Below are 40,907 nucleotides of genomic sequence, written 5' to 3' on the forward strand. Positions count from 1 at the left end.
CTGCATGGCTTTTTCCACGTTCAGAATTTTTCCCCTCAAGGGAAGAATGGCCTGAAAACCACGGTCGCGACCTTGCTTGGCTGTACCGCCCGCCGAATCTCCTTCGACCAGGAATATTTCGCCTTCGGCAGGGTCTTTGCTCGAACAGTCGGCCAGTTTACCCGGCAAACCGCCACCCGAAAGCGGAGACTTGCGTTGAACCATTTCGCGCGCTTTGCGTGCGGCGTAGCGTGCTGTGGCTGCCAGAATAACTTTTTCGACAATTGTCCGTGCATCTTTCGGGTGCTCTTCCAAATAATTGCCCAAGGCTTCGCCTACGGCTTGGTCAACGGCGCCTATCACTTCGTTGTTGCCGAGTTTTGTTTTGGTTTGTCCCTCAAACTGAGGTTCGGCCACTTTTATTGATATAACAGCTGTCAGCCCTTCGCGGAAGTCGTCGCCGCTGATTTCAACTTTCACTTTTTCGAGCATCTTGGAGTCATCGGCATATTTTTTCAATGTCCTCGACAATCCGCGTCTGAAACCGGTGAGGTGAGTACCCCCTTCAATGGTATTGATATTGTTTACATACGAAAACACATTCTCGTTGTAAGAGGTGTTGTATGTCATTGCAATTTCGACAGGAATGCCCTGTTTTTCGGTAACTATATGAATAACATTATCCATCAGGGGTTCTTTCGATGAATCTATGTAGCGGGCAAATTCTTCCAATCCTTTTTCGGAGTAGAATTTCTCACTCTTAAAACTTCCGTCTTCACGCACACGGCGCTTGTCAATCAGCGTAAGGCTTACTCCTGCGTTGAGGAATGCCAATTCGCGCAGCCGCGAAGCCAGAGTGTCGTATTTATATTCGGTTACGATAAAAATGCTGTCGTCGGGTTTGAAGGTGATAGTTGTTCCGGTTTTGCTTGTTTCGCCGATAACCTCTACGCCATGCAAAGGCTTACCGCACGAAAAATCCTGCATATAAACTTTACTGTCTCTGAAAACTTCGGCTTTCAGGTAGATCGAAAGCGCATTTACGCAGGATACCCCCACGCCATGCAAACCGCCCGATACCTTATACGTTCCCTTATCGAATTTTCCTCCGGCATGAAGAACAGTCAACACTACTTCCAACGCCGATTTTTGTTCTTTTTCGTGAAAATCGACAGGAATACCGCGCCCGTTATCCTCTACTTTTATTGAGTTGTCTTCGTTGATTGTTACGATAATATCGTTGCAATAACCAGCCAAGGCTTCATCAATAGAGTTATCCACTACTTCATATACTAAATGATGCAAGCCTTTCTCGCCTGTGTCGCCAATATACATCGAAGGCCTCTTTCTTACGGCTTCCAAGCCCTCAAGCACCTGAATATTGTCGGCAGAATAGGCTCCGCTTGCTGCACTCTTTCTTTCTTTTTCTGTCATGTTTTTTCTTTTTATAACAACCCTATACACAGGGCTTTAAATCGAATTAAAAGGTTTCGCGAAAAACCTGACAAATATACGGATAAATCGCCGGAAAAACAACCTTTTTTAGTTTAAAGTTCAAGGTTCAAAATTTCGGGTTCGATTTTTAACCACGGAGTATTTTTCAGGGAATTTTTTTATGTAGGGTCGTGGTGTGCCACGTCTTTTCTGAGGACTTCTGGGCTCATCAGCAAACCCCTGTGTTTAACCCCCGAAATCATAGCCCATCGGGCTTACATATCAATAGAAGACAGTCTAATCCCCCATAATATTGTCCGTAGGACATTCACCGTTTCCGTGTATCCCCTACGGGGAAAATGACGAATCGGAATGCTATTTTTCTATTGATATGGATGTCCTGCGGACAATTGTCGTAAAAATAGATATCGCCCCTTGCGTGGCTTGGCAGGGAAAATTGACCGTCAATCCCTAAATCATGTTTCTCCTGTTCCTAACGGAACACTTTCAAATCTAATGTACCCTCATTGTGCGGAGCGTAAGAGGGCGAATAAAATTCTTTCTGTTTAGATTGTCTAATAGTTATGCCTAAACACAGGATTTTACTGGTGAGCCCCGATTACTCGTGGAACTCCGTGGTTAAGAATTTTGACCGAAATTTTGAACCCAATTAACCTATATCAATAGCTTCGGGCGAAATGTAGCCGTGGCTCAGGCAATAGAATGCGAGGCCCGATACGGTTTTTATGCCCAGTTTGGAGGTAATGTTTTTGCGGTGCGAAAGTACGGTGTTCAGGCTGATGTTCAGCTTGTCGGCAATTTCTTTGTTCAGGTGTCCGAGGGCTACCAGCTTCAGCACATCCAGCTCGCGTTGCGATATGGGCTGATGGGCGTCGGCCGGTTCGTGTTTACCTGCCCGAAGCAGGCTTTGCCAGTCGTCCACTCCCGATTCAACCAGCTCTTTTATCATAGGCTTCAGTATCTTGTCGCGGATGCGGTTGTGCTTGGCCAAGTCGGCTTGCAAACTATCCACAGAGAACAGTACGGCATAGCACAGGTTTTCGTTGAAAGTTCCCGAAATGTGTTTAATCAGAATATTTTTCATGTCCAGCAGCAAGATGTAGGAGAGGTCATCTTCTTCCATGTATTTCTCAATACCCGACATTCTGTTTTGAAATTCGCTTTTGAATTCGGCAAACAATTTATTCAACAATTTCAACTGTTTGCTGCCCGAATCGCTCATCGCAATAAAGGCATTGAGGTGCTTTTCGAGGTTGGGCAAATAGGCATTGATGTAATGCATGTCCGTTTTCCGCAAATAATCGGTAACCAGAATAATATCAAACTTTTGCAGTTTCTTTTCGGGGAAGAAATCTTCGTTCAGATAGGTATTCAGTATGGCGAGAAAGAAATCCTCGTTAAGCGAATACCGGGTGCAAATATGGGCAACTGTTTTGTCTTCCAATCCCAGTTTAATACCGAAACGGTTGATTACAGGTACCAAGAAATGGTATTCGGCAATCAGGTCAGACAAAACAGTTGTCGATTTAATAAAAATCATTTTTCAAAAAGCGTCTGGTGCATAAATCTTCGTATGCTGCGTTTAGGCGTTTTTTCAAATTCGGCGGAACGTATTCTGAACTTCGATACCTGGCTATAACTTGGCAGTTTCTTGTTCAGCTTCTTAATTTCACCGGCAAAGATGTCTTCGAGTTGTGCCGGTTCGATATTGTTTACCTTCATCTGCTCGGGATCGGGAACAATCAGCGCTACCAGTTTGCTGTTTTCTTCAATGATAAGCGATTCTAAAACGTATGGATAGTTATTCAGCAATCCTTCAATGTCTTCGGGGTAAATATTTTGCCCCGATGGGCCTAGAATCATCGACTTGTTGCGTCCTTTTATATAAATGTATCCGCCTTTGTCTATTACGCCCAAATCGCCGGTATGCAACCAGCCGTCTTTATCGAGCACGTCGTGGGTAGCTTCCGGGTTTTTGAAATAGCCCGACATCACGTTCATTCCTTTGATGAGGATTTCACCCGAAACTTTTTCCTGATCGGGCGAATCTATTTTTACTTCCATCCTGTCGATTATTTTTCCGCAGGATGCCGGACGGTATGTCGCCCAATAATCGTAACTGATAAGCGGGCCGCATTCCGTCATTCCGTAGCCAACGGTATAGGGGAAGTTTATTTTTGTGAGGAAATCGCCGACTTCCTTATTCAGCGCTGCGCCACCGATAACCAGTTCAATCAGGTTTCCACCGAATACTACCATCAGCTTGTCCAACACTTGTTTGTATATCTTATTTTTTACAACCGGCAACTTTAATAGTGTCTTGACCGGTTGCTTGTTCAATTCCACCAAGACCTTGTTTTTGATAATTTTTTCGATAATAAGCGGTACGGCTATAACCAGTGTTGGTTTTACGCGGGCAAAAGCCTCCATTATAACTTGAGGCGAAGGCACCCGCGTCAGGAAATTAACATGACAACCTTTGGCTATCGAAAGCAATATCTCGAATGCCAATCCGTACATGTGAGCCATTGGCAGCAAGGATACAATGCCGTCTCCGGTTTTCACAAAGGGTATGCTGTCGATAGCAAAGCGCGTGTTCGACCACAAACTGCGGTAGGGCACCATAACTCCTTTTGGCGTGCTGGTTGTTCCCGATGTGTAGTTGAGCACAGCCAGTTCTTCGGGTTGTTCCACATAAAACTTCACATCGTCTTTCGTAAAGCCCAAGGGGTATTTTTCCTGAAAAATGCCTTCCCTGTTCAGGCAGGTAGCAATCAGCTTTTCGGAACGGGATTTCAAAACCGAGAAATCTTCCATTAGCATGATTGTTTCCACGTATGGCATTTCTTCGGGGTTGAGCTTATCCCATACATATTCGCCCACGAACAAAATTTTGGCTTCGGAGTGGGTTACTATATTGTGGATGCTTTCGGTGTTGAAATCGTGCAATATGCTGGTTGCTACTGCTCCGTAAGAAAGTGTTGCAAAAAAGGCCACAGCCCAGTTCGACATGTTCCGCCCGCAGAGAGCAATCTTGTCTCCTTGCTTAACGTCCAGTATTTCGAACAACATGTGCATTTCGGCTATTTTTCGCCCGAAGTCTCCGTAGGTGTAGGTCTTGCCGTTGTAATCGCTCAACGCAGGAAGATCCCAATTGTGTTTTATGCTTTCCTCAATGAGAGGTAGAAATCTATTTTCCATGTTTTTTATAATTTAAGATTACAAATATATAATTCTAAATACGAATCCAAAACTTTTTTGCCCATTAAGTTGTTAAAAAAGAAAATTCGATTAAGAAATATTATCTTTACCATTAACTATACTTTAAATTTAGAATGCTATGAATGTAAAATGCAGACTTACGGTGATGAATTTTCTCCAATATGCTGTTTGGGGGTCGTGGTTAATTTCTTTAGGCGCTTATCTGGGCGGAAATCTCCATTTTGAAGGTTTTCAGATTGGCAGTTTCTTTGCCACTATGGGCATTGCCTCGTTGTTTATGCCGGCTATCACGGGCATTGTTGCCGATCGCTGGATTCCGGCGCAAAAAGTGCTGGGTATTTGCCACATTATAGCAGCCTTGTTTCTGATAGTGGCGGCTCCACAAACCGAATATGCCTTGCTGTATCCCTTCATTCTGTTGAGCGTTATGTTTTATATGCCCACTATTGCCCTGTCTAACTCGGTAGCCTACAATGCGTTGAGTCTGGCCGGACTGGATGCGGTTAAAGCATTTCCGCCCATCCGCGTTTGGGGGACGGTAGGTTTTATTTGTGCTATGGTGGCGGTCGATTTACTTGGATTTGCCTCTACGTCCAATCAGCTGTACTTGTCGGCAGGCTTGGGGCTTATGCTGGGTATTTATTCTTTCACCTTGCCCGATTGTGCAATAAACAAAAATATAGAAAAGAGATCGTGGGTCGATAACATGGGACTGCGTGCATTTTCGCTGTTCAAGCAAAAGAAGATGGCTATTTTCTTCGTGTTCTCCATGTTGTTGGGCATGTCGCTACAAATTACGAATGCGTTTGGAAATGATTACCTGACAAATTATTTTGGACAAATAGCCGACTATCAGGGTACCTTTGGCGTAGAACATGCCAATATATTAATATCGCTTTCGCAACTCTCCGAAACCCTGTGCATTTTGCTTATCCCGTTCTTCCTGAGGAAGTTTGGTATTAAAAAGGTCATGCTCATTTCCATGCTGGCCTGGGTGTTCAGGTTTGGTTTGCTGGGCGCAGGCAATCCCGGCGGTGGCGTGTGGATGCTCATCCTGTCGATGATTGTGTATGGCGTGGCATTCGATTTCTTCAATATCTCGGGTTCGCTGTTTGTGGAACAGGAAACCGATAGCTCTATTCGTTCCAGCGCACAAGGTGTTTTTATGATTATGACCAATGGTTTTGGCGCTTTCATAGGTTCGTATGCAGCCGGCAGCATGGTGGATATTTATGGCTGGCCGAATTCCTGGTTTATTTTTGCCGCCTACGCTTTGGTGGTAACCATTGCATTTGCCCTGATTTTTAAATATAAACACAATGTGCAAGCGGTGCAAACGCACGAAAAATGTTAGAGCCTGCTTGTTAAGGCTTTCAGCCTTAGCTTGGCGGACTTCTTTTATACGTTTGCCCACAAGTTATTCTTTTTTTTCATTATCACAAAATAATGCTAACTTTGCAGGAAAAAATAGCACAGAACACCCAATGCGAAGAAAAAAGATTTTAGTAACAGGAGGAGCCGGATTTATTGGCTCCCACTTGTGTGAAAGGTTGCTGAACGAAGGCAACGAAGTAATCAGCCTCGACAACTATTTCACCGGCTCGAAAACCAACATTATCCATTTGATGGATAATCCTTATTTTGAAGTGATAAGGCACGATGTCTCCAATCCGTTTTTTATAGAAGTGGACGAAATATACAACCTGGCATGTCCTGCATCGCCGGTACACTACCAGCACGATGCCATACAAACCATTAAAACTTCGGTTATGGGGGCAATCAACATGCTGGGATTGGCTAAGAGGTTGAACATAAAAATATTGCAGGCTTCCACCAGCGAAGTGTATGGAGACCCTGTAATACATCCGCAAGTGGAATCGTATTGGGGAAATGTAAATCCTATCGGCATCCGTTCGTGTTACGATGAGGGCAAGCGCTGTGCCGAAACATTGTTTATGGATTACCACCGTCAAAATAATGTGAAAATCAAAATCATCCGCATTTTCAATACCTACGGGCCAAACATGAACCCGAATGATGGACGTGTTGTTTCAAATTTCATTGTTCAGGCGCTGAGGAACGAGGATATTACTATTTTTGGCGATGGTTTGCAAACGCGCAGTTTCCAATATGTTGACGATTTGATAGAAGGGATGGTGAAAATGATGGCTACCGGCGACTCGTTCACCGGCCCTGTGAATATAGGCAACCCGGGCGAATTTACCATGCTGGAACTGGCGCAACAAATTATAGAGCTGACCGGCTCAAAATCCCAAATAGTTTATCGGCCCTTGCCGAGCGACGACCCCAAACAGCGGAAACCAAACATCGAACTGGCAAAAAAGCAGTTGGATTGGGAACCCAAAATAAAACTGCGCGAAGGGCTTATAAAAACAATCGAATATTTTGACGGCGTAATACGCTGATAATATACTTGTGATTAAAAGCTATCCCCAAGAGAAGATTGTATGTTGAGTATTCTTATTTCGTGGTTGATAATCTCTTTTATTTTCTTCGTATTCGGAAAAATACTGGTTGGTTTGTGCCGGATATTTGATAAGAAAAGCGAATATGGCTTATTCGACACGTTCTTCTTGGGCGTTTGCTTTGCCGGGTCAACGCTTCCAGTTATCTCCTTTCTGTTTCCGGTAAATGGCGCTATTCTCTGGCTGTTTTTAGTTATAGCCGCCTGCTATACCGTTTATTTGTACCGCTACAAAAAAGATTATTTTCTGTTTGATATTTATACCCGACTCAAATCCTTGCCTTTGCTTGCAAAGGGATTGCTTGCATTGCTTATCCTCGTTGTGGGGCTTTACAGTCTATTACCACCACTCGTTTGGGATACCCGGTTGTATTATTTGCAGGCCATGATGTGGAACGAAAGCTATCGTATAATACCCGGATTGGCAAATCTGCATGGCCGTTTCGGGTTCAATTCCAATTTACTGTTGATGTCTTCGGCTTTTTCGCTAAAAGATTTGTTCGGCTTTCGTCCGTTCGGCTTATTGGGCTTGAATCTGATAGTGATGCTAAGCTGGGTTGTTCTGAAAATTGTTCAATCGAAAACCGTTTGGCTGAAATTGGCATTGTCTTTTTTCGTTTTCATTTTTCTACATTGTTATAGCGAATTTATATCTTCACCTTCAACAGACGTATTACCCAACATTTTAGTTTCGTATATATTGTTAAAGGCTTTTCTCGATAAAGATGCGTTGACGAAAAACCCTTTAGTATTCTGGGCGCTTCCCATTTTTTCGCTCACACTTAAGCTGTCTGTTATCCCCATTTGTTTGCTTTCGTTGTTCGTATTGATCGCGTTTATCAAAAGGAAAGCGGGCAAACCAACGCTGGCGTTACTGGTCATTGCTTTGCTGATAATAGCGCCATGGTGTGTGCGCAACATCTTGTTGACCGGCTATTTAATTTATCCTTTTCCGGCTGTTGATTTATTCTCTTTCGATTGGAAAATACCTGTCGAACTGGTTAAAATAGAAAAAGAATATGTTTCGTCATGGGCTAAAACGCCCGGACTAACAATTGAACAGTTCAACGAAATGTCTTCTATCGAGTGGATGAAAATCTGGCTGCTAAAGTATATCAACTACGGCAAATTGTATCTGTCTACATTCTGTTTGGCGGGCATATCCCCCGTTATATTGCTATGGCTAAAGAAACGTAACGCCGCTGTAAATACATCGCAAATTGTTGTGTGGATTACCGCAGTTCTTGGTTCAATCTTTTGGTTTATCATGGCGCCTGATGTACGGTTCGGTTTTTCATTTATTCTTATGGCAGGGATTATTCCTGTAATGATGTTTGATATATCCGTCAAAAAAGACTTTCTTTGCAAAGGAATTTATGTAATTTTGTTTGCCGGTCTCGTTTATGTGGCTGTTTTGTCAGAAAAACAGTTTGAAGAGAATATCAGGGACAAATCGCTTGTTTCGTTTCTGTATTCGCCTCAAACATTGCAGGCCGACGGCGCCGAATGCAACTCCTACCGCGTAGGAAACACAGAGCTTTACATATCCGCCTCGGGCTTTTGCGGCGATGCATGTTTCCCCTGTATAATCACAGACCCCAATATACTTGAAATGCGAGGCGACAAAATAGAAGACGGTTTTAGAACAATAAATATAAAATAATATGAAACTTTCAATCGTAATTCCGGCTTATAACGAAGCCAAAACTATACACCTTATCCTCAATAAGGCGCTTGACGTAGAACTTATCAACAACATAGATAAAGAAATTATTATAGTAAACGACTGTTCAAAAGACAACACCGTTGAAATAGTGAATGAATATATCAGCCAGCACGACAAATACGACATAAAGTTATTCGACCAGCCACAGAATATGGGTAAAGGGGCAGCCCTGCACCGCGGAATTGCCGAAGCTACGGGCGATTTTATCATTATTCAGGATGCCGACCTCGAATACGACCCCGAGGAATATAACATCTTGCTTAAACCCATATTGGACGGTTTTGCCGATGTGGTTTACGGCTCGCGTTTTATGGGTGGAAAACCGCACCGTATCTTGTTTTTCTGGCATTCGATAGGAAATAAGTACCTCACTTTCTTCTCCAACATGCTCACCAACCTCAACCTGACCGACATGGAAACTTGCTACAAAATGTTCAGGGCAGATATTATTAAAGGGCTGAAGTTGCAAGAAAGGCGTTTTGGCTTTGAACCGGAAGTTACGGCCAAAATAGCTAAAATACGCGGAATAAGAATATACGAAGTGGGCATATCATACTACGGACGGACGTATGAAGAAGGCAAGAAAATAGGATGGAGAGACGGTGTCAGAGCATTCATCTGCATGGCAAAATATTCGCTGTTCTCGAAATAACAACCGATAGATAGCAATGGGAAAACTGTATGTTGTACCTACACCGGTAGGGAATCTCGAAGATATGACCTTCAGGGCAATACGCATTCTGCGAGAATCGGATTTGATTCTGGCGGAAGATACCCGTACTTCGGGTTTCCTGCTGAAACATTTCGAGATTCAAAACCGAATGCAGTCTTACCACAAGTTCAACGAGCACAAAAGCATTTCGCATATTATCGACCGGTTGACCGGCGGAGAAAACATCGCCCTGATTTCGGATGCCGGAACACCCGGCATATCCGACCCGGGGTTCCTGATTGTGCGCGAATGCATTAAAGCCAACATAGAGGTGGAATGCCTGCCCGGCGCTACGGCATTTGTTCCGGCCCTGGTAGCATCGGGGATACCTTCGGACAGGTTTTGCTTCGAGGGGTTTCTCCCTGTGAAAAAAGGCAGGGCAACACGCTTGCGCGAATTGTCGGAAGAAACACGCAGCATTGTTATTTACGAATCGCCCTACCGGGTGCTCAAAACACTTACGCAACTTGCCGGATATTTTGGCGAAGACCGGTATGCCGCTACCTCCCGCGAAATCTCAAAACTTCATGAGGAAACCGTCAGGGGAACACTCTCGGAACTGGTTAACTATTTTGAAACAAACGAACCTAGAGGCGAATTTGTATTAATTGTATCGGGAAAATAGAAATAATATCCAAAATAGAATTATCTTTGGGGCTTATAAAATCGTTATCTGTTAATATTAGAAGCAACTATTTAGATTAAGAAAATTAAAACTGTTTGATTATGAAGAAATTAATGTTTGTTTGTCTATGCGTTGGCTTATTGGCTTCGTGTGATGTGAAGAACTCGGACGAATACAAAACCATACAGGCGCAAAACGATTCTCTGATGAAAGCAACTGCTCAGAGCAATGCGGAGTTAACTGAATCTATGGATATTATCAATACCATAGAAGAAAATTTCAACCAAATTAAAGAAGCTGAAAAATATCTGGCGGTAGAATCGAAAAGTAAAGGTGATATGAATGCAAGTACAAAAACGCAGATCACCGACAACTTCAACATGATTAATGACATACTGCTAAAAAACAAAAAGGAAATCGAAAACCTGAATAGCAAGCTGAAAAGCAGCAAAGGTCAGTTGACCGGTCTGACTGCTACCATCGAACGCCTGAACAAAGAACTGGAAGAAAGAGCGGCGTCTATCGTTTCGCTTCAGGAAGCCTTAACCGAACGCGACAAAGAAATAGCTGCATTGAATACAAATATCGGACGGTTGAGTTCTCACGTCAACAACCTGTCGGATCAGGTGATGGATCAGGCATCAACAATCAAGGAACAAGACCGCGCGTTGAACACGGCCTATTATGTATTCGGCACCTCAAAAGAATTGAAGGAAGCTAAAATTGTATCCGGCGGATTCCTCTCATCCTCCAAAGTAATGAAAGAATCTATCGACAAATCGAGCTTTGTTGCTGTGGATATACGCGATACAAAAGCAATACCTGTTTATGCCAAAAAAGCCAAAGTGCTTTCCGAACATCCAAAAGCCAGCTACTCGTTGGATAAAGATGCCAACGGCCAAATAGTTATTAATATCTTGGACTATAAGAAGTTCTGGAGCGTAACTCCATACCTGGTAGTTCAGGTGAATTAAATTACTGTCATTGCGGGCCTGACCCGTAATCTCCTAACAAATAGTGTAAAGACGTCCAATTTGGGCGTCTTTGCTGTTTATTGCCCCCTTGTTTGATTTGTAAAGTGTAGGGCCGTGTAGGGGCGTATGGCATACGCCCGCTGCCGCGAACAGATTTAAACGGGAATTCTCGTAAATTTTTCCTGATTACATTGTAGAGACGTGGCATGCCTCGTCTGGTATTTGTCGTTGCTGCTCATTCGCGGAAGCAGACGTGGCACGCCACGTCTCTACAATATCATTTGATTTAAAGTAGCCCATTCGCGGCAACGGGCGTATGCCATACGCCCCTACAAATGCGGCGTCCAAATCGTCGTCAATGGTCGCGGTACGCCACGACCCTACAACCTGAAACTTTGAACTTTAAATCATTTCCCGAAATACCTGTTAATAACAGGTATCTCGCTCAAGGGCAAATCTCGTTTGATAATGATGGTGGCAAAGGCAAAAAGAAAGACTGTCCGGTAGGCTAAACGGAGGATTTCGTTTTCTATATCGGGCGCCATCGCTGCCATGTAGCAACCGAAAGCCAGCGTCGAATAGAGCATGATTGTTTTCAATTCGTACTTCACCGGATAATTTTTTTGCCCAAACAGGTAAGATAGCAGCATCATCACCAAATTGCAGAAAAACGATGCCCATGCGCTGGCCACATACCCATATATCGGGACGAAGATGATATTTATAGCAACAATAACAGCGCATCCACACATCGAAAACAGGGCTCCGTAGTATGTCTTGTCTATCAGCTTATACCAAAGCGACAAGTTGAAATAGATGCCGAAAAATATTTCTCCTGCCATAACGATGGGTACAACATGTATCCCCTCAAAATAATTGGCGCCTATAAAATATTTCAGAATGTCGATGTAAAACATCACCGCAAGGAAAATAAACAGGGCAAATATAACAAAGTATTTCATCGCAATGGCGTACGATAACTTGTTGTCTTTATCCTTGTGCTGTGCAAAAATAAAAGGTTCGTAAGCATACCTGAAGGCTTGGGTAAACATGGTCATCACTACCGCTATTTTGGTGCAGGCTCCGTATATGCCCAGTTGGCTGAATCCTTCGTCTTCGCTTTCAAACAAAAAGGGGTACAGCATCCTGTCCACCGTTTGATTCATCACGCCGGCCAGGCCCAAAAGCAGCAGTGGAGCAGTATATCGCAGCATCCGCCGGAAAAGCGCCTGATCGAAAGTGTATTTAAAGCCCGTCAGTTCGGGGATATTCAGTAACAGTGTTGCGAGAGAAGAAATGAGGTTGGCCACAAAAATATAGCCGATGCCGTAATCGGGATTATAAAACCAGTCGATTAATTGCGGATTCGATTGATGAATTTGGGGGCAAATGATAAGAAAAAACACATTCAGCGATATATTCAGCAATATGCTCACAAATTTGAGGCTTGCAAACCGGACAGGCCGTTTTTTGTAACGAAGATAGGCAAACGGAATGCTGGTGAATGCATCAAGAGCAACCGTCAAGGCCATGATAAATATATAGTCCTGATGATTGGCATAGCCCATCCACGAGGATATAGGCGTCAGAAACGACAAACAGACCAAAATAAACAGCATGGACGTAGAAGCCAGCGAAATGAGGGTGGTAGAATAGACGCTACCGGCATTCTCTTCTTTCTTGTTGATATACCGGAAAAAAGTGGTTTCCATTCCGTAGGTGAGCAGCACCATAACGAAGGCTGTGTAAGCGTATATGCTGGTAACGATGCCGTATTCGCCGGTATCGGTAAATATGCGGGTGTACATCGGCACGAGGCACCAATTCAAAAAACGGGCAACGATACTGCTCAAGCCATAGATTGCCGTATCTTTTGCCAGGCTTTTCATTCCATTTCCGGCCATGGTTTTTTTTGCAAAGGTAATGTTTTAAGTTTAAAGTTCAAGGTTGTAGGGGCGCGATTAATCGCGCCCTTACGAATTCAAGGTTGTAGGGCAGACGCATGAAAAATTTTAGAAACACTATTACGAATGGGATTCCTCCCTTTGGTCGGAATGACTGTCTCCTTTTTGGGAGAGGGGAGTAGGAAGCGGAGGCGAAGCCGCCGCTTCCTACTCCCTTAAACCACCCATAGGCGAGTCATTCCGACCAAAGGGAGGAATCTCCTGCTCATATCAGCAACTTTACCGAAAGGCATAAGCAGTAAAATTTTTCATGGTTTGCCCTGGTTCAGGTTGTAGAGTCGTGGCGTGCCGCGACTATTGGCGGCGAAATTCATATCCCTATTGCCACATTAATGCTTAGTTTTTCACTTATCACTTTCAGTTTTTCACTTATTTCTCTATCTTTGTAAAAAAAATACCGAAAATCCTATGAGCTACTATCATCTTGCCGAGTTAATTCATCAGCGTGCTATTAAATACAAGTCGAGAACCGTTTTGAAACACTGGGATCAGGATGAAAAGAAATGGAAATCCATCTCCTGGATCAAATTTTCGGATGCTATCATGAAAACGGCCTGGGCAATGGCCGAGCTGGGCGTTGATATTCAGGACAGAATTGGGGTTTATTCCCAAAATATGCCTCAGTACCTGATGGCGGACTTTGGCGCTTATGCCAACCGTGCCATATCTGTTCCCATTTATGCCACATCGTCCCCTTCCCAAATCGAATACATCGTTAACGATGCCAATATCAGCGTCCTTTTTGTCGGGGAACAATTCCAGTACAACAATGCATACAAGGTGCAGCAGGAATCGTCGGTGCTGAAAACGCTGATTGTTTTCGACCCGAAAGTGAAGTTTCATCCAAATGATACAACTTCTGTCCGTTTCGCCGATTTTATTACGACCGGCGAAAATTCGTCAGCCGAAGTCAAGGTGTCGGTAAGGATGAAAGGCATTGGCGAACAAGATACGGCCTGTATCATTTACACTTCGGGAACAACCGGCGAACCAAAGGGGGTTGTGCTCCAACACTCCTCGTTTATGGAAGTCTTCCGAATACACGATATACGCTTGACGATGGTTTCGGACAGGGATATGTCGATGAATTTTCTGCCCTTAGCCCATATCTTTGAGCGTGCCTGGACCTACTTTGCCCTGCACACCGGTATGACTATCATTATCAATCAGGATGCAAAGGAGATACAGAAATCAATCAAGCAGATTCACCCCACCATTATGTGTAGCGTTCCCCGTTTTTGGGAGAAGGTGTATATTGGCGTTCGTGAAAAAATAGACTCGTCGAGAGGCTTGATGAAGTGGCTGTTTCGTGATGCCGTCAGAACCGGTAAAAAATACAACCTCGATTACAAAAACAACGGGATAAAACCGCCGTTGGGCAACAGGATAAAATTTTCACTTTACAACCTGACTATTTATAAAGCCCTGAAACTGGTCATCGGTATTGATAAGGGGAACATATTTCCTTGTGCCGGCGCACCCTTATCCGAAGCGATTAACGAGTTTCTGGTTTCGGTGAATATTCCTATTCTGATAGGTTACGGCCTCACCGAAACCAGCGCTACGGTTAGCTTTTTCCCGCAACAAGGCTTTGTGATAGGTTCGGTAGGGACAATCATGCCGAATGTGCAGGTAAGAATTGGCGAGAATGACGAAATTTTGGTCAAAGGCAAAACGGTGATGAAGGAGTACTACAATAAACCCGAAGAAACGGCAAAGGTTTTTACCGAAGATGGATTCTTCCGTACAGGCGATTCGGGGGCATTGTCGGCGAATAATACCTTGTCGCTGAAGGAACGGCTGAAAGATTTGTATAAAACATCTAACGGAAAATATGTGGCTCCCCAGGCCATCGAAACCCGGTTGAGTGTCGATAGATTTATAGATATGGCGGCAGTTATCGGTGATGAGCGGAAGTTTGTTACCGCCCTGATTGTACCCGATTATGCAGTTCTGAAACAGTGGGCAGAAGAGCAGCAGTTAGGATATGCAGACATGAACGAGTTGCTGAATAAGAAAGAGGTAAATTTAATGATTGCCGGTCGTATTGAGCTACTCCAGGCCGATTTGGCTTCGTACGAAAAAGTGAAGAAATTTGTCCTGTTGCCCGAGGCTTTCACGATGGAAAGCGGCGAGTTGACAAACACATTGAAGCTGAAACGCCGCTTTGTGAACGATAAATACAAGGAAGTGATTGATAAAATGTATGAATAATAGCCCCCTCCAACCTCCCCCAAGGGTGAGACTTTTTGACTCCCCTCCTTTGGAGGGGTTGGGGGAGGTGTAAATGTTTAAAATATGCAATTAGTAGCTAAATTGGTTCAGATTCTTCCTTTGCAAACAGGTGCGGGAAGAAACGGAGAATGGAAAAAACAAGATGTGATTGTTGAAACAGATGGGGCATATCCCAAAAAGATTTGTGTCTCGATGTGGGGCGATAAAATAAACGAATCGGTATTGCAGATAGGCAATATGCTTGATTTATCGTTCGATGTAGAGAGTAGGGAATATAACGGTCGCTGGTACACCGATGTAAAAGCATGGAAAGTGGATCTGGCCGCACGGGGCGAAGGCGCAGCTGCACCTGCCTACGAACAGGCGCCACCCCCAACACCTGCTTCTCTCGCTCCTCCGGTTGATTTTTCGGGCGATAACGGAGACGATTTGCCTTTTTAAATTTGTTTTTTGGAGTTGGTATGAAGAAAATATTGCTGGGATATAAGTTTAAAAGAGAAGGTTTCTCGGCATTGGAGGAGAATTTTGAACTGGTTTATCCCGAGAAAGAATATTTCGGAAAAGAGGAACTGCTTGATATGCTTCCCGCCTTTGATGTCCTTGTCCCCAGTTTCAAATTCCATACAGGGAAAGAAATTATTGACCGGGGGCATAACCTGAAACTCATCGCCAATTTTGGAGTAGGCTACAATAATATAGATGTAGAATATGCCTCACTAAAAGGCATTACCGTAACAAATACGCCTTACGCTGTACTGGAGCCAACAGCCGAACTTTGTTTTGGACTGATATTGGCAACCGCACGGAGAATAGCTTTTTACGACAGGCATCTGCGCAGGCCGGAGGGTTTGTCGTGGGGACTTTACGATAATCCGGGCATTTCGGTCTATGGAAAAACATTGGGCATATACGGCATGGGGCGAATTGGCCAGGCCGTAGCTCGACGCGCCATCGCTTCGGGGATGAATATTCTCTACTACAACAGGCATCCCTTGGCAAAGGAAATAGAAGAAAAATACAATGCTCGCTACGTTGACTTTGACGAGCTGCTGGCATCCTCCGATTTTTTATCGTTGAATGCCCCTGCCACTCAAGCAACCTATCGTGTGATAGGCGAAAAGGAACTGGACAAGATGAAACAGTCGTGCATCCTTATAAATACCTCACGAGGAAGTTTGGTTGACGAACAAGCTTTGATTGAAGCCCTGAAACAAGGTAAAATAGCAGGAGCCGGACTTGATGTGTACGAAAATGAGCCTCGTTTCAGTACCGGATTAAAAACGCTTGAAAACGTTGTGCTGACGCCACATGTAGGAACACAAACGGTTGAAGACAGGGGAAATATGCAGAAAGAAGTCGTGTCGAATATACTGGGATACTTTGCCGGAGAAGCAATATCGAAAGTGAATTGAGAATATTTGAGAATAAAAGGATAAAAAAGTCTTGTATTTCAGGATTTTTGTTTTACCTTTGCGCTCGCTTTTCAAGCAAACCGGAGATTCCGTAGCTCAGCCGGTAGAGCACATCACTTTTAATGATGGGGTCCTGGGTTCGAATCCCAGCGGGATCACAAAAAACCGAAGTAAAACATAGTAAAATCCTGATTTTCATTGAAAATCGGGATTTTTGTTTTAAAAGTTCATGCCCACTTTCTAAATCTCACGCTCACCAGTAAAATCCTCACCACACCCATCATATTTAAGAAATCTATCATTCCTCTTCATTTCTATCAATAAAATATCAATAATAATATTTTAATGTAAAATGCATGTAATTAGTATCATAATGGTAGATTTATATTGATAATCTATCCTATTGCTCATTTTTTAACTAATAAACTTTCAAAATGTTTTGCTTGTTTGAAAAATATACTCTTACTTTGCGTACGTATTTCAGTAATCAACGAAGCGCTTCAAATTATTAATTAGTTATTCATTTATTTTTTACTATTATGGATTGTTACAAAAAAAGGTTATCTGTTCTATCTTTATCAGCAGTCTCTCTTATGAGCTGTTTAGGTAGTTATGCGCAAGGAAGCGGCGAAAGCGAAGAGTTTAAGCCTTCATTTCACGCAGGTTTATTAATGCATACGTATGCAAGCGCTCAACAAAAAGGTTTTGGCAGCTCGCTCGAATCAGGTTCTGCGGACTCTTGGGATGTGGGGGCTAGCTTGTACAGGGCCAGGATTATGACCGAAGCCCGGTTGACTAAAAAGGATTATATTTTCGTAGAAACAGAATTGACCTCTTCTTTGGGGGGAAGCGATAAAGCAGCTGCCATAAAGATTCTGGATGCGCAATATGATCATATTTTCAGCGACCAGCTTGTTGTTTCGGCTGGTAAAATACTGGTATCGCACAACCGCAATGGCTTACAGACAGCCAGTACGCTTATGGTCAACGATTTCACCTATTTTCAGTATCCTTACAACATGTCCGAAAGCAGTCCGTTGCAAAACGACTTGGGACGCGATATTGGGGTGAACATCAGCGGGGGATTCCTGAAAAATAAACTTAAGTACCGTTTGGGGGCTTTTGCCGGAAGACGCGAATTTGAGGGACAAGACAAATCGCCGTTACGTACGGTTGGTCGCTTGGAGTATAACTTTCTGGATATTGACAAGTATTCGGGTACCAACTTGGGCGTAGGAGAGACATTTACCCTGGCCGGCGGTTTTGATACGCAAGGTACATACGTAGCTGCAGGGCTGGATGCTTACTTGGATTATCCATTGAGCGAAGCAGGTTCTATCACCCTGAATGCCGCATGGGCACACCTCACAGGTGGCAACGACCTCACTAAAAAATACTCTTTTGCATCCATGATTCCCACCCAGAATACGCAATTGCTCGAATTGGGGTATTATTTCAAATCCTGCAAAATTCAACCTTGGATACGTTACGAAAAGCAGGATGTGAGTTCCGAAAGCAATCAAAGAGCTGGCTTGAGCGCCGAATCTTTTGACAAATTGAATACTTCTACTGTTTTCGGAGGTGGCCTCAGTTACTTCTTCAACGGCTACAATACCAATCTTAAATTGTCGTACGTGTCGATGACAAAAGGCGTATTACAGGCCACAGGCGACATTGAAGACAAATCTTACGGACAGGTGTGGCTGCAACTACAACTTTGCCTGTTTTAAAAACGAATCAAAAAAAATAAATAACAGGAAAATATGAAAAAATTAGTATCAAAGATATGCTACGCGCTATCTATCACAGCTCTATCATTTGCCACAGTAGCCTGTTCGGGCGGTAAAACGCAAGAGGGCGATAAAAAAGCCGACGAAAACACCGTAGAAATAGGTATTCTCCACTCCCTCAGCGGAACAATGGCCATATCCGAAGTGTCGCTCCGCGATGTATTGTTGATGGGTATTGACGAAATCAATGCTTCGGGCGGAGTGCTGGGGAAACAAATCGTACCCAAAATAGTCGATCCGGCTTCCGATTGGGATTTATTCGCCGAAAAATCGAAGGAATTATTGAGCCAGGACAAAGTAAGTGTGGTGTTCGGTTGCTGGACATCCGTTTCTCGCAAATCGGTATTGCCTGTGTTTGAGGAATATAAAGGCTTGCTTTTTTACCCCGTTCAATACGAAGGACAGGAATGTTCACCCAACATCATCTATACGGGAGCAACGCCCAATCAGCAGTTGATACCTGCCGCTCAGTACCTTATGAGCAAAGAAGGCGGAGCATACAAAAAATTCTATTTGCTTGGAACGGACTATGTATTCCCACGCACGGCAAACACCATTCTTAAAAACTTTTTGTTGGCGCAAGGTGTTCCTGCCGAAAATATTATCGAAGAATATACCCCTTTCCACCACCAGGATTATCAGACAATTGTGTCTAAAATCAAACGTTTTGCGGCATCGGGTGGCGCGTGTGTGCTGAGTACCATCAACGGCGACAGCAACGTGCCTTTCTACAAAGAGTTTGCCAATCAGGGGATGAGCTCATCGGTTTGCCCGATTATGGCATTCTCGGTTGCCGAAGACGAATTAAGAGCGATGGATACCGAATTTTTAGTGGGACACCTGGCTGCATGGAACTATTTCGAGTCTATCAAAACTCCCGAAAATTTCAAATTTGTCGAAAACTTTAAAAATTACTGCAAGGCTCAAAATCTGCCCGGAGGCGACGAACGCGTTACCGATGACCCGATATGCTGGTCGTACACCGGTTTGTATTTGTGGAAAGCTGCTGTAGAAAAAGCCGGTTCTTTTGAAGTGGAAAAAGTCATCGCTGCCTTGTCCGACATGGAAATCAGTTCGCCGTCGGGTACGGTGAAAATGCACACCGACAATCACCACTTGGCAAAGAAAGCGATAATCGGCGAAATCAGACCCGACGGTCAATTCGATATTATCTGGGAAACAGAAGGCTTGGTGATACCTGAGCCATTCAGCGAATATGCTAAATAAGTAAGCGCTATATACGAGGCTTTTCATATCTGATTAATGTAACTAAATGATTACTCCATGAGATTTTTAACACTCATTGTAATATTATTGGTAAATGTGGCTGTTAGCAACTTGTCTGCCCAAATTGAAAGGGCAGACAAGGCTATAGCCTTGATTTTAAGCAACGATGAAGATCGAATGGATGAGGCGGTTAGCTTCCTGGCCGATAAACGCGATGCCGCGACCTTCCATTTTATTGATGCCGCTGTAAACGGTAATCTATACAAATACAACGATATAGCAGTCGGCGTTGAGCACGACAGTAAGGCGGATAGTTATTACCGGCTTTATCCGCTATATGAAAAAATAGATGAGACAGAACTCAGGAAAGAGGAGCTCGTCCAAGTGAAAGTATCTCGCACTAACAGGCTGGCGTTCAACACAATTATGCATCTCGTCAATTTGGAAAGCAGCAAAGATGACTTGCGTATATCGGCCTACAAGCAAGTGGCAACTTCTGCCGACCCCGATATGTTGAAACTACTGGAAACTTATTGCGACAAAGAAGAACAAGAAACCGTAAAATTGGCTGCCGAACAGGCAATCAACGTGCTACGGCTTACTGTCGGAGACGACAGTCAACAAAAAATAGCCCTCGATTACTTCGGAGCTAAAAACAACAACGAAACATTGCCCGTACTGAACGAATACATCAAACGGGAAAATATAAAAAATGAAAATCGCGAAATTGCCGAAAAATACATAAGCGACATAGAATCTGACCAGCAAGTGGCCGAAATTGCTCAAAACATATTCAGCGGGCTGAGCCTGGGAAGCATCCTTTTGCTGGTGGCTCTCGGCCTTTCGATTATATACGGCTTGGCGGGCATCATCAACATGAGCCACGGAGAATTCATCATGATTGGCGCCTATACCACCTATTGTGTACAGCAGTTCTTTATAAATAACCTTCCTCAGGCATGGCTCGACATGGCATTTTTCCTGTCGCTACCCATCTCGTTTATCGTGGCCGCCCTTTTTGGCTTAGCTATCGAACGCCTGATTATCAGGCATCTTTATAGCAAGCCGCTCGAAAGTCTGCTGGCAACATGGGGTATCAGCCTGATACTTATTCAAATAGCCCGAAATATTTTTGGAGACCTGACTTCGGTAAAAGCTCCTGCCGTTTTATCGGGTGGTTTTGAAATAATGGATGGACTGATATTGCCATACAACCGGCTGTTTATTATGATATTAAGCGCTCTTATATTTATTTTGGTGTATCTCCTTTTCCAAAAAACACGCTTGGGTATCAAAATCAGGGCGGTTACGCAAAACCGCAACATGAGCGCCTGCGTAGGCATATCGACAAAGAAAATCGACATGACCACATTTATGATAGGTTCGGGACTGGCCGGTATCGCCGGATGCGCCATTACGCTGATAGGCAATGTAGTACCCAATATGGGGCAAACCTATATAGTCGATTCTTTCCTTGTGGTGGTAACCGGTGGCGTTGGGAAACTGATAGGATGCGTAGTATCGGGGCTGAGCATGGGTATTTTCAGCAAATTTTTCGAGATTGAATTTGAAGCAGTTTACGGAAAGGTGCTGATGCTGGTACTGATAATTGTGTTCCTCCAATACAAATCAAAAGGATTATTTCCCGATAAAGGCCGGATTGGTGATGATTAATAAAATTGACTAGTTATGAAAGATAAATTACTCTACATATTGTTTCTACTCGTATTCATGATTCTGATGCCTGTCGCAAATGTCTTAGGGCTGGTGGATATTAATACGGTAACGCTTTGGGGACGCTATTGCTGCTTTGCAATTGCCGCTATCGGCGTCGATCTCATCTGGGGATATACGGGTATTATGACAATGTGCCACGCCTTCTTCTTTTGCTTGGGCGCTTATGGGATGGGCATGTATATGACCGTCGCCAATCTGCCTGACGGACAGGCCGTTCCCGATTTCATGTCGTGGAACCAAGTGCAATCATTGCCTTTTTTCTGGGTTCCTTTTCAAAATCTTCCGGGGGCTATCATTTTCGGATTGCTTGTTACCGGTTTGTTCGCTTTCCTGTTCAGCTATTTTATATTCCGCAGAAGAATCAAAGGCGTATTTTTCGCCATCATTACACAAGCTTTGGCCTTGGCTATGTATTTGCTTTTTTCGCGCAACGAGACCATGCTCGGCGGATCGAACGGACTTACCAACTTCCGGTATTTGCTCGGATTCGACTTGCACTCCACCGATGTAAAATTGGGGCTTTATATGATTACGATACTCATGCTTGCCCTCATCTTCTTCCTGTCGAAGCAACTAACGGCCTCTAAATTTGGGAAAGTGCTTATCGGTATTCGTGATAGCGAATCGCGGCTACGATTTACCGGATACAAAGTTGTCAGTTACCAAACGGCCATATTTGTTATCGGAGCTATTATCGCTGCTATTGCCGGTATGCTCTACCTGCCTCAAACCGGTATTATAACACCCGGACGCATGGATGTGAAAGCATCCATCGAAATGCTGATATGGGTGGCGCTGGGCGGACGTGGCAATCTGAAAGGCGCTGTGGCGGGTGCGTTAATTGTAAACGTGCTGTACAGCACATTCACTTCGCTGATGCCCGAAGCATGGCCTTACATACTGGGCGCGTTGTACATAATCACTGTTCTTTATATGAACAACGGCGTTACAGGCCTGTTGGGGACTATTGGCAATAAATTAAGAATCACAAAATTATCAACCTCTAAATAATACGATTATGCTGTCTATTTCAAATCTAAATGTGTCTTTCGGTGGTGTACAGGCTTTAAATATGGGCAGTTTTGAGCTGCGAAACAAAGAGTTACGGGTTATTATCGGCCCTAATGGAGCCGGCAAATCCACCTTCATGGACGTCTTGTGCGGAAAAACGCCGCCGATGGACGGAAATGTGTTGTTTAAAGGGAAAAACCTGATTGGCAAAACCGAAATAGAAATAGCCCGGATGGGTATCGGTCGCAAGTTTCAGAAACCATCTGTTTTCGAGGGGCTTACCGTATTCGATAACCTGATGCTCGGACTAAAGTCGAAAAAAGGCTTCCTGTCGTCTATGTTCTTTAAATTGTCGCAGGAACAATCGGACAAAATTTTGGATGTGGCTCATCGGGTCAATCTGGATAAAGAGCTGGATTCGCTGGCCGGTTCGTTGTCGCACGGCCAAAAACAATGGCTCGAAATAGCCATCGTCCTGCTGCAAGACCCCGACCTGATGCTGATTGACGAACCCGCAGCAGGCATGTCGGACTCCGAAACAGCCCGAACAGGCGAACTGCTTTGCGAACTTGCAAAAGACAACGGCGTCATCGTCATCGAGCACGATATGCACTTTGTGGAACAAATAGCGCAGGAAAAAGTTACCGTTTTGGTTCATGGCGAAATCCTGACCGAAGGAACATTTGATGAAGTGAAAAACAACCAGGCGGTCATCGACTGCTATCTGGGGGTGCCCTCACAACAAGAAAATAATAGAAACCACTGTTGTTATGGAAGCTGAAACAATTCTGGAAACAAAAAATATTCAGGCCGCCTACGGAGAAAGCCGGATATTGTGGGGGGTAGATATGCAAGCCCAAAAAGGGAGTGTAACAACAATCATGGGTCGCAATGGCGTGGGTAAAACAACCTTGTTGCGCACAATTATGGGCTTGGTAAGAACCAAAGAACCGATTGTGTTCAAAGGCGAAGAAATACAAAACCGCTCTACTTATAAGCGGGCCAAACGGGGTATCGGCTATGTACCCCAAGGAAGGGAAATAATCCCCAAACTAACCGTATATGAAAACATCCTGATAGGGACAGAATCGCGTAACGACTCGATGCGCTCGTTCGACGAAGACGAAATTTACGGCTTGTTTCCTATCCTGAAAGATTTTCGCAATCGCCTGGGGGGTAATCTGAGCGGCGGACAGCAGCAGCAGTTGGCCATCGCCCGCGCGCTGGTCGGAAAACCCGATTTGCTGATTCTCGACGAACCGACCGAAGGGATACAGCCATCCATTACATTTGAGATTGCCGATGTTTTGAACCGCTTGGTACAGCGTGGCCTCAGCATTTTGCTGGTGGAGCAGAAACTGGACTTTGCCCGTCGCCTTTCGGACTATTACTACATAATGGACAGAGGAAAAATGGTGAAACACGCCGATAAGAAACAAATTGATTTTGATGAGCTAAAGAAATATTTATCAGTATAAACCCACAATGCGCCAATTGGGGCGCATTCGTATATCGTTAACAATATGAGACTTACACCAAGAGATGTTGAAAAATTAATGTTGCATACAGCTTGCGTAGTAGCACAGAAAAGATATGCAAGAGGATTGAAATTGAATTACCCGGAGGCCATAGCGCTTATATCGGGGCAATTGCTCGAATTCATCCGGGACGGACATAGCTTGTCCGAATTAACCAAATTGGGCAAAGAAATTCTGGGAACAGACGATGTGATGCCCGGTGTGGCCGGCATGATAGAGCAGGTACAGGTGGAAGGAACCTTGCTTGATGGCACCAAACTGGTATCCGTGCATCACCCCATCTGTCAAAAAACGGCAAATCCCGGACTGGCTTTGTATGGCTCTGGATTAACGCGAGCTGCTACCAATATAGATACCGACAACAGTATGCATGTGGAACCGGGAGCCATTGAAACATTGGCCGAGCCTATCACCTGCAATGCCAACCGGAAAACAATCAGCCTGAAAGTTACCAATACCGGAACGCGTCCTATCCAAATTGGCTCGCATTGCTGTTTTGAGGAAACAAACAAGGCCCTTTCCTTCGACCGGAAAGCCGCTATCGGTTTCCGCCTGAATATTCCGGCAGGAACAGCCGTACGCTTCGAAGCCGGTGAAACAAAACTGGTGGAACTGGTGGAACTGGCCGGAGACAAACTCATATTCGGAGGCAACGGATTAGTGAACGGATCGTACGAGAACAAACAAGATAAAATTGCAATCACTTTGCAGGAACAAGGTTTTACCAACTAAAAAACAGAAGAATTATGGCACAGATCGACAGAAAATTATATGCCTCAATGTACGGAATCACCACAGGCGATAAAGTTACCTTGGGCGACACCAACCTGAAGATACAAGTAGAAAAAGATTACACCATATACGGCGAAGAGTGCGTGTTTGGAGGAGGAAAAGTAATCAGGGACGGAATGGGGCAAGCCTCGGGTTTTAGCGATGAAGAAGTCCTCGATTTGGTAATAACCAATGTCCTTATAATAGATTACAAAGGCATTTACAAGGCGGATGTCGGCATTAAAAACGGCAAGATAAAAGGCGTAGGCAAAGCAGGGAACCCCCATATACAACAAGGAATAAGCCCGGGCTTGATTATCGGCGCCATCACGGAAGTTATTTCGGGCGAAGGGCAAATCCTGACGGCAGGAGCCATCGACACGCACGTGCACTACATCTGTCCGCAGCAATCGGACGAAGCTTTGGCTGCCGGAATCACCACGTTTGTCGGCGGCGGTACGGGTCCGGCTACCGGCACATACGCAACAACCTGTACGCCCGGCGCTTTTTACATACAAAAAATGATGGAAGCGACAGACAATATCCCCGTCAACTTTGGCTTTCTGGGAAAAGGAAATTCAAGCAAGCCCGCCGCCCTCGAAAGTCAGCTGAAAGCAGGAGTATTGGGCTTGAAATTGCACGAAGACTGGGGCTCGACACCGGCGGCTATCGATACCTGCCTGAAAGTCGCAGACGAATACGATGTGCAGGTCTGCATCCATACCGATTCTATCAACGAATGCGGATTTTTGGAAGATACGCTCAAAGCTTTTGACGGGCGCACCATACATACCTATCATACCGAAGGCGCCGGAGGCGGTCATGCCCCCGACATAATGAAAGTCTGCGGCTATTCCAATATCATCCCTTCGTCCACAACACCCACCAACCCGTACAGTATCAATACGGTGGACGAACATTTGGACATGCTGATGATATGCCATCATCTCGACCACGACAATCCCGAAGATGTAGCATTTGCCAAAAGCCGCATCCGTCAGGGTACAATTGGGGCGGAGGACTTCTTGCACGATATGGGCGCTATTTCCATCTTCACTTCCGACTCTCAGGCCATGGGACGTATAGGTGAAGTCATCTGCCGTACCTGGCAAATAGCCTCGCGGATGAAGGAAGTGAGAGGCGTTTTGCCCGAAGACGAATCGACCGGTTGCGATAATTATCGCGTGAAGCGCTATGTGGCGAAATACACCATCAATGCCGCATTGGCGCACGGATTATCCCACATAGTAGGTTCGATAGAAAGCGGCAAATTGGCCGACCTCGTTTTGTGGCGACCCGAATTCTTCGGTTCCAAACCCGAAACAATTATCAAGGGTGGCGCCATTGCCTATGCACAAATGGGCGACCCCAATGCCTCCATACCCACCCCCGAACCCTATATCTCGCGTCCGATGTATGGCGCATTGGGTAAAGCGGCAGGCGCCACCTCCTGCGTATTTGTCAGCGAAGCATCGCTCGACACGGTGAAAGGATATGGGCTGAATAAAATGGTAAACGCCGTAAAAGGGTGCCGGATAGTTTCTAAAAACGATTTGAAACTGAATAACTACATGCCCAAAATAGAGATCAACACAAAAACCTTTGAGGTATTGGTGGACGGAAAACCGATAGTCGCCCAACCTGCCAAAAAATTACCGTTGACGCAGTTGTATAATTTGTTTTGAGATACTGCTTATGTCTTTCGGTAAAGTACCCATAAAAGACTGCGCACGTTACGGATGAGATTCCTCTCTTTGGTCGGAATGACTCGCCTCTTAGTGGTTTAAGGGATGAGAAAGTGGCGGCGAAGCCGCCACTTTCTCATCCTTTCTCCAAAAAAGGAGACTGTCATTTCGAGCGTAGCGAGAAATCTCCTTCTCATATTTGTTGTACATTGTTTTAATAAAATATACCTTTGTGTTTTAACAATAAATAAAGGCAAACCGGTAATGACAAAAAGGAAAAATTACCAATACACGCTTCGGTTATACAACTGGATGTATGCCATTGCTTTGGCGATGGTTGGCATGTTGTCGTTTTCCTGTCAGATACTGATTCAGAATTACTTGTCGAATCAAAAATCGGATACTCACCTCATCAATTATGCGGCCAAGTTAAGATCCGATTCGCAGTCTCTGGTCAAATACGCCCTTTTACTCGAACAGGGACGGGATTACCGCTCGAACCGCAAAAACTTTGAAAATACCTACCGCCAGTGGAAAGAAACCTACCGCAGCTTGAGGGAAGGTAGCGATTTTCTCAATATTCCGCACAACGAAAATAAGGAACTGGACGAACTGTTCATCATCATCGACAAACCCTACAACGAAATGGTAGATGCCGCCGATGGAATGTGTCGGCAACTGTATGCCTCCGACAATTACAACGAAGCGGATATAAGTCCGTACATAGATGTACTGCTCAAAAACGAAAAAACCTACCTGCTGGGCATGGAGATGATTGTCTTCGATTACGACCGTGTGCTGCGGAATAACATTGATTTTTTGCGGAAACTGGAATGGATTTTATTCGGAATACTGGTGGTGTGCCTCATCCTCGAGATTTTTGTCATATTTAAACCACTCTCGAAAAAGTTGAAGGCATCGTTCACCGATTTGGTCGATACGGAAACCTATTCCCGCCAGTTGATAGAGCAAATACAGGAAACAAACAAGGAGCTGGAACAATCGCATAAAGAACTCAGGGAAGTGAACTTTGCCTTGGAAAAAGCAACATACCTGGTCAAAACCGACCTCTCGGGGAACATTATATACGCAAACGATAAATATTGCAACGTAACACGCTATTCCATGTCCGAATTGCGCGGAAAGCCGCTGTTCTACAACAATATGGGTGAAGAAAAGAGCATCATATACAGCCATATCGAAAATGCGGAAGTGAGAAATGAAGTGTGGCAGGGCGAAATATTCGACCATGCTTCGGACGGAACAGGTTTCTGGATGAATGTTACTCTGATGCCGATATTCAACAGCAAAGGGCAACTTTACAGGTATTATGCCATCTGTTTCGACATCACAAAAAGAAAACAGGTAGAAACAGAAATCCATCTGCTCATGGAAGAGAAGATGAAGCAAAAAGACGAACTTCAGAAAATTCGCTCCGAATCGATTATGGCCGGTGAAGAGCGGGAAAGAAAAAGAATAGCCGCCGAAATACACGACGACATAGGCCAGATGCTCACCGCGCTGAAGATGCGGATGGAAATTATAGAGGCCGATAAAAACAAGTCGAAAAAAGATTTGACAGAGATAAAAGACATCATCATATCCATTATCAACGAAACACGAAAAATTTGTGCCGAACTGCTTCCCAGTGTTTTGGACGATTTCGGGCTGAAAGCCGCCATAAACGATTTGCTGAAAACCATACGCACCTCCACCCGGTTGCAGGTGCAACTGCACGATAATATGGATGCCGGCTTGTTGACCGACACGCAGGAAATTGTTATATACCGGATTTTGCAGGAGGCCACAAATAACATTATCAAACACGCCGATGCCCGGAATATAGACATAACCTTGGAGTCCGATGCCGAAAATATCTATATCAAAATTCAGGACGATGGCATAGGTTTCGACTGGGATATGAACACTTTATACGATATGGAAGACGCCCGGAAAACCTACGGATTGATCAGTATGAAGGAACGAGCCGGTTTATTGGGAGCCAGCTTCAGGATACAGTCGGTGATAGGGGAGGGGACAACGATAGAGTTAGAAATACCTGTGCAAGAAATATAAAACCGGATAAGCCTGAGATATTAGATGAAAAAGATTAGCATTTTATTGGCCGACGACCACGAGATTTTCAGAAATGGGGTGGAATACCTGATAAATAACGAGCCCGACATGGACGTCATAGCAACCGCCATCAATGGATGGGAAGCCTTGCAGAAAGGAATTGAACTGCAGCCCGATATTATATTGATGGATATTTCGATGCCTGTGATGACCGGACTGGAAGCCGCCGCTAAATTGAAGGAAGAAGGCGTCAAGTCCGATATTATTTTCTTTTCGCTCTACGACAGAGACGATTATGTGTTGCAGTCGTTGAATATAGGCGTAAAAGGCTATATACTGAAAGATGCTCCGAATAATACATTCCTGAAATCAATCCGTCAGGTTACGAAGGGTCATTTTTTCTACTCGGGCGATCTGACCAATTTGCTGGTTACCGAATACCTGAAGAAAGACAAACAACCCGAAAAAAATCTGCGCACGCAACTCTCGAAACGTGAAGTGGAAATATTAAACCAGATAAGGGAAGGAAAGAACAACAAAGATTTGGCCACAACATACAACGTGAGCACACGTACCATAGAAGCCCACCGCCTCAATATTATGCGGAAATTGGGCGTGAAGCAAATAGAAGCCGCCATAGAGCTGGCTATTCACGAAAACATTATTTGAGAAGGCGAAGTCAATATAGGAACGCAAATTACGCAGATTACGCGAATTATCGCAATTTATATATTGTTTAAAATCGGTCAATTCATAAAATTATTTGCGTGAATTTGCCTAATCCGCGTAATTTGCGTTCTTTCTGTGTTAGGCTATTTACCCTCTTATTTCCGGTATATTCCAGCCTTTTTTTATTTATAGCGTTGTCTCGAGTTTAATATTTCTTGCGTGTTTTCCAGCGCCCAATCCACCAGGCTTTGAATGTGGGGCATCAGTTCGTAACCCGATTTGGTGAGCTTATACTCAACCTTGGGGGGAACCTCGGGATATATCGTTCTGTTTACCAGGCCATCGGCTTCCAGCGAGCGCAATGTTACGGCCAGCATCCGCTCCGAAACATCGCCGATAGAGCGGTATATATCGCTGAAACGCATGGCGCCATTCGCAGTTAGGGTAATCAGCACCAACAGCGACCACTTACTGCCCAGTCTGCTGAGAATAGTGCGTATGGGACAAGGTGTATTTTCGTCTGTGAGAAAGGTTTTCATGTTCTGTTCCGATGTATTTTGCTGTAAATCAATATTACTTACTTGCTTGTAAGTATGTTCTCTTTTTGTTCGCTCTTGCTTTCCTGAACTATTCAATGTATATTTACATCACAAAAGTAATAAACTTACTTTTGATAATTGTATTATTTAAACTATTTTAGATTATGGCAAAGAAAGTGGCAGTATTAGTAGTAAATCCGGTAAACGGATTTGGTTTGTTCCAATATTTGGAAGCATTTTTCGAAAACGGTATTCTTTATAAAACATTTGCGGTAGCCGATACCACCCAAATAAAGACAAATTCGGGAGTCAGCCTGCAAACTGACGATGTGATTGCCCAGCTGAAAGGACACGAAGATGAGTATGACGCACTGGCATTTGCCTGTGGAGATGCCATGCCCAAATTTGGCGAAAATGCAGGGAAACAGTACAATCAGGATATGTTGGCGGTGATAAGTAGTTTCAACGCCAAAGGCAAAGCATTGCTCGGACACTGTGCATTCGCCATGCTTCTCGACAATCTGGGAATAGGCAACGGCAAAAAAGTAGCGCTACACCCCTACGTCAAACCACACGTAAAGAACGTAATAGGAACAGACGAAAAATCGGTAATAGCCGGAAATCTCTACACCGCCCAAACCGAAAACACCGTTTGGACGCTCCTTCCCGAGTTTATTCAAAGCTTGAAGTAAGGTATAGAGCAACGAAGTGCAAAGACACGGAAGCGCAAAGGTTTGATTATCTTTGCGCTTTTTGGTTTATTTTATTAAACTACCTACCCCTAAGGCAAACGCATGAAAAATTTTACTGCTTATGTCTTTCGGTAAAGTTGCTGATATGAGCAGGAGATTTCTCGCTACGCCCGAAATGACAGTCTCCTTTTTAGGAGAGGGGAGGAAGAAGCGGCGGCGAAGCCGCCGCTTCTTCCTCCCTTAAACCACCAATAGGCAAGTCATTCCGACCAAAGGGAGGAATCTCATCCGTAACAGTAGTTCTAAAATTTTTCAGGTTTGCCCTGTACCTACAACAAAAAACTCTTGCAATTCAAAAAGAAATTGTACTTTTGCAACATTTATTAGAAATAAAGCTCATAATTAGTGATTTATCCCGAAAACTTTGAAGTTAAAATAGGATTCGACAAAATACGCCGCTTGCTTGGCGAAAAATGTTTAAGCAGTTTGGGCGAGGAATATGTCGGCAACATGTCCTTTTCAACCGATTACAGGGCCATATCGGAACAACTTTCGCAGACGGACGAATTTGTCCGCATCCTGCAAGGGGAGGACGATTTTCCGGTCAGCTTTTATTTTGATATACGCCCTTCGCTGAAAAATATACATGTAGAAGGGACTTGGCTCGACGAAAATACCTTGTTCGACTTGCGGCGGTCGCTGCAAACGATACACGAAATAGTGGCTTTTCTGAAAAATGAAGAGGGTGATGATGCCCTCTACCCTCATCTTCAGGCTTTAACCGGAGAAGTCGTTATTTTCCCCGATTTGATAAAGAAAATTGACAACATCCTCGATAAATTCGGTCGGGTTAAGGACAATGCCTCTCCCGAACTGAATCGCATCCGGCGGGAAATCTTCCAAACAACCGGCAGTATTTCCAAAACGCTCAATTCTATCCTCCGCTCGGCACAATCGGAAGGGCTTGTCGAAAAGGATGTGGCTCCTACCATGCGCGATGGGCGTTTGGTGATACCTGTCGCTCCGGCTTTCAAACGAAAATTGAAAGGCATTGTTCATGACGAATCGGCTTCGGGTAAAACCGTATTTATTGAACCTGCCGAGGTGGTGGAGGCAAACAACCGCATCAGGGAACTCGAAAACGAAGAGAAGCGGGAGATTATAAAAATATTCACCGCTTTCACCGATACCATACGCCCGTTGGCTCCCGACATCATTCAATCGTATGGTTTTCTTGCACTTATCGACTTCATCCGGGCAAAAGCAAATCTGTCCATCGAAATTGATGCGATTAAACCGGCGCTCGAAAATAGACAGCAAATATGCTGGGACAAGGCCAGGCATCCGCTGCTCTATCTTTCGCACAAACGGCAAAACAGGGAAACTGTTCCCCTTGATATATACCTCGACGAAACAAACCGCATCCTGATTATCTCCGGCCCCAATGCAGGAGGTAAGTCCGTGTGTCTGAAAACGGTAGGCTTGCTTCAATACATGCTGCAATGCGGTATGCCGATTCCTTTGAGCGAGAGTTCGAGGGTGGGTATGTTCAACGATATTTTCATTGATATAGGCGACGAACAATCCATCGAAAACGACCTGAGTACATACAGTTCTCACCTGACCAACATGAAGTTCTTCGTCCGAAATTGCAACCCCCAAAGCATCTTGCTGATAGATGAATTTGGCGGCGGAACCGAGCCCCAGATTGGCGGAGCCATTGCCGAATCGCTGCTGAAAAGGTTTAACGAAAAAGCTTCGTTCGGAATCATAACCACCCACTATCAGAATCTGAAACATTTTGCCAACGAAAACGAGGGCGTGATAAACGGGGCGATGCTCTACGACCGACACCTGATGCAACCCCTGTTTATGTTGTCGATTGGTAATCCGGGTAGTTCGTTTGCTATCGAAATTGCCCGGAAAATAGGATTGCCCGAGGATGTTATCGCCGATGCTTCCGAAATTGTGGGGAGCGATTACATAAACATGGACAAATACCTTCAGGACATTGTCCGCGATAAACGTTACTGGGAGGCCAAACGGCAGAATATCCGCCAAAAAGAAAAGCGACTGGATGAAATTACCTCGACCTACGAAACGGATTTGGCCGCCATCGGAAAACAACGGAAAGAAATAATAACGAAAGCCCGAACCGAAGCCGAAACGCTGCTCTCGGAAGCCAACGCCAGAATCGAAAATACCATCCGCAACATACGGGAGGCGCAGGCCGAAAAGGAAAAGACCAAGCAGGCGCGTCAAAGTCTGAATGAATTTAAAGACAGCCTCAAAGACGAAGAAGACAAGGCAAACGACAAAATCAGCCGCAAAATACAGAAGTTGAAGGAGCGCGAACAGGCCACCAGAAATAAAACAAAGAACAGGGAAGAACAAAAAAACGAACTTGTTTCGGTCGGCGACAATGTCCGCATAAAAGGGCAAACAACTGTCGGCGAAGTGATTGATATACAGGATAAGAACGCCATCGTAGCTTTTGGCATGATAAAAACCACCACCAAGCTCAACTCGCTCGAACGTGTCGGCAAGAACCAGATGAAACGCGAGGCGCAATTGTCGGGTACCGTATCCAAAGCCCGCGATATTATTAACGAGAAGAAACTCAACTTCAAACTCGATATTGACGTGCGGGGTATGCGCGGTGAGGAGGCCTTGAATGCCGTAATGTACTTCATCGACGATGCCATCCAGTTAAGCGTTTCCCGCGTCCGCATCCTTCACGGAACAGGAACAGGCATCCTGCGTCAACTTATCAGGGATTACCTGCGCACCGTAAACGGCATCAGCAACTTCCAGGACGAGCACGTGCAATTTGGCGGAGCCGGTATTACTGTTGTGGATTTGGAATGAGGGCTGCAGTTATTCGCAAATACTATTCAATATAGCTTCGAGAATAACTTTATATTTCTTTGGCGTACCTTTGTATTGATAGAAGCTGTATATTAAATTTTGAAACTCTTTCGGGGTCAATTGATCCATAACCTCAACTGTATAGCTGGCTAGCAACTCAAAACCGAATGGATGTATGTTGCTGTTGTGATTGATGAATGTGTGCTTACGAAAAGCAAAGCCATTGATTCGACTCACCAGCAAAATTGTGTTTAGCCCTCTAAATCATAGCCCATCGGGCTTACATATCAATAGAAAACAGTCTCCCCCATACACAGATTGTCCGTAGGACATTCACCGATTTATCCGTGTATCCCCTACGGGGAAAATGGTTAATCGTAATGCTAATTTTCTATTGATATGGATGTCCTACGGACAATTGTCGTAAAAATAAGTGTCGTCCCTGCGGGACTAGATTTTGCCGGTAAACCGAAAAAAGTCCGAAGAACTTTTTTCATGGTTTGCCCTATCCCAAACAGGCCTACAACTATTTCGCCCTGATAAAAAAATTGAACCCGAAAATTTAATATTTGAACTTTAAACGTTTTTTTGTACTTTTGTGGCTTTATAGTTTTGGGGATGAGATACGGTTATTTATATTTATTGTTGTTCTGCTTACTATTTTCGTGTAGTTCTCCTAAAGAAGAAGCGGATAGCCTTAGCCCTCAGGAAATTAAAAAGTTCAACGGCAATTATGGTAAAACTTTCGACGATTTGCACGAGGTTCAGATTGTTGCCGCCCAAAAGAATGGCATAGCTCCCATGACTACCCGGGACGACACCCTGAAAATAAAAGACAAACTGGTACGCATCCCCAAAGAATTGGCTTACTACAAAGTGGATAAGCTAAAACATTCGGTGCCCTACCTCGTGCCAAAGGCTTCCGATTTGTTGCTGAAAATAAGTATCAACTTCCGTGATTCGCTCAACAGTAAAAAATTGCCCATCTACAAACCGATTATCACCAGCCTGACCCGTACCGAAGAAGACGTTAAGAGCCTGACCAAACGAAACGGCAACGCCAGTCAAAAATCGACCCATTGCTACGGAACAACTTTCGATATTTCGTGGCGCAGGTTCGAGAAACAAAACCCTTACGGAAAAGAGCTGAGTTCGGACAAGCTAAAATTGGTGCTGGGAGAGGTTCTGAGCGACCTGAAACAGCTGGATATGTGCTATGTGAAGCACGAACGCAAACAGGCTTGTTTCCATATAACTGTGAGGTAAATTATGGCAAACCGTTACTTTCTCTATTTATCGTATAATGGCGCAAACTACTGCGGCTGGCAGAGGCAACCCAATGGTAAAGCTGTTCAGGAAGTTATTGAAGATAGCCTGACCACCTTGCTCCGCCGCGAAACGCCGGTTGTGGGAGCGGGACGCACCGACGCCGAAGTGAATGCACGGATGATGGTCGCGCATTTCGATGCCGAGATAGACGATGCCGAAGCTCAAAAGCTGATTTACAAACTGAATGGCTTTTTACCCAAAGACATTGCAATACAGCAGATAATACAGGTGAATGAGGATGCCCACGCCCGTTTTGACGCCACTTCGAGGCTATACCGCTATTACATCACTACCCGAAAAGATCCCTTTCTGGTCGATTCGCATTACCGTATTTCCGAAGAATTGGATGTGGACAGAATGAATGCCTGCGCCAACATCCTGTTCGAGTTTGAAGATTTCTCCAGTTTCAGCAAATTGCATACCGATGTGAAAACGAACAACTGCCGGATGATGCAGGCTCAATGGGAAAAGAAAGGGCGCGAATACATATTCACGGTGCAGGCCAACCGCTTCCTGCGGAACATGGTGCGGGCAATTGTCGGTACGCTGATAGAAGCAGGCCGGGGGAAACTCGACGAAACAGGTCTGCGTAACGTTATCCTTGCCAAAAACAGGCAACTGGCAGGATGTTCGGTTCCCGGGCACGCGCTGTTTCTGGAAGAAATTGAGTACCCCGATAGTGTATTCAAACGACAATCAATTTAATTTACAAACAGCATGTGGTTATTATTAGCATTTCTTTCGGCATTTTTTTTGGGATGTTACGACATAAGTAAAAAAACTTCGCTACAAGGAAATGCCGTTATTCCGGTATTGTTTTTCAATACGCTTTTTTGCACCTTATTATTCACCCCTTTATTTTTGTTGTCGCGGTTTTATCCCGAACTACTGGGCGATACTATTTTCTATATCCCCGCCGTTAGCCTCGAAACCCATTCGTTCATCATTGTCAAATCGGTGATTGTGCTTTCGTCTTGGATATTCGGGTACTTTGCCGTCAAGCAACTGCCGCTGACTATTACAGGCCCCATCAATGCAACCCGTCCGGTTATGACGCTCGTAGGAGCCTTGTTAATATTCGGCGAGCGATTGAATCTGTATCAATGGATTGGTGTTTTGCTTACCATTATCTCCGTGTTTCTGTTATCGGCAACGGGGCGGAAAGAGGGAATAAACTTCCGCCGCAACAAATGGATATTGTTCATGTTCTTCGCAGCGGTGTTGGGCGCTATCAGCGGATTGTACGACAAATACCTGATGCAGCTTTACAGTTCCACCGCCGTGCAGTTTTGGTACAACTTGTATCAATGCATTCTGATGTTCGTTGTGCTTATTGTATTGTGGTATCCCGGGCGGGCAAAAACAACGCCATTCAGATGGAAATGGAACATCATTCTGGTCTCTCTGTTTTTAACCATTGCCGATTTCGTCTATTTCTATGCCTTGACCGATCCGAATGCGATGATTTCGATTGTTTCGATGATTCGCCGAGGCTCTGTTGTAGTTTCTTTTGCCGGAGGAGTCTTGTTTTTCCATGAAAAAAATCTAAAAGGCAAGCTAATCGACCTGATTTTAATCATAATAGGAATGTTTTTCCTATATTTGGGAACGAAAGCCCCCTAATCCCCCGTAGGGGGACTTTTAAGCCTCCAAAAGCTTTTACCTTTTCCTTTCTCCTTTTGGAGAAAGTCCCCGTAGGGGGATAGAGGCCGGGGAGGTTGGAGGGGCTGGGTTTTATTTATACTATATGCAATATGAAAAAATTATCGTTACTCTTACTATTTACCGTTGTTGTATGGCCCTTGCAGGCACAAAACATAAGCAGTATATTTCTCTCTGCTCCCGATGATGTTTTGTTTGGGATGGATGCATCAAGCAAAAACCTGTTGCTCGCCAACCCGAACGACACAGTTGTGGTGGAAGTCGCTTCGGCGCTAAACGGGAAAGTAAAACGCCTGGGAATATCCGATGATTTTATCGCATTGGAAACATCCTCTGTTGGCGCCTTGCAACTCAAGTTGCTGCCTTTGATAAACAATTCGCAGATTGTTTGTGTGGTAAATACCGTCTGCGGAAAATCCTGCGACAGTCGCATCCGTTTCTACACCACCGATTGGTCTCCACTAGAGAATACCACGGCGCTTTTCCCTCAATTAAATGCCGATTCGTTTATTAAGCCGGATGTTGATCGCACAAGCGACGATTTCCGAAATGCCTCGGTCGCCCTGGATCTGCCGGTAATAAAACTGGAACTCAACGCAACAGACACCGCCATAAATGCCTGTCTTGATATAGAAAGCTATTTGTCGGAAGAAGACTACGAAAAAATCAAACCGTTTTTAATTGATTCGCCCAAGGTTTTTAATTGGGATAAAAGCGGGTTTCGGGAATTAAGAATTGAGAATACGACTTCTGTCATTGCGGGTCGGATCCTGCAATGACAAGCTCAAAAAAGGGCAGGCGAACCCTGCCCCTACGTTGACCCATTAACCTTGTACTTCAAACTTCAATACCGAATCCTGTCGGGCATAACGGCCATCTTAACATCCATCTTTTGAAGGCTTTTCAGGAGGAGCTTTTGGCTGTATTCCTCTTCGCCCATGAAAAATCTCAGGGCTTTGACTTTGGTACTGCCTAACGATTCTTCCAGCAGTTGGCTGAAGAAATCTTTTTTCGCCGGATATTTGGCAAGGATGTATGCGTCTATTTTGGCTGCTTCGGCGGCAATTTTCAGGGCGTCTTCTATGTTTCCCAGTTTGTCCACCAATCCTATTTCCAAGGCTTGTTTGCCTGTCCACACGCGCCCTTGTCCGATGGAATCAATTTCGGCTTTTGTTTTTGAGCGGCCGTCGGCGCAACGGGTAAGGAACAAGTCGTATCCGTTCTCAACGTATTTTTGAAGCATACGCGATTCTTCATCGGTGAATCCGCGCGATTGGGCGCTGATAAGGAATGGTATGCCAAATCTCATACCGCCATAACCGCCATGTGCGTTGGTGTTGACTTCGTCGAAAGTTACTCCCATTTTCCTGGCCAGTTCGGAGCCATCGGGTATCAAGCCGAATATGCCGATTGAGCCGGTCAGGGTTGTTGGTTCGGCGACAATGGTATTGGCCGCGCACGAAATATAGTAACCGCCCGATGCCGCATACGTTCCCATGGATACAACAACCGGTTTCACAGCTTTTAGTTCTGTTAGGGCATTCCATATCTGTTCTGAGGCAAAAGCGCTTCCGCCGGGCGAGTTGACACGGAAGACGACCGCTTTTACGTCCTCATCTTCTTTGAGCTTCTTCAACTCTTTTACATATTCTTTGGCCGTAATAACGGGGTCGGACGAAAAAATGCTGCTGCCGCTCTCCGCATCCACTATTTCGCCCTCGGCATACAATACGGCAATTTTATCTTTGCCGCTTTCTTTTTTCTTGAACGCTATGCTTGTCAGGTCTTTTACCGAGGCCAGATTCAGGTCATCTTTTTCATCTGTTCCGGTAAGGGATTTCAGGTAGGCTTCCAGGTTGTTTGCGTACATCAATGTGTCTATCATGCCATATTTTACAATGCTATCCACTTTCTCAAAAGTCAGGCATTGGTCGGCGTACTGGTTGAGTTGCGCTACCGGAATATTTCTGCATCCGGAGATGCCGTTTAGTATATGAGTCCACACATCGTTTATGTACGAGCTTGTTTGTAAACGGTTTGCATCGCTCATCTGATCCTGAATATAAGGCTCGACAGCCGATTTAAACGTTCCGACTTTGAACACCTGCATTTTTATTCCCAGCTTTTCGTACATACCTCTGACAAACATAATACCCGCACTCACTCCGTGAAAATCGAATGTGCCGCTGGGATTCATAATCACCTTGTCGGCTGTAGATGCAATATAATAAGCGCCTTGCGAATACGAATCGCCGTAAGCAACAACAAATTTGCCCGATTCCTTGAAGTCAATCAAGGCATTTCTTACCGGCTCCATATCGGCAATTCCGCAATTGAGGCTGCCGGCTTTGATATAAATACCTTTTATCTCGTCGTTTTCTTTTGCTTTTTTTATGGCATCGGTCATATCGTCCAAGCCAGTACTTTCCGATTCGCCCAACAGCGCCGCAAATGGGCTTGAGTTTTCGCGCTCGTTAATCACGCCATTCAAGTCGAGAACAAGTATGGTCTTATCTTCCAAATGATAACCCGATGAGCCACTCATGGCAATGCCGATAAAAACAAGGAAGGACAAAAATCCAAGAATACTTGCACCAATAATTACGCCCAGGATAGAGGCAAATAAGGTTTTGAAGAAATCTTTCATAATTATGTGATTTTTAAGTAGATATTTTTAGTTCATCGCTAATAGTATTCGATGCAGTTTTTTCATGATGTGGTAGAGTTTGTATGAGTTATGGCGTAATTATTTGTCTCTTTCATTGTCAAATAATTCATTAAGTTTTTGTTGCAGCATCTTTTTGTCAGGGAGTTGAGTTTGGTATTGCGAAACCATTGTCGGAGATAAGTAACGGCTCAAAGCGTATTCAACTACTGTGTCGTCCTTGTCTTTACACAGCAAGATACCGATGCTTGGATTTTCGTGTGGTTTTCTGACATCTCTGTCTAATGCCTCCAAATAGAAATTAAGTTGTCTCAAATGTTCGGGTTTAAATTTGTCTGCTTTAAGTTCAAACGCTATCAGGCATTGTAAATCTCTGTGATAAAAAAGCAAATCAATATAACAATCGCTATTTCCTACCTGAACCCTAAATTCTTCACCCACAAATAAAAAATCTTTTCCTATTTCAAGGATGAATCTTTTCATATCACTCAGCAATCCTTTCTGTAAATCACTTTCACTATGAGATTCCGGCAATCCAATAAATTCAAACACATAATCATCTTTGAAACAATTAATTATATTGCCATGCAAAACTCTCACCACTGGTGAGAGTTTTGCATTACCTAACATGGTTCTTTCAAAAAGACTACTATTGATTTGTCGGTCCAATTCTCTTGTACTATATTTTTCCTGGCTTGTCAAACGAAGATAGAATTCTTTCTCTTCGAGTGTTTTTGTTCTGCTCAAGATAGTAAGATTATTTGTCCAGCTAATTTCTCTCAGCAGTGCTGAGAGTTTTGGATTTTCCTTGTATGTTTCATAGAATTGCCTCATCCGCCAAAGGTTTTTGTCGGAGAATCCTTTCAGATTTGGCTCTGTCCGGGACAAATAATCCGCTAATTCTTTCACAACCGATTGCCCCCAATCCGATTGAGCCACACGGTCGCTAATGTATTGTCCAATATTCCAATAAAGATTGATAAGCTCCGTATTGACGGACTTTATGGCATTCCATTGCGATTGCTTAATCAATCGGATAATATCGGTAAATTCTTGCTGTCGATTCAATTGCATAACACCACTATTTTAGGTAAAAATATAATCAATCCGATTATTGCCGAGATAATCGCTCCGATAAGTACGGCGCCTGCCGATAAATCCTTAATTTTTTTAATCATCGCATGTCTTTCCGGCGAAACAAAGTCGGCCATATTTTCGATGGCAGAGTTGATTAGTTCCAATGCCATTACAAAACCAATACAAAAAATGACAGCAATCCATTCGTAAGTCGTGATTTTCAACAGAAATCCGGCTATCAATACGCATAGCGACACAAAAATATGAATCCACGAATTATGCTCCTCTCGAATCATTATTCTCAATCCGTTAAAAGCATATTTAAAGCTTCTCAATCTATTTTTTAACGAAAACTTTTGCTGTTTCATTCTATATATCGTTCGTTGTTGCTGTCAATAAGAGTTTGTAAAGCAAATCAGGGCGCCGGGTCGTAACCATGTCCGCCCCAGGGATGGCAACGAGCTATGCGTTTAACTGCCAGCCAAAAGCCCTTCAATGGCCCATGCTTTTTTATGGCTTGTATCGCATATTCCGAGCAGGTGGGAGCGTATCGGCACGCAGCCGGAGTCAGTGGCGATATGCAGTATTTGTAAAAATAGACCGGCAAAATTAATATGTATGAAAATACTTTTTTCATTCTTTCGGTACTTCTTTCAGAAACTGTTTAAATTTTATTTGAGATTTATTTTATTGAGCATAATCATAATAAAAGCAAGATGAATCATAGCCTCACTTGAGCTTATTGTATATTCATAGTCTTTAGCCAAGCGTCTGAAATTTTC

At 44.2% G+C, this 40,907-nt stretch carries 35 protein-coding genes and 1 tRNA gene (1 of these 36 only partly in view); 26 read left to right on the top strand and 10 right to left on the bottom strand.

What is annotated here, in order from left to right; all coding sequences use genetic code 11:
• The 3 genes from gyrB to ACYPWY_RS08065 all read right to left on the bottom strand — a co-directional run.
• A protein-coding gene (gene gyrB, locus ACYPWY_RS08055) for a DNA topoisomerase (ATP-hydrolyzing) subunit B (RefSeq protein WP_459684960.1) crosses the window boundary here: on the bottom strand, positions 1-1,413 show its 5' portion. Its footprint begins 549 nt before the window's first position; 1,413 of the gene's 1,962 nt are visible here — the first part of the coding sequence; its start codon is at positions 1,411-1,413; its stop codon lies beyond the left edge, outside the window.
• Between the two features lie 670 nt (positions 1,414-2,083).
• The gene (locus tag ACYPWY_RS08060) at positions 2,084-2,974 is read right to left on the bottom strand and encodes a LuxR C-terminal-related transcriptional regulator (RefSeq protein ID WP_459684962.1); all 891 of its coding nucleotides are present in this window, start codon (positions 2,972-2,974) and stop codon (positions 2,084-2,086) included.
• Positions 2,971-4,635: an AMP-binding protein gene (locus ACYPWY_RS08065; protein ID WP_459684964.1), complete on the bottom strand. Its 1,665-nt coding sequence runs from the start codon at positions 4,633-4,635 to the stop codon at positions 2,971-2,973. Before ACYPWY_RS08065 ends, ACYPWY_RS08060 begins: the two co-directional genes overlap by 4 nt.
• A 139-nt stretch (positions 4,636-4,774) precedes the next feature.
• On the opposite strand from ACYPWY_RS08065, the gene ACYPWY_RS08070 reads away from it, so the two are divergent.
• From ACYPWY_RS08070 to ACYPWY_RS08095, 6 genes are all read left to right on the top strand, one after another.
• Positions 4,775-6,010: a nucleoside permease gene (locus ACYPWY_RS08070; protein WP_459684965.1), complete on the top strand. Its 1,236-nt coding sequence runs from the start codon at positions 4,775-4,777 to the stop codon at positions 6,008-6,010.
• A gap of 130 nt (positions 6,011-6,140) precedes the next feature.
• Positions 6,141-7,082 (top strand): UDP-glucuronic acid decarboxylase family protein, encoded by a 942-nt coding sequence (locus ACYPWY_RS08075; protein WP_459684967.1) that lies wholly within the window; start codon positions 6,141-6,143, stop codon positions 7,080-7,082.
• 42 nt (positions 7,083-7,124) lie between these two features.
• The gene (locus tag ACYPWY_RS08080; protein ID WP_459684969.1) at positions 7,125-8,804 is read left to right on the top strand and encodes an LIC_10190 family membrane protein; all 1,680 of its coding nucleotides are present in this window, start codon (positions 7,125-7,127) and stop codon (positions 8,802-8,804) included.
• Position 8,805: 1 nt separating this feature from the next.
• On the top strand, positions 8,806-9,519 hold the full coding sequence (locus tag ACYPWY_RS08085) for a glycosyltransferase family 2 protein (RefSeq protein ID WP_459684970.1): 714 nt from the start codon (positions 8,806-8,808) through the stop codon (positions 9,517-9,519).
• A 16-nt stretch (positions 9,520-9,535) separates the two neighbouring features.
• Positions 9,536-10,204 carry a 16S rRNA (cytidine(1402)-2'-O)-methyltransferase gene (gene rsmI / locus ACYPWY_RS08090; RefSeq protein WP_459684971.1) on the top strand — a complete coding sequence of 223 codons (669 nt, stop codon included), beginning with the start codon at positions 9,536-9,538 and terminating at the stop codon, positions 10,202-10,204.
• 101 nt (positions 10,205-10,305) lie between these two features.
• Positions 10,306-11,178, top strand: coding sequence for a Cbp1 family collagen-binding glycoprotein adhesin (locus tag ACYPWY_RS08095; RefSeq protein WP_459684972.1), 873 nt, complete (start codon positions 10,306-10,308; stop codon positions 11,176-11,178).
• 407 nt (positions 11,179-11,585) lie between these two features.
• Here the strand turns inward: ACYPWY_RS08095 and ACYPWY_RS08100 are convergent, their stop codons facing one another.
• Complete coding sequence (locus tag ACYPWY_RS08100; RefSeq protein ID WP_459684973.1) at positions 11,586-13,082, bottom strand: lipopolysaccharide biosynthesis protein; 1,497 nt, start codon at positions 13,080-13,082, stop codon at positions 11,586-11,588.
• Positions 13,083-13,550: 468 nt separating this feature from the next.
• Here ACYPWY_RS08100 and ACYPWY_RS08105 point away from each other — a divergent pair, with 468 nt between their 5' ends.
• The 14 genes from ACYPWY_RS08105 (at position 13,551) to ACYPWY_RS08170 (ending at position 29,293) form a co-directional block, all read left to right on the top strand.
• Positions 13,551-15,356 carry an AMP-dependent synthetase/ligase gene (locus tag ACYPWY_RS08105; protein ID WP_459684974.1) on the top strand — a complete coding sequence of 602 codons (1,806 nt, stop codon included), beginning with the start codon at positions 13,551-13,553 and terminating at the stop codon, positions 15,354-15,356.
• An 84-nt stretch (positions 15,357-15,440) separates the two neighbouring features.
• A complete protein-coding gene (locus ACYPWY_RS08110; RefSeq protein ID WP_459684976.1) occupies positions 15,441-15,818 on the top strand; it encodes a DUF3127 domain-containing protein in 378 nt (125 codons plus the stop codon).
• Between the two features lie 20 nt (positions 15,819-15,838).
• Positions 15,839-16,789, top strand: a complete 951-nt coding sequence (locus tag ACYPWY_RS08115) for an NAD(P)-dependent oxidoreductase (RefSeq protein ID WP_459684977.1) — start codon at positions 15,839-15,841, stop codon at positions 16,787-16,789.
• A gap of 85 nt (positions 16,790-16,874) precedes the next feature.
• A tRNA-Lys gene (locus ACYPWY_RS08120) sits at positions 16,875-16,947 on the top strand.
• A 435-nt stretch (positions 16,948-17,382) separates the two neighbouring features.
• A complete protein-coding gene (locus tag ACYPWY_RS08125; RefSeq protein ID WP_459684979.1) occupies positions 17,383-18,519 on the top strand; it encodes a hypothetical protein in 1,137 nt (378 codons plus the stop codon).
• Positions 18,520-18,552: 33 nt separating this feature from the next.
• The gene (gene urtA / locus ACYPWY_RS08130) at positions 18,553-19,806 is read left to right on the top strand and encodes an urea ABC transporter substrate-binding protein (protein WP_459684980.1); all 1,254 of its coding nucleotides are present in this window, start codon (positions 18,553-18,555) and stop codon (positions 19,804-19,806) included.
• 57 nt (positions 19,807-19,863) lie between these two features.
• Positions 19,864-21,480, top strand: coding sequence for an urea ABC transporter permease subunit UrtB (gene urtB, locus ACYPWY_RS08135; protein ID WP_459684981.1), 1,617 nt, complete (start codon positions 19,864-19,866; stop codon positions 21,478-21,480).
• Between the two features lie 15 nt (positions 21,481-21,495).
• Positions 21,496-22,554 carry an urea ABC transporter permease subunit UrtC gene (gene urtC, locus ACYPWY_RS08140; RefSeq protein ID WP_459684983.1) on the top strand — a complete coding sequence of 353 codons (1,059 nt, stop codon included), beginning with the start codon at positions 21,496-21,498 and terminating at the stop codon, positions 22,552-22,554.
• Positions 22,555-22,561: 7 nt separating this feature from the next.
• Positions 22,562-23,335, top strand: coding sequence for an urea ABC transporter ATP-binding protein UrtD (gene urtD, locus ACYPWY_RS08145; RefSeq protein WP_459684984.1), 774 nt, complete (start codon positions 22,562-22,564; stop codon positions 23,333-23,335).
• Positions 23,325-24,032: an urea ABC transporter ATP-binding subunit UrtE gene (gene urtE / locus ACYPWY_RS08150; protein ID WP_459684986.1), complete on the top strand. Its 708-nt coding sequence runs from the start codon at positions 23,325-23,327 to the stop codon at positions 24,030-24,032. Before urtD ends, urtE begins: the two co-directional genes overlap by 11 nt.
• Positions 24,033-24,077: 45 nt before the next feature.
• Entirely contained in the window at positions 24,078-24,824 is a 747-nt protein-coding gene (locus ACYPWY_RS08155) for an urease subunit gamma (RefSeq protein ID WP_459684988.1), read from the top strand.
• A 14-nt stretch (positions 24,825-24,838) separates the two neighbouring features.
• Positions 24,839-26,548 carry an urease subunit alpha gene (gene ureC / locus ACYPWY_RS08160; protein ID WP_459684990.1) on the top strand — a complete coding sequence of 570 codons (1,710 nt, stop codon included), beginning with the start codon at positions 24,839-24,841 and terminating at the stop codon, positions 26,546-26,548.
• Between the two features lie 264 nt (positions 26,549-26,812).
• The gene (locus ACYPWY_RS08165; RefSeq protein ID WP_459684991.1) at positions 26,813-28,624 is read left to right on the top strand and encodes a sensor histidine kinase; all 1,812 of its coding nucleotides are present in this window, start codon (positions 26,813-26,815) and stop codon (positions 28,622-28,624) included.
• 24 nt (positions 28,625-28,648) lie between these two features.
• Positions 28,649-29,293 carry a response regulator gene (locus ACYPWY_RS08170; protein WP_459684993.1) on the top strand — a complete coding sequence of 215 codons (645 nt, stop codon included), beginning with the start codon at positions 28,649-28,651 and terminating at the stop codon, positions 29,291-29,293.
• 182 nt (positions 29,294-29,475) lie between these two features.
• Here ACYPWY_RS08170 and ACYPWY_RS08175 read toward each other — a convergent pair whose 3' ends face one another.
• Positions 29,476-29,832, bottom strand: coding sequence for a winged helix-turn-helix transcriptional regulator (locus ACYPWY_RS08175; RefSeq protein WP_459685021.1), 357 nt, complete (start codon positions 29,830-29,832; stop codon positions 29,476-29,478).
• A 164-nt stretch (positions 29,833-29,996) separates the two neighbouring features.
• On the opposite strand from ACYPWY_RS08175, the gene ACYPWY_RS08180 reads away from it, so the two are divergent.
• Together ACYPWY_RS08180 and ACYPWY_RS08185 are read left to right on the top strand one after the other, a co-directional pair.
• Positions 29,997-30,524 (top strand): DJ-1/PfpI family protein, encoded by a 528-nt coding sequence (locus tag ACYPWY_RS08180; RefSeq protein WP_459684995.1) that lies wholly within the window; start codon positions 29,997-29,999, stop codon positions 30,522-30,524.
• Positions 30,525-30,929: 405 nt separating this feature from the next.
• Positions 30,930-33,392, top strand: a complete 2,463-nt coding sequence (locus tag ACYPWY_RS08185; RefSeq protein WP_459684997.1) for an endonuclease MutS2 — start codon at positions 30,930-30,932, stop codon at positions 33,390-33,392.
• 9 nt (positions 33,393-33,401) lie between these two features.
• On the opposite strand, the gene ACYPWY_RS08190 is transcribed toward ACYPWY_RS08185, so the two are convergent.
• Positions 33,402-33,629 (bottom strand): hypothetical protein, encoded by a 228-nt coding sequence (locus tag ACYPWY_RS08190; RefSeq protein WP_459684999.1) that lies wholly within the window; start codon positions 33,627-33,629, stop codon positions 33,402-33,404.
• Positions 33,630-34,010: 381 nt separating this feature from the next.
• Here ACYPWY_RS08190 and ACYPWY_RS08195 point away from each other — a divergent pair, with 381 nt between their 5' ends.
• The 4 genes from ACYPWY_RS08195 to ACYPWY_RS08210 all read left to right on the top strand — a co-directional run bounded on the left by ACYPWY_RS08195 (position 34,011) and on the right by ACYPWY_RS08210 (position 37,162).
• Positions 34,011-34,658: a DUF5715 family protein gene (locus tag ACYPWY_RS08195; protein WP_459685001.1), complete on the top strand. Its 648-nt coding sequence runs from the start codon at positions 34,011-34,013 to the stop codon at positions 34,656-34,658.
• Positions 34,659-34,661: 3 nt separating this feature from the next.
• Positions 34,662-35,426 carry a tRNA pseudouridine(38-40) synthase TruA gene (gene truA, locus ACYPWY_RS08200; protein WP_459685003.1) on the top strand — a complete coding sequence of 255 codons (765 nt, stop codon included), beginning with the start codon at positions 34,662-34,664 and terminating at the stop codon, positions 35,424-35,426.
• Positions 35,427-35,438: 12 nt separating this feature from the next.
• Positions 35,439-36,344, top strand: coding sequence for an EamA family transporter (locus ACYPWY_RS08205; protein ID WP_459685004.1), 906 nt, complete (start codon positions 35,439-35,441; stop codon positions 36,342-36,344).
• A gap of 131 nt (positions 36,345-36,475) precedes the next feature.
• Positions 36,476-37,162 (top strand): DUF3256 family protein, encoded by a 687-nt coding sequence (locus tag ACYPWY_RS08210; protein WP_459685006.1) that lies wholly within the window; start codon positions 36,476-36,478, stop codon positions 37,160-37,162.
• Between the two features lie 65 nt (positions 37,163-37,227).
• On the opposite strand, the gene sppA is transcribed toward ACYPWY_RS08210, so the two are convergent.
• The 4 genes from sppA to yidD form a co-directional block, all read right to left on the bottom strand.
• Positions 37,228-39,030 carry a signal peptide peptidase SppA gene (sppA, locus tag ACYPWY_RS08215; RefSeq protein ID WP_459685008.1) on the bottom strand — a complete coding sequence of 601 codons (1,803 nt, stop codon included), beginning with the start codon at positions 39,028-39,030 and terminating at the stop codon, positions 37,228-37,230.
• Positions 39,031-39,129: 99 nt separating this feature from the next.
• Entirely contained in the window at positions 39,130-40,122 is a 993-nt protein-coding gene (locus tag ACYPWY_RS08220; protein WP_459685010.1) for a PDDEXK nuclease domain-containing protein, read from the bottom strand.
• Positions 40,113-40,493: a diacylglycerol kinase family protein gene (locus ACYPWY_RS08225; RefSeq protein WP_459685012.1), complete on the bottom strand. Its 381-nt coding sequence runs from the start codon at positions 40,491-40,493 to the stop codon at positions 40,113-40,115. Before ACYPWY_RS08225 ends, ACYPWY_RS08220 begins: the two co-directional genes overlap by 10 nt.
• A 47-nt stretch (positions 40,494-40,540) precedes the next feature.
• Complete coding sequence (gene yidD, locus ACYPWY_RS08230) at positions 40,541-40,762, bottom strand: membrane protein insertion efficiency factor YidD (RefSeq protein WP_459685013.1); 222 nt, start codon at positions 40,760-40,762, stop codon at positions 40,541-40,543.
• Positions 40,763-40,907: the final 145 nt, after the last annotated feature.

It is taken from the genome of Viscerimonas tarda (genome assembly GCF_054601255.1).

Coding starts and splice junctions, on each gene's coding strand:
- ACYPWY_RS08060 (WP_459684962.1), bottom strand. CDS start 2,974: ATGATTTTTATTAAATCGACAACTGTTTTGTCTGACCTGATTGCCGAA.
- ACYPWY_RS08065 (WP_459684964.1), bottom strand. CDS start 4,635: ATGGAAAATAGATTTCTACCTCTCATTGAGGAAAGCATAAAACACAAT.
- ACYPWY_RS08070 (WP_459684965.1), top strand. CDS start 4,775: ATGAATGTAAAATGCAGACTTACGGTGATGAATTTTCTCCAATATGCT.
- ACYPWY_RS08075 (WP_459684967.1), top strand. CDS start 6,141: ATGCGAAGAAAAAAGATTTTAGTAACAGGAGGAGCCGGATTTATTGGC.
- ACYPWY_RS08080 (WP_459684969.1), top strand. CDS start 7,125: ATGTTGAGTATTCTTATTTCGTGGTTGATAATCTCTTTTATTTTCTTC.
- ACYPWY_RS08085 (WP_459684970.1), top strand. CDS start 8,806: ATGAAACTTTCAATCGTAATTCCGGCTTATAACGAAGCCAAAACTATA.
- rsmI (WP_459684971.1), top strand. CDS start 9,536: ATGGGAAAACTGTATGTTGTACCTACACCGGTAGGGAATCTCGAAGAT.
- ACYPWY_RS08095 (WP_459684972.1), top strand. CDS start 10,306: ATGAAGAAATTAATGTTTGTTTGTCTATGCGTTGGCTTATTGGCTTCG.
- ACYPWY_RS08100 (WP_459684973.1), bottom strand. CDS start 13,082: ATGGCCGGAAATGGAATGAAAAGCCTGGCAAAAGATACGGCAATCTAT.
- ACYPWY_RS08105 (WP_459684974.1), top strand. CDS start 13,551: ATGAGCTACTATCATCTTGCCGAGTTAATTCATCAGCGTGCTATTAAA.
- ACYPWY_RS08110 (WP_459684976.1), top strand. CDS start 15,441: ATGCAATTAGTAGCTAAATTGGTTCAGATTCTTCCTTTGCAAACAGGT.
- ACYPWY_RS08115 (WP_459684977.1), top strand. CDS start 15,839: ATGAAGAAAATATTGCTGGGATATAAGTTTAAAAGAGAAGGTTTCTCG.
- ACYPWY_RS08125 (WP_459684979.1), top strand. CDS start 17,383: ATGAGCTGTTTAGGTAGTTATGCGCAAGGAAGCGGCGAAAGCGAAGAG.
- urtA (WP_459684980.1), top strand. CDS start 18,553: ATGAAAAAATTAGTATCAAAGATATGCTACGCGCTATCTATCACAGCT.
- urtB (WP_459684981.1), top strand. CDS start 19,864: ATGAGATTTTTAACACTCATTGTAATATTATTGGTAAATGTGGCTGTT.
- urtC (WP_459684983.1), top strand. CDS start 21,496: ATGAAAGATAAATTACTCTACATATTGTTTCTACTCGTATTCATGATT.
- urtD (WP_459684984.1), top strand. CDS start 22,562: ATGCTGTCTATTTCAAATCTAAATGTGTCTTTCGGTGGTGTACAGGCT.
- urtE (WP_459684986.1), top strand. CDS start 23,325: ATGGAAGCTGAAACAATTCTGGAAACAAAAAATATTCAGGCCGCCTAC.
- ACYPWY_RS08155 (WP_459684988.1), top strand. CDS start 24,078: ATGAGACTTACACCAAGAGATGTTGAAAAATTAATGTTGCATACAGCT.
- ureC (WP_459684990.1), top strand. CDS start 24,839: ATGGCACAGATCGACAGAAAATTATATGCCTCAATGTACGGAATCACC.
- ACYPWY_RS08165 (WP_459684991.1), top strand. CDS start 26,813: ATGACAAAAAGGAAAAATTACCAATACACGCTTCGGTTATACAACTGG.
- ACYPWY_RS08170 (WP_459684993.1), top strand. CDS start 28,649: ATGAAAAAGATTAGCATTTTATTGGCCGACGACCACGAGATTTTCAGA.
- ACYPWY_RS08175 (WP_459685021.1), bottom strand. CDS start 29,832: ATGAAAACCTTTCTCACAGACGAAAATACACCTTGTCCCATACGCACT.
- ACYPWY_RS08180 (WP_459684995.1), top strand. CDS start 29,997: ATGGCAAAGAAAGTGGCAGTATTAGTAGTAAATCCGGTAAACGGATTT.
- ACYPWY_RS08195 (WP_459685001.1), top strand. CDS start 34,011: ATGAGATACGGTTATTTATATTTATTGTTGTTCTGCTTACTATTTTCG.
- truA (WP_459685003.1), top strand. CDS start 34,662: ATGGCAAACCGTTACTTTCTCTATTTATCGTATAATGGCGCAAACTAC.
- ACYPWY_RS08205 (WP_459685004.1), top strand. CDS start 35,439: ATGTGGTTATTATTAGCATTTCTTTCGGCATTTTTTTTGGGATGTTAC.
- ACYPWY_RS08210 (WP_459685006.1), top strand. CDS start 36,476: ATGAAAAAATTATCGTTACTCTTACTATTTACCGTTGTTGTATGGCCC.
- sppA (WP_459685008.1), bottom strand. CDS start 39,030: ATGAAAGATTTCTTCAAAACCTTATTTGCCTCTATCCTGGGCGTAATT.
- ACYPWY_RS08220 (WP_459685010.1), bottom strand. CDS start 40,122: ATGCAATTGAATCGACAGCAAGAATTTACCGATATTATCCGATTGATT.
- ACYPWY_RS08225 (WP_459685012.1), bottom strand. CDS start 40,493: ATGAAACAGCAAAAGTTTTCGTTAAAAAATAGATTGAGAAGCTTTAAA.
- yidD (WP_459685013.1), bottom strand. CDS start 40,762: ATGAAAAAAGTATTTTCATACATATTAATTTTGCCGGTCTATTTTTAC.